This window comes from Actinosynnema sp. NPDC037264 (assembly GCF_055603705.1).
Genome location: NZ_JBVJVK010000038.1, coordinates 1 through 57,671, shown reverse-complemented (window position 1 = coordinate 57,671; position 57,671 = coordinate 1). Strand labels below are relative to the sequence as shown.

At 74.2% G+C, this 57,671-nt stretch carries 47 protein-coding genes (1 of these 47 running past the window's edge); 12 read left to right on the top strand and 35 right to left on the bottom strand.

Annotation, left to right across the window (positions count from 1 at the left end):
- Window positions 1-1,170, top strand: the 3' portion of a protein-coding gene (locus tag ACZ7GX_RS31385) for a pectate lyase family protein (RefSeq protein ID WP_498781891.1). 204 nt of this gene lie to the left of the window's left edge; the window shows 1,170 of its 1,374 coding nt (coding positions 205-1,374); its start codon lies off the left edge, out of view; the stop codon is at window positions 1,168-1,170.
- A 217-nt stretch (window positions 1,171-1,387) separates the two neighbouring features.
- On the opposite strand, the gene ACZ7GX_RS31380 is transcribed toward ACZ7GX_RS31385, so the two are convergent.
- Window positions 1,388-1,846 carry a peptidoglycan-binding domain-containing protein gene (locus ACZ7GX_RS31380; protein ID WP_498781863.1) on the bottom strand — a complete coding sequence of 153 codons (459 nt, stop codon included), beginning with the start codon at window positions 1,844-1,846 and terminating at the stop codon, window positions 1,388-1,390.
- A 196-nt stretch (window positions 1,847-2,042) separates the two neighbouring features.
- Here ACZ7GX_RS31380 and ACZ7GX_RS31375 point away from each other — a divergent pair, with 196 nt between their 5' ends.
- Window positions 2,043-2,603, top strand: coding sequence for a GNAT family N-acetyltransferase (locus ACZ7GX_RS31375; RefSeq protein ID WP_498781861.1), 561 nt, complete (start codon window positions 2,043-2,045; stop codon window positions 2,601-2,603).
- Window positions 2,600-4,792 carry an Rv1355c family protein gene (locus ACZ7GX_RS31370; RefSeq protein WP_498781859.1) on the top strand — a complete coding sequence of 731 codons (2,193 nt, stop codon included), beginning with the start codon at window positions 2,600-2,602 and terminating at the stop codon, window positions 4,790-4,792. The genes ACZ7GX_RS31375 and ACZ7GX_RS31370 overlap by 4 nt, the downstream gene beginning before the upstream one ends.
- Window positions 4,793-4,805: 13 nt before the next feature.
- Here ACZ7GX_RS31370 and ACZ7GX_RS31365 read toward each other — a convergent pair whose 3' ends face one another.
- From ACZ7GX_RS31365 to ACZ7GX_RS31220, 30 genes are all read right to left on the bottom strand, one after another.
- Window positions 4,806-6,263, bottom strand: a complete 1,458-nt coding sequence (locus ACZ7GX_RS31365) for a LuxR C-terminal-related transcriptional regulator (RefSeq protein WP_498781857.1) — start codon at window positions 6,261-6,263, stop codon at window positions 4,806-4,808.
- A gap of 257 nt (window positions 6,264-6,520) precedes the next feature.
- Window positions 6,521-7,588: a methyltransferase gene (locus ACZ7GX_RS31360; RefSeq protein WP_498781855.1), complete on the bottom strand. Its 1,068-nt coding sequence runs from the start codon at window positions 7,586-7,588 to the stop codon at window positions 6,521-6,523.
- Between the two features lie 55 nt (window positions 7,589-7,643).
- Complete coding sequence (locus ACZ7GX_RS31355; protein WP_498781853.1) at window positions 7,644-8,444, bottom strand: SDR family NAD(P)-dependent oxidoreductase; 801 nt, start codon at window positions 8,442-8,444, stop codon at window positions 7,644-7,646.
- A gap of 81 nt (window positions 8,445-8,525) precedes the next feature.
- Window positions 8,526-9,353 carry an SDR family NAD(P)-dependent oxidoreductase gene (locus tag ACZ7GX_RS31350; protein ID WP_498781851.1) on the bottom strand — a complete coding sequence of 276 codons (828 nt, stop codon included), beginning with the start codon at window positions 9,351-9,353 and terminating at the stop codon, window positions 8,526-8,528.
- A gap of 48 nt (window positions 9,354-9,401) precedes the next feature.
- Window positions 9,402-10,250: a TIGR03621 family F420-dependent LLM class oxidoreductase gene (locus ACZ7GX_RS31345; protein WP_498781849.1), complete on the bottom strand. Its 849-nt coding sequence runs from the start codon at window positions 10,248-10,250 to the stop codon at window positions 9,402-9,404.
- A gap of 11 nt (window positions 10,251-10,261) precedes the next feature.
- Complete coding sequence (locus tag ACZ7GX_RS31340; protein WP_498781847.1) at window positions 10,262-10,846, bottom strand: NADPH-dependent FMN reductase; 585 nt, start codon at window positions 10,844-10,846, stop codon at window positions 10,262-10,264.
- The gene (locus ACZ7GX_RS31335) at window positions 10,843-12,024 is read right to left on the bottom strand and encodes an MFS transporter (RefSeq protein WP_498781845.1); all 1,182 of its coding nucleotides are present in this window, start codon (window positions 12,022-12,024) and stop codon (window positions 10,843-10,845) included. Before ACZ7GX_RS31335 ends, ACZ7GX_RS31340 begins: the two co-directional genes overlap by 4 nt.
- Window positions 12,017-13,000: an LLM class flavin-dependent oxidoreductase gene (locus ACZ7GX_RS31330; protein WP_498781843.1), complete on the bottom strand. Its 984-nt coding sequence runs from the start codon at window positions 12,998-13,000 to the stop codon at window positions 12,017-12,019. Before ACZ7GX_RS31330 ends, ACZ7GX_RS31335 begins: the two co-directional genes overlap by 8 nt.
- 16 nt (window positions 13,001-13,016) lie before the next feature.
- Entirely contained in the window at window positions 13,017-13,313 is a 297-nt protein-coding gene (locus tag ACZ7GX_RS31325; protein WP_498781841.1) for an acyl-CoA carboxylase epsilon subunit, read from the bottom strand.
- The gene (locus ACZ7GX_RS31320; RefSeq protein ID WP_498781839.1) at window positions 13,310-14,881 is read right to left on the bottom strand and encodes an acyl-CoA carboxylase subunit beta; all 1,572 of its coding nucleotides are present in this window, start codon (window positions 14,879-14,881) and stop codon (window positions 13,310-13,312) included. The genes ACZ7GX_RS31325 and ACZ7GX_RS31320 overlap by 4 nt, the downstream gene beginning before the upstream one ends.
- A gap of 14 nt (window positions 14,882-14,895) precedes the next feature.
- On the bottom strand, window positions 14,896-16,815 hold the full coding sequence (locus ACZ7GX_RS31315; protein WP_498781837.1) for an SDR family oxidoreductase: 1,920 nt from the start codon (window positions 16,813-16,815) through the stop codon (window positions 14,896-14,898).
- A 4-nt stretch (window positions 16,816-16,819) separates the two neighbouring features.
- Complete coding sequence (locus ACZ7GX_RS31310; RefSeq protein WP_498781835.1) at window positions 16,820-17,764, bottom strand: aromatase/cyclase; 945 nt, start codon at window positions 17,762-17,764, stop codon at window positions 16,820-16,822.
- A 25-nt stretch (window positions 17,765-17,789) separates the two neighbouring features.
- Entirely contained in the window at window positions 17,790-18,572 is a 783-nt protein-coding gene (gene fabG / locus ACZ7GX_RS31305; RefSeq protein ID WP_498781833.1) for a 3-oxoacyl-ACP reductase FabG, read from the bottom strand.
- A 16-nt stretch (window positions 18,573-18,588) separates the two neighbouring features.
- Window positions 18,589-18,852 carry an acyl carrier protein gene (locus ACZ7GX_RS31300; RefSeq protein WP_230568304.1) on the bottom strand — a complete coding sequence of 88 codons (264 nt, stop codon included), beginning with the start codon at window positions 18,850-18,852 and terminating at the stop codon, window positions 18,589-18,591.
- A gap of 20 nt (window positions 18,853-18,872) precedes the next feature.
- Window positions 18,873-20,087, bottom strand: coding sequence for a ketosynthase chain-length factor (locus tag ACZ7GX_RS31295; protein WP_498781831.1), 1,215 nt, complete (start codon window positions 20,085-20,087; stop codon window positions 18,873-18,875).
- The gene (locus ACZ7GX_RS31290; RefSeq protein ID WP_498781829.1) at window positions 20,084-21,355 is read right to left on the bottom strand and encodes a beta-ketoacyl-[acyl-carrier-protein] synthase family protein; all 1,272 of its coding nucleotides are present in this window, start codon (window positions 21,353-21,355) and stop codon (window positions 20,084-20,086) included. Before ACZ7GX_RS31290 ends, ACZ7GX_RS31295 begins: the two co-directional genes overlap by 4 nt.
- The gene (locus tag ACZ7GX_RS31285; RefSeq protein ID WP_498781827.1) at window positions 21,352-21,678 is read right to left on the bottom strand and encodes a TcmI family type II polyketide cyclase; all 327 of its coding nucleotides are present in this window, start codon (window positions 21,676-21,678) and stop codon (window positions 21,352-21,354) included. The genes ACZ7GX_RS31290 and ACZ7GX_RS31285 overlap by 4 nt, the downstream gene beginning before the upstream one ends.
- A gap of 15 nt (window positions 21,679-21,693) precedes the next feature.
- Window positions 21,694-23,145: an FAD-dependent monooxygenase gene (locus ACZ7GX_RS31280; protein WP_498781825.1), complete on the bottom strand. Its 1,452-nt coding sequence runs from the start codon at window positions 23,143-23,145 to the stop codon at window positions 21,694-21,696.
- Between the two features lie 26 nt (window positions 23,146-23,171).
- A complete protein-coding gene (locus ACZ7GX_RS31275) occupies window positions 23,172-24,911 on the bottom strand; it encodes an acetyl/propionyl/methylcrotonyl-CoA carboxylase subunit alpha (protein WP_498781823.1) in 1,740 nt (579 codons plus the stop codon).
- A gap of 93 nt (window positions 24,912-25,004) precedes the next feature.
- Window positions 25,005-25,439 (bottom strand): winged helix DNA-binding protein, encoded by a 435-nt coding sequence (locus ACZ7GX_RS31270; RefSeq protein ID WP_498781821.1) that lies wholly within the window; start codon window positions 25,437-25,439, stop codon window positions 25,005-25,007.
- Window positions 25,440-25,465: 26 nt separating this feature from the next.
- On the bottom strand, window positions 25,466-25,960 hold the full coding sequence (locus ACZ7GX_RS31265; protein WP_498781819.1) for a nuclear transport factor 2 family protein: 495 nt from the start codon (window positions 25,958-25,960) through the stop codon (window positions 25,466-25,468).
- Between the two features lie 243 nt (window positions 25,961-26,203).
- Window positions 26,204-27,385: a helix-turn-helix transcriptional regulator gene (locus ACZ7GX_RS31260; RefSeq protein WP_498781817.1), complete on the bottom strand. Its 1,182-nt coding sequence runs from the start codon at window positions 27,383-27,385 to the stop codon at window positions 26,204-26,206.
- A gap of 328 nt (window positions 27,386-27,713) precedes the next feature.
- Window positions 27,714-28,835, bottom strand: coding sequence for a thiopeptide maturation pyridine synthase (locus ACZ7GX_RS31255; RefSeq protein WP_498781815.1), 1,122 nt, complete (start codon window positions 28,833-28,835; stop codon window positions 27,714-27,716).
- Window positions 28,832-29,812 (bottom strand): thiopeptide-type bacteriocin biosynthesis protein, encoded by a 981-nt coding sequence (locus tag ACZ7GX_RS31250; protein ID WP_498781813.1) that lies wholly within the window; start codon window positions 29,810-29,812, stop codon window positions 28,832-28,834. Before ACZ7GX_RS31250 ends, ACZ7GX_RS31255 begins: the two co-directional genes overlap by 4 nt.
- Window positions 29,805-32,300 (bottom strand): lantibiotic dehydratase, encoded by a 2,496-nt coding sequence (locus ACZ7GX_RS31245; RefSeq protein ID WP_498781812.1) that lies wholly within the window; start codon window positions 32,298-32,300, stop codon window positions 29,805-29,807. Before ACZ7GX_RS31245 ends, ACZ7GX_RS31250 begins: the two co-directional genes overlap by 8 nt.
- 96 nt (window positions 32,301-32,396) lie before the next feature.
- Complete coding sequence (locus ACZ7GX_RS31240) at window positions 32,397-32,588, bottom strand: thiomuracin/GE37468 family thiazolyl RiPP peptide (protein ID WP_498781810.1); 192 nt, start codon at window positions 32,586-32,588, stop codon at window positions 32,397-32,399.
- A gap of 221 nt (window positions 32,589-32,809) precedes the next feature.
- Complete coding sequence (locus ACZ7GX_RS31235; RefSeq protein ID WP_498781808.1) at window positions 32,810-34,258, bottom strand: SagB family peptide dehydrogenase; 1,449 nt, start codon at window positions 34,256-34,258, stop codon at window positions 32,810-32,812.
- A gap of 16 nt (window positions 34,259-34,274) precedes the next feature.
- Window positions 34,275-36,188: a TOMM precursor leader peptide-binding protein gene (locus ACZ7GX_RS31230; RefSeq protein ID WP_498781806.1), complete on the bottom strand. Its 1,914-nt coding sequence runs from the start codon at window positions 36,186-36,188 to the stop codon at window positions 34,275-34,277.
- Window positions 36,181-37,992 (bottom strand): hypothetical protein, encoded by a 1,812-nt coding sequence (locus tag ACZ7GX_RS31225; protein ID WP_498781804.1) that lies wholly within the window; start codon window positions 37,990-37,992, stop codon window positions 36,181-36,183. Before ACZ7GX_RS31225 ends, ACZ7GX_RS31230 begins: the two co-directional genes overlap by 8 nt.
- On the bottom strand, window positions 37,956-38,399 hold the full coding sequence (locus ACZ7GX_RS31220) for a hypothetical protein (protein ID WP_498781803.1): 444 nt from the start codon (window positions 38,397-38,399) through the stop codon (window positions 37,956-37,958). Before ACZ7GX_RS31220 ends, ACZ7GX_RS31225 begins: the two co-directional genes overlap by 37 nt.
- A 476-nt stretch (window positions 38,400-38,875) precedes the next feature.
- On the opposite strand from ACZ7GX_RS31220, the gene ACZ7GX_RS31215 reads away from it, so the two are divergent.
- From ACZ7GX_RS31215 to ACZ7GX_RS31185, 7 genes are all read left to right on the top strand, one after another.
- Window positions 38,876-46,111, top strand: a complete 7,236-nt coding sequence (locus ACZ7GX_RS31215; RefSeq protein WP_498781801.1) for an SDR family NAD(P)-dependent oxidoreductase — start codon at window positions 38,876-38,878, stop codon at window positions 46,109-46,111.
- Window positions 46,108-47,385, top strand: coding sequence for a cytochrome P450 (locus ACZ7GX_RS31210; RefSeq protein ID WP_498781799.1), 1,278 nt, complete (start codon window positions 46,108-46,110; stop codon window positions 47,383-47,385). Before ACZ7GX_RS31215 ends, ACZ7GX_RS31210 begins: the two co-directional genes overlap by 4 nt.
- On the top strand, window positions 47,382-48,356 hold the full coding sequence (locus ACZ7GX_RS31205) for an SDR family NAD(P)-dependent oxidoreductase (protein WP_498781797.1): 975 nt from the start codon (window positions 47,382-47,384) through the stop codon (window positions 48,354-48,356). Before ACZ7GX_RS31210 ends, ACZ7GX_RS31205 begins: the two co-directional genes overlap by 4 nt.
- Window positions 48,357-48,474: 118 nt before the next feature.
- Window positions 48,475-49,059: a DUF6230 family protein gene (locus ACZ7GX_RS31200; RefSeq protein ID WP_498781795.1), complete on the top strand. Its 585-nt coding sequence runs from the start codon at window positions 48,475-48,477 to the stop codon at window positions 49,057-49,059.
- Entirely contained in the window at window positions 49,056-49,430 is a 375-nt protein-coding gene (locus ACZ7GX_RS31195) for a DUF6114 domain-containing protein (protein WP_498781794.1), read from the top strand. Before ACZ7GX_RS31200 ends, ACZ7GX_RS31195 begins: the two co-directional genes overlap by 4 nt.
- Window positions 49,427-50,068, top strand: coding sequence for an SDR family NAD(P)-dependent oxidoreductase (locus ACZ7GX_RS31190; protein WP_498781792.1), 642 nt, complete (start codon window positions 49,427-49,429; stop codon window positions 50,066-50,068). The genes ACZ7GX_RS31195 and ACZ7GX_RS31190 overlap by 4 nt, the downstream gene beginning before the upstream one ends.
- A 591-nt stretch (window positions 50,069-50,659) precedes the next feature.
- Window positions 50,660-51,739 carry a cellulose binding domain-containing protein gene (locus ACZ7GX_RS31185; protein ID WP_498781791.1) on the top strand — a complete coding sequence of 360 codons (1,080 nt, stop codon included), beginning with the start codon at window positions 50,660-50,662 and terminating at the stop codon, window positions 51,737-51,739.
- Window positions 51,740-51,798: 59 nt separating this feature from the next.
- Here ACZ7GX_RS31185 and ACZ7GX_RS31180 read toward each other — a convergent pair whose 3' ends face one another.
- Both ACZ7GX_RS31180 and ACZ7GX_RS31175 read right to left on the bottom strand, forming a co-directional pair.
- A complete protein-coding gene (locus ACZ7GX_RS31180) occupies window positions 51,799-53,727 on the bottom strand; it encodes a WD40/YVTN/BNR-like repeat-containing protein (protein ID WP_498781790.1) in 1,929 nt (642 codons plus the stop codon).
- A 127-nt stretch (window positions 53,728-53,854) separates the two neighbouring features.
- Window positions 53,855-54,736 (bottom strand): S1 family peptidase, encoded by an 882-nt coding sequence (locus tag ACZ7GX_RS31175; RefSeq protein WP_498781789.1) that lies wholly within the window; start codon window positions 54,734-54,736, stop codon window positions 53,855-53,857.
- 114 nt (window positions 54,737-54,850) lie between these two features.
- Between ACZ7GX_RS31175 and ACZ7GX_RS31170 the strand changes: the two genes are divergently transcribed.
- Window positions 54,851-55,696 carry a DMT family transporter gene (locus ACZ7GX_RS31170; RefSeq protein ID WP_498781788.1) on the top strand — a complete coding sequence of 282 codons (846 nt, stop codon included), beginning with the start codon at window positions 54,851-54,853 and terminating at the stop codon, window positions 55,694-55,696.
- 52 nt (window positions 55,697-55,748) lie between these two features.
- Here ACZ7GX_RS31170 and ACZ7GX_RS31165 read toward each other — a convergent pair whose 3' ends face one another.
- Together ACZ7GX_RS31165 and ACZ7GX_RS31160 are read right to left on the bottom strand one after the other, a co-directional pair.
- Complete coding sequence (locus tag ACZ7GX_RS31165) at window positions 55,749-56,150, bottom strand: hypothetical protein (protein WP_498781787.1); 402 nt, start codon at window positions 56,148-56,150, stop codon at window positions 55,749-55,751.
- A gap of 296 nt (window positions 56,151-56,446) precedes the next feature.
- Window positions 56,447-56,611 carry a hypothetical protein gene (locus tag ACZ7GX_RS31160; protein ID WP_498781786.1) on the bottom strand — a complete coding sequence of 55 codons (165 nt, stop codon included), beginning with the start codon at window positions 56,609-56,611 and terminating at the stop codon, window positions 56,447-56,449.
- 49 nt (window positions 56,612-56,660) lie between these two features.
- On the opposite strand from ACZ7GX_RS31160, the gene ACZ7GX_RS31155 reads away from it, so the two are divergent.
- Entirely contained in the window at window positions 56,661-57,494 is an 834-nt protein-coding gene (locus ACZ7GX_RS31155) for an NYN domain-containing protein (RefSeq protein WP_498781785.1), read from the top strand.
- Window positions 57,495-57,671 lie beyond the last annotated feature (177 nt).

Here is a 57,671-nt window from a genome sequence, read left to right as displayed (position 1 = left end):
GCCGCGGCGGCGGGCACGGCGGCGGTGGGCGTCCGGTTCGCCAACGGGACCACCACGGCCCGGCCCGCCACCCTGCTCGTGAACGGGTCGACGGTCCAGTCGCCGTCGTTCGAGGGCACCGGCGCCTGGTCGACGTGGGCCACGAAGACGGTCAGCGTGCCGCTGAACGCGGGCAGCAACACGATCCGGCTGAACCCGACCAGCTCCAGCGGCCTGCCCAACGTCGACCACCTCGACGTCGAGACCGGCGGCGACCCGCAGCCGCAGCCACCCGGCGGGCTCGTCGGCTGGGCCGCGCAGGCCGGCGGCACCACCGGTGGCGCGGGCGGTTCCACGGTCACCGTGAGCACGTTCGCCGACTTCCGCACGCAGGCGCAGTCCTCGGGCGCCAAGACCATCCTGGTCAACGGCATGCTCAGCGGCACGGGCACCGTCGAGATCAGCGCGAACAAGACGATCCGGGGCGTCGGCTCGAGTTCGGGCATCTCCGGGACCACCCTCAACATCGAGGACCTGAGCCCGGCCAACGTGATCATCCAGAACCTGAACATCCGCGGCAAGGTCGGCGGCGACGCGATCCAGATCGAGAGCGCCACGCACATCTGGATCGACCACAACACCATGTCCAGCACCATCGAGGACGACCCCGACTACTACGACGGGATGCTGGACATCACCCACGCCGCGGACTACATCACCGTGTCGTGGAACGTCATCCGCAACCACTGGAAGACCTCGCTCGTCGGCCACTCCGACGGCAACGGCGGCGAGGACCGCGGCCACCTGCGGGTCACCTACCACCACAACTGGTTCGACCGCACCTTCGAGCGCAGCCCGCGGGTGCGGTTCGGCGAGACGGTCCACGTGTTCAACAACTACTACACCAACGTCAACAACAACTCCGCCTCGTACGCCATCGCCTCGCTCATGGACGCCGGCCTCCTCGTGGAGGGCAACGTCTTCGAGAACGTGCAGCAGGCGTGCTGGTCGGCGAGCGGTTACGCGGACTCCGACCCCGGGCGCCTGGTCGCCCGCGACAACTCCCTGACCAACTCCGGCCCGTGCGAGGTCAACGGCACGGTGGCCGCCATCCCGTACCGCTACACCGCCGACGCCGTCGGCACGGTGAAGTCCTCCGTCACGGCGGGCTCCGGCGCGGGCAAGCTCTGACCCCCACGTCCGGCTCACGGCGGCGACCGGCACCGACCGGTCGCCGCCGTTCGACGGCCGGCGCGGTCACAGGTGTCACCCTGGACCGCGTGGGGGACGTGCGGAGGTCGATCGCGGTGCGGGCTGGTCGCCTTGGTCGCGGCCGGGTGCGGCGAACGTTCGGAGGCCGACTACTACGCGAGGTACCGGGGCAGGCCCAGGGCTCAACGGCTCTCGATCAGTACTGGTAGCACGTGTCCGTGGCCGGCTTCGGGAACTTCATGCGGTCCCTGGTGTTCGGGCCGTAGATGCCGTCGTCGGCGGTGCCGATGGCCCTCTGGACGGCTTTCAGCGCGGCTTCGGTGCGCGGCCCGAAGCTGCCGTCGTTGGACAGGTCCCCCACCTTCTCGTCCGAGTAGGGCCACGCCAGGTCGAGGTCGGGGTAGCACCGACTCATCATCGACTGGAACCGGGACACCACCGACGTGTTCGCCGCGTAGTCGCGACCGATCGTGCACGTGGTGCTGCCCTTGACCGTCGGCACCATGAGCGTGCGACCCGACCGCACGACCTCGGACGTCGTGGTGCACAGCGCCGCCACCGCCGCGGACGCCGGAGCGGCCGACACGACCACGACCGCACCCAGCGCCGCGGCGACCAGCCCGGCCGCCCCGTAACGCAGACCCCTTGCTCTCATGGCACGAGCGTACGAACGCGGGAGCGGCCGCGGTGTCCGGTGAACACCCGACGCCGCGCCACCGCTCTCCCGGCACGCCCTGGAAGGTCGGTGTCAGGCGATCGGGCGAACGGCAGGTTCATGCCTCCCCGGCCGGGTACACGCCTCGCGGCACGCACTCTGGTGACGCCACCCCCGAGGAGAGGACCCGACGATCATGGCCGCCGACCGAGTGCCCGAGCACCTCGCGGACGCCGTGGAGCTCCGCACCGCGGACCCCGGCCGGGACGCGGCCGCGTGGCGGACCTACCAGCGCGGCCTGTCCGAGGTGTACTCCGGCATCGGCGCGGCCGACCTGGTCCCGGGGCCGGAGGTGCCCGCGGACGTGACGGCGGTCGTGCTGGCCGCCGCGGCCGACGAGGTCGTCGGCGGCATCCTGCTGCGCGCCCGCACGGTGATCCCGGCGGAGACCGGGTCGCCGCACCTCGCCGCCGCCATCGCCGAACGCGGGCCGGAGGGCGTGAACGAGATCGGCGGGTGCTGGATCCGGCCGGGGCACCAGGGCACGGGGGTCGGCACCGCGCTCGCCGGAGCGGCGCTGCGGGCGGCCGGGGCGGGCAGTGGTCGGTGGACGGTCACGTTGGCCAACCAGTTCAGCGTCGGCGTGGGCGTCCGGGTCGGGTTCGTGCCGGACGAGCGGTTCCGCGACCTGCCCTTCCCCGACGGCCGGTTCCGCAGCACGCTCTGCTGGTTCGACCACCGCGGTGCGGGGCGATGACGGCGATGTCGTGGCGCCCCGACGTCTTCGACCCGGCCGACGCCGAGGACCGTCGACGGCTCGACGGGCTCATCGCGTCCGGGCGGGTGTGGGAGACCAGCGACACCCTGCGGGCTCAGCTGCGCGACCTGGCGGAGGCCCGTCGGCCGGGCGACCGCGCCGCCGACGTGGCCGAGGTCCTGGCCGGCACGCCGCTGTCCGAGTACGGCCGGTGGGTCCACTACCCGTGGTCGGGGCGGCTCGTGCGGCTGCTGCCGCCCGCGGAGTTCCGCGAGCTGCGCCTGGACCGCAACCGGCCCAAGCTCGCACCGCACGAGCTGGCGCGACTCGCCGAGTTCACCGTGGGCGTCGTCGGCCTGTCCGTGGGCAACGCCATCGCGCTCACCCTCGCGCTCGAAGGCGCCGTGGGGCACCTGCGGCTCGCCGACCACGACACGCTCGACCTGTCCAACCTGAACCGGGTCCGGGCGGGCGTGCACGACATCGGGCGGGCGAAGACCGTGCTCGCCGCGCGGCAGATCGCCGAGTTCGACCCGTACCTCCGACTGTCCGTGATGGACGGCATCGGTCCGGAGAACGTCGAGGAGTTCCTGCTCGGCGGACCGGACCTGGGGCCGCCGCTCGACGCGGTGGTCGAGGAGTGCGACTCGCTGAGCGTGAAGTTCCTGGTGCGCCAACGGGCGCGCGCGCACGGCCTGCCGGTGCTGATGGAGACCAGCGACCGGGGGATGCTCGACGTGGAGCGCTTCGACCTCGAACCGGCGCGCCCGCTGTTCCACGGGCTCACCGGGGACACCGGTGACACCGCGGACCTCGCCGACGCCGGTGGCGAGGCGGCCGTCGTCCTGCGCCTGGTCGACGGTCAGCGGATCTCGGCGAACCTGGCGGCGTCCTTCGTGGAGCTGGGGTCCACGGTCTCCGCCTGGCCGCAGTTGGCCTCCGACGTGACGCTGGGCGGCGCGAGCATGACCGCGGCGATCCGCAACCTGGCCCTCGGCGAGGCGATGCCGTCCGGCCGCCGGTACCTGGACCTCGACACCGCCGTCCGCGAGCCCGTGACCGACGTGACGGCGCGGTCCGCCGAACCGGAAGCGCACCCGCGCACCGAATCGGTGCGCACGCCCGTGCCGGACCTGGTGCGGCACCTGGTGGAGCACGCGGTCCTCGCGCCGTCGGCCGGGAACGCCCAGCCGTGGCACTTCTACTGGGCCGACGACCGGCTCTGGGTGGCGCACGACCGCGACCGGGGCCGCAACCTCATGGACCCGCACTCCCGCACGGCGCTCCTGGCCCTGGGCGCGGCGGTGGAGAACGTGGTCATCGCCGCCGCGGACCGCAACCTCGACACCGTCGTCGAACCGTTCCCGTTCGGCGACGTCGTCGCCGCGATCACCACCCGGCCCGGCGCGTCGGCCCCGGACGGCCTGCTGACCGCGTTGCGGCACCGCCGCACGCACCGCGCCCCCGGAACGCGGTCACCCCTGACCGCGGCCGAAGTCGCCTCGCTCACGGCCGCCGCGACGCACCACGGCGCACGGCTGGACCTGTGCCGTCGTCCGGCCGGCCTGGAGGAGCTCGGCCGGATCATCGGCGCGTGCGACCGGATCCGGTTCCTGAACCCCCACCTCCACGCGGAGCTGTTCGGCGAACTGCGGTTCGGACCCGACGAGGCCCGCGACGGGATCGACGTCGCCACGCTGGCGTTGCCGGCCGGGGCCGAGGAGGTCCTCCGGCTCGTCGCCCGACCGGAGGTCGCCGCCCGCCTCCGGCAGCTCGGCGGTGGCGACCGCCTCGCGCAAGCCGCGCGGGACGCGGTGGCCGGCGCGTCCGCGGTGGCACTGCTGTCGGTCCCCGACGACACCCCGGAGTGCTGGCTCGCGGGTGGCCGCGCGATGCAGCGGACCTGGCTGCGTGCCGAGCAACTCGGCCTCGGACCGCACCCGATGACCACCGCGATCTACCTGTTCGACCTGCTGGGCGGCCCGGCGGCGACGATCCTCGACGCCGCCGAGACCGCCGAGCTGCACGAGTTGTGCACCCGTTTCCACCGGGTGGCCCCGAAACCGGACGGCCCGCTGACCCTGCTCTCCCGCCTCACCCGCACCACCGGCCCGGCCACGCCGTCGCGGCGCCTGCCGGTCGACTCGGTGCTCACCGCGGGACCACCACCGGGCCACCCGGCGGCCTGAGGGCCCGGTCGGCTCAGGACAGCGGCGTGAGGATGGCCTTGAGGTCACGCCGGCCGGCCAGGCCCAGCTTCCGGTAGACGCGGGACAGGTGGAACTCGACCGTGCGCACGGTCAGGTACTGCTCCTCGGCGATCTGGCGGTTGCTGCGGCCGGTCCGGGCCAGTTCGCCGATCTTGCGCTCCTGCCTGGTGAGCCCGCCGGCGCGGTCCAGGGCGGTCATCCTGGCCAGCGCCTCCTCCGCCCGCGCGGACCACATCGCGTAACCCCGGCGGCGGGCGGTGTCCCGCACCGCTTCCAGCGTCTTGCGCGCCTCGCCGTGCAGCTCGCGCGTGCCCAGCGCGAGCGCGAGGTCGTACCGGGCGTGCAGCGAGTCGCCGACCGCGTCCGTGCCGTCCAGGACCGCGACCACCTCGCGCAGGGACGCGGGTTCGCCTCCCGCGACCAGCGCCGCGGCGTGCGAGGCCAGGCCGACCGAACGCGGGGTGCGCCAGCGGCGGGCCGCCGCCATCTCCTTCGACACCAACGCCTGCGCCAGGTCGGTGCGGCCGATCGCGTTCGCGCACACCGCCGCCCGCGACCGCCACGGCGCCACCGCCGGGTTCGTCACGCCCCACGCGGTCAGGTCGCGCCCGCAGTCCAGGAAGTCCTCCAGCGCCCGGTCGTACTGCCCGAGCGCGAACCGCAGCGCGCCCCGCGCCATGAACAGCTCCGCGCGGTCCTGCACGCCCGCCAGCGGGCCGCTGAACCCGTGCTCCAGCAGCAGGTCGTGCGCGCGGTTCAGCTCGCCGAGGTCGACCAGCGCGGACACCAGCCACGCCACGGCCACGCTGCGGATCTGCCGGCACACGTCGCGCCGCAGCGACCCGGCGAGCACCTTGGCCGCGCCGCCGGGATCGCCGCCCAACCACATCAGCCGGGCCACCAGCAGCGCCACCACGCCACGCGCCTCGCCGAAGTCGATGACGTCCGGGCTGCGCATCGCGCGGACGCTGAGGTCCATCGCGGTGTCCAGCTCGTCGGCGTAGGCCAGCACCAGGATCCCGCACCAGAACGCCCCGGTCTCGCGCCCGCCGGGCAGCGCCAGCAGCTGCTCGGCGGTGGCGACCGTCCCGACCCGGTCCACGCCCCGGTTGGCCAGCTGCACGGCCCGCGCGGCGAGCCGCTGCTCCTCCGGCACGCCCGCCGCGTCCAACCCGGCGCAGTGCGCGTCGTCCGGCGCCGGTCCGCCCGGCACGTACACCAGGCCGCCCAGCTGGGGGCCGCGCACCCCGGCCGGGCCGCTGGCGAGCAGGTCGATCACCTCCCGCACCACCTGGTCGGCCTCACCCCACCGCCCGCGCTCCACCAGCTCGGCCCTGGTCCGCCGCACCCCCTCCAGGGTCAGCCCGTCCGGGCCGAGGTTCTCGGGCAGCCGCCACTCCACCGGGACGCGACGACCCGTGCCGGTGGACCGATCGACGTCGTGCTCCACACACACCCCCAAGATCCGCGTGCCCGCGCGCGACGGCGACGGGCACGGCGTTGTCGTTTCGCCTCTGCGATCCCGTCGGCGTGCGGCGGCGCCACCGAGGGGAAGCGTGCACCACGAGGGGTGTGAGCGCGCCGCGGCGCCCGCCGGTCGGTGGCCTCGCCACCCGTGACCGCCGCGGTCGACAGCGCTCCCCCGCCCCAGCCGTGGGATTCGCGGTCCGCGACGCTGCGGGCCGATGCGTGCTCAGACCTGTGCGCTCAGATCGGGCGGAACGTCAACAACGTGACGCGCCCGGCGCCCGGTTCTCCGACCGGCGCGAAACCCGCTTCTGCCCCCAGGCGGGTCCAGTCCCCCCAACCCCTTTCGCGGCCACCCAGAATAGCCATCATCTCGATATCCGAAAGCTTACCGAGGTCAGGTACACCTGAACGGGTGAGAAGGTGGTTCACAATCCACAACCGAGCGTCACGATCGTCGCCGATGGCCTCCCTGACCCGGGCCAGCACGCGCACCGCGTCCAGGTCGTCCCAATTCTGCAGCGAGCGCTTGATCAGATAGGCGTCGAACCCCCGCGGCACCTTCTCGAAGAAATCGGTCGCGATCGCCTCGGCCCGGTCCGTGACGCCGCGGCGGGCGAATTCGTCGGCCGCGCCGGCGATCGCGAGCGGGTGGTCGCACACCGCGCCCGTCACGCCGGGGTGGCGGCGCAGCAACTCGGCCAGGAAGCTGCCGCGACCGCCGCCGACGTCGGCGATCCGGAGGTGCCGGCGCGAGCGCAGGTCGTCGAACAGCTCGAAGGTCTCGGGGCCGTCGTTGCGCACCATGGCCCGGTCGAACAGGTCCGAGGCCGCGGGATCGCCCCGCAGGTGCTGGTAGAACGGCTCGCCGAACAGGTGGTCGAACGCCGGTTCGCCGGTCCGCACCGCGTGCGCCACGTCCTCGTAGGGCCGCCACATCATCGGGTCGGTGAGGAACAGCAGCACGTCCCGGAAACCGCCGGGCCCGCCGGTGCGCAGGCCGTCGGAGGCGGGGGTGAGCGAGAACCGGCCCGCGCCGTCCTCGGCCAGCACGCCCGCGGTCGCGGCGGCGGCGAGCACGCGGCGCAGGCGTGACGCGTCCACGCCCGCCAACGCGGCCAGTTCCGCCGCCGTGCCGGGGCCGTCGGCCAGCAGGTCCGGTACGCCGAGCTCGACCAGGGCGCGGATCGTGCCGATCGACCACTTCACCGCCGCGAGGTGGAACACCAGTTGGCGCGCGTCGCCGCGGGCCGCGGCGGGCAGCACGGGCGCGGTGCCGTCGTCGGCCGCGAATTGTGCGCCGTCCATCACCGGACTCCTGTCATGTCGTCGATCGACCTCAACCACACCCGTCCCCGCACCGTCACGACACCGCCGCCACGAACCCGCCGTCCACCCGCAACACCGATCCGGTCACGTAGTCCGCCTGCCGGCTCGCCAGGTAGCCGACGGCCGCGGCCACCTCCTCGGGCGTGCCGTAGCGGCCGACGTCGTTGGCCACCCACTCCGCCGCCGCGCGCCGTTCGATCTCCGGCAGCTCCGTGCCCCAGCCGCGCTCCGGGCCCACGCGCGCCAGCCAGTCGCGCATGTACTCGACCATGATCGGCCCCGGTGACACGACGTTCGACGTCACGCCGGTGCCCTTCAGCTCGCGGGCCAGCGACACCGCGAGGTTGTGCCGGGCCGCGAGCGCCGCCGAGTACTGCGGCTGCATCGCGATCGGCTGGGTGGCCAGGCCGCCGCCGACCTGGATCACGCGACCCCACCCGCGTTCCCGCATGGCGGGCACGAACGCGCGGATCATCCGCACCGCGGACACCACGTTCACCTGGTAGGCGGCGGCCCACAGGTCCGGCTCCGCGTCGAACCACGGCACGAGGTCCGTGCCGCCCGCGTTGTTGACCAGGACGTCGACCGGTCCGCCCGCGCCCGCCGCGCGGACCACTCCGGCCGCGCCCTCGTCGGTCGCCAGGTCGCCCAGCGCGAGGTCCACCCGGTGGCCGTGGCCGCGCACCTTCTCCGCGACCACCTCCAGCTTGTCCCGGTCGCGGCCGTGGACCACGACGTCCGCGCCCTCGGCGGCCAGCACGTCGGCCACCGCCGCGCCGATGCCGGAACTCGACCCCGTCACCAGCGCCCGTTTGCCGGTCAGCCCCAAATCCACGAATACTCCTCGTGACCTTTATTCACCGACGACCCCTGGACGAGTGATCCTCGATTACCCGTCCAGGGGTCGTTTCCGCAGTTATCCGTCGACGCGTGCCAACAGCTCGTCGGTCAGCGCGGCGAGTCGTGCCGCGTCCTTCGGCGAGAACAGCCCGGTGCGCACGCTCATCTGGCTGTACAGGTTGAACGCGGTGAGCGGTTCGGCCGGCGGGTCGTCCAGCAGCCGCACGATCGGCGGCACGACCGCGGTGGCCGGTTTCGCCACCGCCTTCTGCTGCTCGATGTACATCGCGGTCGGCGGGTCGAACTCGCCCACGAAACCGGTCGACGTGGTGCCGGGGTGGAACAGGACGTAGCGCACCGGCCCGTCGCCGTGCCGCTCGGCGAAGGTCACGCCGAGCAGGTCGTCCAGCCGCCCGGTCATGAACATGGCGTTGACGCCGTCGTAGCGGCGGGTGCTCTGCAGGTCGTCCCACGCCACCGGGGTGTCGTGGCCGGGGCCCGCCACGTTGACGATCACCGGCCGCTCGGTCTTCTCCAGCGCGGGTCGCAGCCCGTAGCTGAACAGCAGCCTGCTCAGGTAGAACAGGGCGAAGTTGTCCTCGAAGCCCTCCGCCGTCTCCCGCCGGTACGTGCGGAAGAAGCGCGCGCACAGCACCAGGCCGTCGATGGCGGGGTTCGCGTCCAGGATCTCGTCGACGACGCGCCGGTTGGTCGACACCAGGCTCAGGTCGGCCCGGACGAACTCCAGGGAGCCGGGGGCGCGTTCCGCCTCACCGGCCAGCGCTTCGCCCTTGCGGGGGTTCGTGCCGAGCGCGACGACGTGGTCCCCCCGGGTGAACAGCGCCCGCGCCACGGCCGCGCCGATGCCGTCGGTGGCGCCCGTGATCACGAATGTCCTCTTCAAACCGTGCTCCCTGGATCTCGTTTATCGTTGAACTGGTGTGATGCGCGCTCAACGCATCGCCTCGATGACCCGGGAGAACGACATCATCTCGGGTTCGAGGACGCTGAAGTAGGAGATGCCGAATCGCTTGCGCGCCTCGTGCAGTTGCTCCACGCATTCTTCGGGTGTGCCGACCAGGATTGACGGCAACTCGACGAGCTGGTCGGCCGTGAGGTCCAGATCATTCTGCCACACATCGGCGATCACGCGTTCGGAGCCGGGCAGCAATACGCGGTGAACGGGAATGTTGAGTTCGACGTCGTGCACGCGGTCGCCGAGGTGCGCGTGCACGAATTCCACGCGATCGGCCAACTCGCCGACGGAGCCCAGCTTGAGGCCCTCGCCGTCGCGGACGCGGGTGGTCCCGGTGAACGCGATGACGTCGGCGCGTTCGGCGGCCAGCCGCAGCACCCGGTCGCCGCGACCGGCGACCATGACGGGCGCCGAGGCCGACTCCTTGAGCCGGTCGACCGTGCGCTCCAGGTGCGCGACCCGTTCGGCGGCGGGCGTCCAGGGCAACCCCGCCGCGTCGAACTGGCCGCGCTCGTAGCCCGCGCCGAGGCCGACCTCGACCCGGCCACCCGAGTAGCGGTCGATCGTCTCGACGTCGCGGGCGAGCACGGCCGGCTCGTAGAACGTCGTGTTCAGCACGAGCGTCCCGACGCGGACGCGTTCGGTGGCCTCGGCGACGAGCAGCAGGGTCGGCAGCGGCGCGGGCATCCCGAGGTGGTCGGACACCTGCACCACGTCGTAGCCCAACTGCTCGGCGAGCCTGGCCCTGGCGACCCACTCGGACCGCTCGACGGGCGTGAAGAGGCCGACGCCGAAGCGGAACGGCCGGTCGTGCACGGTGGTCACGCGCTCCCCCTTCAGTACGGGCGCGCGGCCCGCGCCGCGCGCAGTGCCGAGCCCCACCAGGCGAGCCGGTCGAGCATCACCTTCGCCGCCGCCTCGCTGCCCGCCGCGTCGCGCGGCGCGCCGTCGACGAAGAGGTCCCACACGTTGGTGAAGCTGACGGACTCGCGGACGGTCGTGGCGTGCAGCTCGGCGAACACGTGCCGCAGGTGCTCGACCGCGCGCAGGCCCGCGCCCGCGCCGCCGTAGGACACGAACCCGACCGGCTTCGCGTTCCACTCGGCGTTGAACCAGTCGATCGCGTTCTTCAGCGCGGCGGGCGGCGCGTGGTTGTACTCGGGCGTGACGACGACGAACGCGTCGGCGGCGGCGAGCTTGGCCGACAGCGCGTCGCGCACCCTCGCGGTGCCCGAGTCCGGTTGCCTGCCCGGTTCGGGCAGGACGAGCGGCAGCGGGTAGTCGAGCAGGTCGAGCAGCTCGACCCGGAAGTCCGGGTGGGTGCGGGCGACGCCCTCGAACCACCGCGCGGCGGTCGGCGCGAACCGGCCGTCGCGGACGCTGCCCACGACGACGAGGAGGGTGAGCGGTTCTGCGGTCATGACGGGACCTTTCCTGTCGTGGTCGTGCGGAGGCCGGTGAGGGCGACGGCGGCGCCGACCACCGCCGCCGCGGTGACCAGCGCCATCGCCGCACGGGGTCCGCCGGTGGCGAGCAGCAGCGCGACCAGCGGCAGCGACACGACCGAGCCGAGCTGCACGAACGTCTGGTAGACCGGCACGGCGGCGGCACGTCGGTCGGCCGGCACGGTCGCGGTGGCCTGGAGGTTCAGCGCGACGAACGACAGCACGAACCCGGCTTCGACCAGCAGCAGCACCGGCAGCACGGCGGTCGCGTACGGCTCCGGGTCCGGCCGCGCGAGGTAGAGGGCGTTGCCCGCGGCCGAGCACAGCGCGCCCGCCGCGATCAGCCTGGCCGTGCCGAACCGGCGCACGAGCCGCGCTCCGTGCGGCGCGGCGAGGACCAGCGGCAGGCTGGCGGGCAGCAGGGCGAGCGCGAGCCGCCACGGCGGGAGGTGCGCGAGCTGCGCGGTGACCAGCAGCAACAGCCCGATGTACGTGCCGTTCAGGACGGCCGCGCCGAACCCGGCGCGCAGCAGCGAGCCGTCACGCAGGACCGTTCTGTCGAGTGGCGGCGGCGGCGCGGCGGGCGCGCGGGGAATCACCCCGAGCCCGGCGGCGAACAGCACCAGCGCGACCGGCGCGGGGAACAGGAACGTCCAGTGCCAGTCGTTCGCGCTGAGCACGCCCGACAGCAGCAGGCCCGAGGTGAACCCCGCCGCGCCGAAGAGCGAGTAGACCGAGACGGCGCGCCGCCGTGCCGGGCCGTCGAACACCGAGACGATGATCGCCAGCCCGGCGGGCGCGGTGAGCGCGGCGCAGAAGCCCTTGACCACGCGGGTCGCGACGAGCACGCCCAGCGAGTCGGTGAGGCCCGCGACCACGGACGCCACCGCGAACAGCAGCATCGCGCCCAGGTAGAGCTCCTTGCGCCCGAGGCGGGCGGCCAGGTGGGGACCGGGCACGAGCAGCAGCGCGAACCCGAGCGCGAAGCCGCTCATCACCCACTGCGCGTCCGGGGTCGTGATGGCGAACCCGGCGCTGAGGGGAGTCAGCGCCGGGAGCACCACGGCGACCTCAAGGGCGTCGAGCAGCATGTTGCCCGAGAGGACGAACAGCAGCGCCCACGCCTTGCGGTCCCACTCGCCGCCCTCACGCACGGGCGGGCGCCTTGTCCAGCAGCGGCGCCAGCTCGCGACTGGCCAGCTCCAGGTGCCGGACCACCAGGTCGTCGGGCATCGCGCCGACGCTGGCCCAGAAGATCAGGTGCTCGACCGGCAGCCCTTCGGCGCGTCGGAGGATGCGTGCGGCGGCCTCGTCGGGGGTCATGATCTCCAGCGCGCCCCACGGGCCGTCCTCGCGGCGGTCGCGGAAGTCGCTCGGCTCGATCAGCGGCGGTGGCGGCGCGTCCGTGCCCTCGACCGAGAGCTGCCGGTAGCTGTTCATCTGGTGCGCGAGGTGCGGCGCGACCCTGGCCCAGGCCGCGTCCGGGTCGTCGGCGAGCAGCACGGGCAGCAGGTCGGACATCCGGGCCGACGCCGGGTCGTGGCCGCCTTCGACCAGCCCGTCGCGGTAGTGCGGGAGGATGTCGCGCGAGATGTGCAGCAGCCCGAGGCCGAGCCGGCCCGCGATGCGCGCGCCGCGCGGGCCGTAGAAGCCGCCCCACATGGGCACGGGGTCCTGGATCGGCAGCGGCGTGACGCCGCCTTCGCGCCACAGCCGCTGGACTTCGCGGATGACGCGTTCGGTCTCGGCGAACCGGCGGCCGTGGTCGGCGCCGACCAGCTCGAACTCGGGCACGCGGTAGCCGGCGCCCATGCCGAGCTCCAGCCGCCCGCCGCTGATGAGGTCCACGACGGCCGCTTCCTCGGCCAGGTGCGCGGGTTGGCGCAGTGCGGGCAGGGTGACGGCGGTGCCGATGCGGACGTCGCGGGTGCGCGCCGCCGCGGCGGCGGCGAACGTCAGCGGCTGGGGCAGGTAGCCGTCGGGGAACAGGTGGTGCTCGGTGAACCACACGCCGTTCGCGCCGAGCCGGTCGGCCTCCTCGCACAGCTCCAGGCTGCGCGCGTAGTGGTCCGCCCAGGGCCGTTGCCACTGCGCGGGGTTGCGCAGGTCGAAGAGAAAGCCGACGTCCATACCGGTCTCCTTGAAGTCAGTTCCGCCAGGTGCGCGCGCCCGCGAAGCCCGCGACGCGCTCAGGCCTGCGCCACCGGGCCGCCCGCCGTGGCACCTCTTCCTCCACGACCGCCGCCGCTGCCGCCCGCAGCCGCAGGACCGCCGCCAACGCCGCCAGCTCCACCGGGTCGGGATCGCCCTTCTCGACGCGCAGCAGAAGTTCGGGCCGCGGGTCTTGGCCACCCACCACCGGATGCGGGTCGCGGTCGCTTGCCACCGCCGACCGCGGGCCCTGGTCGCCCACCGCCGCCAACCGCCGGTCCCGGGCCGTCATTGCGGTGGGTTGCCGTGCTTGCGGCGCGGCAGGTCGGCGTCTTTGGTCTCCAGCATCGCGAACGTGCGGATCAGCACCTCGCGCGTCCGGCGCGGGTCGATCACGTCGTCCACCAGGCCGCGCTCGGCCGCGTAGAACGGGTGCACCAGTTCGCCGCGGTACTGGTCGATCTTCTCCTGCCTGGTGCGCGCGGGATCCGCGGAGGCGGCTATCTCGCGCCGGAACACGACGTCCGCCGCCGCCTCCGCCCCCATCACCGCGATCTCGTTGGTGGGCCAGGCGTACGAGACGTCCGCGCCGATCGACCGCGAGTCCATCACGATGTACGCGCCGCCGTAAGCCTTGCGCAGCACCACGGACACCCGGGGCACGGTCGCGTTGCAGTACGCGTACAGCAGCTTCGCGCCACGCCGGATGATGCCGTCGTGCTCCTGGTCGACCCCCGGCAGGAAGCCGGGCACGTCCACCAACGTGAGCAGCGGGATGTTGAACGAGTCGCAGAACTGGACGAACCGCGCGCCCTTCTCGCTCGCGCGGATGTCCAGCACCCCGGCGAGCGCGGCCGGCTGGCTGGCCACGATCCCGACCAGCTGCCCGTCCAACCGGGCGAACGTGCACACCAGGTTCGGCGCCCACAGCGCGTGCACCTCGAAGTGGTGCCCGTCGTCGACGACCTCCTCGATCACGTCGCGCACGTCGTAGGACCGCGCGCCGTCCACGGGCACCAGGTCGAGCAGCGCGTCGCCGCGCCGGTCCACCGGGTCGTCACCGCGCACCACGGGCGGCAGCTCGCGGTTGTTGGCGGGCAGCATGGACAGCAGCAGCCGGACGTCGGCCAGGCAGCTCTCCTCGTCGTCGTAGACGAAGTGCGCCACCCCGGACGTCCCGCCGTGCACCTCCGCGCCGCCCAACCCCTCCATCGTGATCTCTTCGCCGGTCACGGTGCGGACCACGTCCGGCCCGGTGATGAACATCTGCGAGACACCGCGCACCATGAAGGCGAAGTCGGTCAACGCGGGCGAGTACGCGGCGCCTCCGGCGCACGGCCCGAGCATCACGCTGATCTGCGGGATCACGCCGGACGCGCGCACGTTGCGCTGGAAGATCCCGCCGTAGCCGGCGAGCGCGGACACGCCCTCCTGGATGCGCGCCCCCGCGCCGTCGTTCAACGACACCAGCGGCGCACCCGCCGCGATGGCCAGGTCCATCACCTTGTGGATCTTCTGCGCGTGCGCCTCGCCCAGCGCGCCGCCGAACGCGCGGAAGTCGTGCGCGTACACGAACACCCGCCGGCCGTCGACGCTCCCCCAGCCGGCCACCACGCCGTCTCCGTGCGGGCGCTTGGCCTCCAGGCCGAACCCGGTGGCGCGGTGCCTGCGCAGCGGCTCCACCTCGGTGAAGCTGCCCTTGTCCAGCAACAGCTCGATGCGCTCGTGCGCGGTCAGCTTGCCCTTCGCGTGCTGCCGCTCGGTGGCACGCGGGTCCTCGCCGGCCCTGGTCAGCTCCTTCAACGCGGCCAACTCGTCGATCCGGGCGACGTGGGTCTCCGGTTCGCGGACTGTCGTCATGCTTCCCCCCGATCTCAACCCAGCAGGGTGCCGCCGCTGGTGTCGATGAACGCGCCGGTGATCCAGCGCGCGTCCTCGGTCGCCAGGAACGCCACCACGTTCGCGACGTCGTCGGCCTTCGCGACCTGCTTGAACGCCGACAGCTGCGACATCGCCTCGACGGCCTCCGGGATGTCGAACACGGGGCTGCCGTTGTCGGTGATGCCCGGCGCGACGGAGTTCACCGTGATGCCGCGCGGCGCGAGGTGGCGCGCCATGTGCAGCGACAGCTGCTCGATCGCGCCCTTGCTCATCGAGTACGCCACCTGCTCGGGGTTGGCGACCCTGGTGACGCCGGACGAGATGTTGATGATCCGCCCGCCGTCGGCCAGCGACTCCGACGCGCGCTGCACGATGAAGAACGGCGCCTTGGCGTTGACCGCCATCAGCCGGTCGAAGTCCTCCGGCGTCACGTCCTCGGGCGCGAGGCCCGCCGCGGTCTGCGCCGCCGCGTTGTTCACCACGATGTCCAACGTGGTGGCGCCGGTGCGCTCGCGCAGCCCCCGCTCCAGGCCGAGGAACAGCTCGTGCACGTCGCCGGGCACGCCCAGCTCCGCCCGCACGGCGAACGCCCGGCCGCCGTCCTTCTCGATGAGCGCCACGGTCTCGGCCGCGGCCTCGTCGTTGCTCGCGTAGTGGACGGCGACCAGCGCGCCCTCCTCGGCCAGCCGCCGCGCGGTGGCCCGGCCGATGCCCCGGCTGGCGCCCGTGACCAGCGCGGTCTTGCCTTCGAGCTTGCCCATGGTGGTCCTCTCCTGAGGTGTGTGCTGTGGTGCGGGCGCCGTGCCGAGGCCGCTGACCATCCCGGCGAGGTGCGCCTGCACGGCGTCGAAGCGCATGAGCTCGCCGAAGACCTCGCGCAGCGGCTCCACCTCCGGCCCGCCGAGCAGCAGCAGCGCCTGCGCCTGGATGTTGGTCAGCGTCCGGGCGCCCGCGGCGTGCCGGACGGCGTCGTAGTGCTCCAGCTGGCCGTCGTCGTCGCCCGCGAGCCGCGCCGACAGCCGTTGCCCGAGTTCGGCGGCGTCCTGGAGGCCGAGGTTGAGCGCCTGGCCACCCACCGGCATCTGCCGGTGGGCCGCGTCGCCCGCGAGCAGCACCCGGCCCCGGCGGTAGGTCGCGGCCTGCCGGCTGGTGTTGCCGAACGCGTTGAGCCACGTGGGCCGCCCGCCGCCGATGTCCTCGCCGGTGACCTCCGCCCACGCCCGGACGACCTCGGCGAACGCGGGCGGACCCGACCGCGCCGCGGGCGTGGAGCCGAACACGTGCACCATGACGCGGGTGCTGCCGTCGGGCCAGCGGTGGGCGGTGGCCAGGCCGTTCGGGTGCCGCTCGAACCGCCGGTCCGGGAGGTCGACGCCCTCGACGTCGGCCCGCAGCATCTCCAGCGTGGCGTCCCGGCCGGGGAAGTCGAACCCGGCGAGGACGCGCACGGTGCTCTCCTCGCCGTCGCAGCCGACCAGGTACGCGGCGGTGATCCGGTCGGCACCGGCCACCGCGACGACGTGGTCCTCCCGCTCGACGAGGTCGGTCAGCTCCCGGCCGCGCAGCACCCGCGCGCCCAGTCGGACCGCCCGCTCACCCAGCACCCGCTCCAGCCCGGCCTGCGGGCACTTCCACTGCCCGGCGAAGCGGTGACCCGGGTCGGCCGCCGTGAGGTCGAGCCGGAGTCCGCCGAAGTGGCCGGGTCCGCCCGGCGGCAGCCCGCCGAGCGCCTCCAGCACGCCCCGCTCGGCCAGCACGTCCACGGTGCGGGCGTGCAGGGTCGAGGCTCGGGACTCGGTGGTGGGCTCGGTCAGCCGCTCCAGCACGGTGACCCGCGCGCCGCTCGCGCACAGGTCGCCCGCGAGCAGCAGGCCGACCGGGCCCGCCCCGACCACGACGACGTCGGTGTCCATCGCCTCAGCGCCGCTGTTCCGCGTAGGCCTTGGCGTGGCCGAGCGTCGCCCGGCTGTTGTTGCCCAGCGCGTCGCGGAGGAACGTCCTCGCCTCGGCCACGCCCGCGTCCGGTCCGAGGACCTTGGCGATGGTGTCCGGGTTGATGATCACGGTGTGCTGGGACGACGCGGTGGTGACGCCGTGCTCGTCCTCCTCGAACGTCCAGTAGCCGGTGTGCAGGGTCATCAGCGCGGGCAGGGTGGTCTGCTTGTAGGCGATCTTGTGGTGCGGGAAGCAGACCCGGACCGACTCGGTGGTGTGCGCGGAGCCGTCCTTGGTGAGCGTCTCCATCCGCAGCACCTGCAAGCCGGGCGTGTCCTCGGTCAACGTCACCGACGCCACGTGCGGCAGGCGCTCGGTCCACCGGCCCGCGTCGTTGACGAAGTCGTACACGTCCTTGGCCGCGCCGTCGATCGTGACCGAGTCCACGAAGGACATCGTCAGCTCCGCGGTCCTGGTGGCCAGCTCGACGTTGGCCTTCAACGACGGCAGCTCGGCCTTGCTGTTGCGGTCGACCGCCTGGTCGATCCACTCCAGCCCTTCCGGGTCGTCGTCGATCGCGCGGTAGGTGTGCAGCAGCCGCAGCCGCGTCTGCTCGCCCTGCGGCTCGATGACCCAGGTGCCGCTCATCTCCGCGACCGGCGGCGACGACACCTCCTGGGCGAAGGTGATGCGCAGGTTGTCCGGGTCGAGCTCGCGGCGCGAGGTCCAGTTCTTCGGCTCGCCGTTGGCCGTGGCCCAGATCCGGATGCGCTCGCGGTTGCCCTCGCGCTCCACGCAGTCCACGTACACCGACGGCGGGAACAGCCGCGGCCAGTTCTCCACCTCGGCGAGCATGCGGTAGACGTCCGCGGGCGGCGCCTGCACGGTGATCTCGTGCTCGACCTCGCGGACCGGGAAGCCGGTCATGGGTGTCCTCCTCGGTCGGTGCTGCTCAGAAGTTGCCCAGGCCGCCGCAGACGTTGAGCGCCTGCGCGGTGATCGAGGCGGCCGTGTCGGAGGCCAGGTAGCCGACGAGGCCCGCCACCTCCTCGGGCGTGGAGTACCGACCGAGCGGGATCTTGGCGGTGAACTTCTCCATGATCGCCTCTTCGGTGGTGCTGTACGCCGCCGCGTAGCCCTGCCGGACCCGGTGCGCCATCGGGGTTTCCACGTACCCGGGGCACACCGCGTTGACCGTGATGCCGGTCGGCGCGAGCTCGTTGCCCAGGGCTTTGGTGAACCCGACGACGCCGTGCTTGGACGCCGAGTACGGCGCGCCGAGCACCACGCCCTGCTTGCCCGCGGTGGAGGCGATGTTGATGATCCGGCCGCGGTCCTTGCCGCGCATGCCACCGGTGTTGAGCACCTCGCGGGTGACCAGGAAGACGCTGGTGAGGTTGGTGGCGATGACGTCGAGCCACAGGTCGTCCTCGATGTCGGCGGTCACGCCGCCGCCGCTGCGGCCCGCGTTGTTCACCAGCACGTCGATCGGGCCGTAGCGGTCGACGGCGGCCCGCACGACGTGGCGGATGTCGTCCTTCTCGCGCACGTCGCCGGTCGTGCCGTCCACGTCGAGGCCCTCGTCCTGGAGGTCCTTGACGGTGCGCAGCAGCGCTTCCTCGCCGCGGGCGCACAGGAAGACCCGGTGGCCCTGCTCGGCGAGCAGCCGCGCGGTCGCCAGGCCGATGCCGCTCGTCGCGCCGGTGACCAGCGCGACCTTTCCGTTGTCCGTCATGGGTTTTCCTTCGTGCTCAGACCGCTTGGGCGGCGAGGTGGGAGTTGACGAGGTCGACCAGGGCGGCGGGCGTGCGCGCGTCGGCCAGGGCGTCCTCGTCGAGGGAGATGCCGTACTCGCGCTCGATGCGACCGCCGGTCTCCAGCAGCGCCAGCGACTCGTAGCCCAGCTCCTCGAAGTCGCTCTCGGCGATGTCGCCGTCGAGGTCGACGGCCTCGTCCGTGCCGGCGCCCTCGCGGAGGATGCGCTTGAGGTCGTCGATGGTGAACTTCACGGACATGGTGGTTCCTCTCGGCAGTCTCAGGTCGGTTCGGGCGCGCGGACGACGACCGCGGAGTTGAACCCGCCGTGCCCGCGCGCGATCACCAGCGCGGCCTTCAGGTCCGCGCGGCGCGGCGCGCCGGTCACCAGGTCCAGCTCGTAGCGCTCGGACGGGCGGGTGTTGACCGTCGGCGGGATCACGCCGTCGCGCAGGGAGAGCAGCGCGGCGGCCAGGTCCAGCGGCGCGGCGCCGGAGTACAGCCGACCCGTCCCGGTCTTCGGCGCGGTCACGGGCACGCCGCGCGGGCCGAAGACCTTCGTGACGGCCTCCGCCTCGGCCCGGTCCAGCTCGGGCACGGCCGCGGCGTCGGCGAACACCACGCCGATCTCGTCGGCCACGGCGCCCGCGTCGGCCAGCGCGCGTTGGATCGCCTTCTGCAACGTCGGCGCGCGGTCGCTGCCCGGCGGCGGGTCCATGGTGGACGCGTGGCCGGCGATCTCGCCGTAGACGTGCGCGCCGCGGGCGGTGGCGTGCTGCTGGTCCTCCAGCACCAGCAGCGCGCCGCCCTCGCCCGGCACGTGCCCGGCGGCGTCCTCGTCGAACGGCAGGTAGGCGCGCCGCGGGTCGTCGTGCTCGCTGAGCCGGCCGCTGGTGAGCTGCGCGACCCAGCCCCACGGGCAGATCGACGCGTCGACCGCGCCCGCCAGCACCACCGACGTGCCGTTGCGGATCTGGCGGCGGGCCTGCGCGACCGCGTCCAGGCCGCCCGCCTGGTCGCTCACCACCACGCTGCTCGGGCCGCGCAGCCCGTTGCGGATGGAGATCTGGCCGCTGTTCACCGCGTAGAACCAGGCGAACGACTGGTAGGCGCTGACGTACTGGCCGCCCTTGCTCCACAGCGCCCGCAGCTCGTTCTGGCCGAACTCGAAGCCGCCGGAGTGGCTGGCGGTGATCACGCCGATGTCGTAGTCGGCCAGTTCGGACGGCACGAGCCGCGCGTCGGCGAACGCCCAGTCGGCCGCCACCAGCGCGAGCCTGGTCATCCGGTCGGTCTGCGGCAGCAGCCTGCCCGGCAGGTGCTCCTCGGCGACGAAGTCGCTGATCTCGCCCGCGAGCCGGGCGGGGTAGCTCGACGGGTCGAACCGGGAGATCCGGTCCAGCGCGCCGGCGCCGGCCAGGGTGTTGGCCCAGTAGGCGTCCACCCCGAGCCCGGTCGGCGCGGCCACGCCGAGGCCCGTGACGACGACGCTCACGACCGCACCCGCCCCAGGTCGGTGAGCACCACGGCGCTCTGGAAGCCGCCGAAGCCACTGCCCACGGACAGCACCGCGTCGGTCCTCCAGTCCCGGGCCACCAGCGGCACGTAGTCCAGGTCGCACTCCGGGTCCGGGTCGTGCAGGTTCGCCGTCGGCGGCACCACGTCGTGCTGCATGGCCAGCACCGAGGCGGCGACCTCGATCGAGCCGATCGCGCCCAGCGAGTGGCCGACCATGGACTTGATCGAGCTGACCGGCACCCGGTAGGCGTGCTCGCCCAGGCTCCGCTTGAACGCCGCCGTCTCGTGCCGGTCGTTCTGCCTGGTGCCCGAACCGTGGGCGTTGACGTAGTCGATGTCCTCCGGGTTGAGCCGCGCCTGCGCCAGCGCGACCCGGATCGCCTCGGCCATCTCCCGGCCGTCCGGCTTCAGGCCCGTCATGTGGAAGGCGTTGGACCGGGTCGCGTACCCGGCGACCTCGGCGTACACCTTCGCCCCGCGGGCGAGGGCGCTCTCCAGCTCCTCCAGCACGAACACCGCCGCGCCCTCGCCGAGGACGAACCCGTTGCGGCTCGCGTCGAACGGCCGCGAGGCGTGCTCGGGGTCGTCGTTGCGCGGCGTGGTGGCCTTGATGGCGTCGAAGCAGGCCACGGTGATCGGCGAGATCGGCGCGTCGGTGGCGCCCGCGACCATCACGTCCGCCGAACCCTCGCGGATCACGTCGGTGGCGTAGCCGATCGCGTCCAGGCCCGACGTGCAGCCGGTCGAGACGACCGTGCTCGGACCCTCCGCGCCGACCGCCCAGGCGACCTCCGTCGCGAACGAGCTGGGCGCGAGGTAGTTGTACAGGTGCGGCACGGCGTAGCGGTGGTCGACCAGCTCCAGCCGACCGCCGTCGCTGACCGTCCGGTACTCCTGGTCCAGCCCCATCGTCGCGCCGACCGCGCTGCCGATGGTCACGCCGACCCGGCCGGGGTCGACCGAGGAGAACTCCAGCCCGCTGTCCTCCACGGCCTGGCGGGCGGTGACGACGGCGAACTGCGCGGCCCGGTCCATGCGCCGGACCTCCTGCGGCCCGAGGCCGTGCAGCTCGGCGTCGAAGTCGACCTCGGCCGCCACCTGGGAGCGGAACGGCGACGGGTCGAAGAACGAGATGCGGCGGGTGGCGGTGCGGCCCGCGGTGAGCAGGTCCCAGAAGTTCTTCACGCCCGGTGTGCCGGGGGCGGTGACGCCGACCCCGGTGATCACCACTCGACGGTTGGTCACGGTGTGCTCCAGTGGTAGAACCGGCTCGCCATCGCGTCCGCGGGCGAGCGCCACGTCTTCGGGTCGTAGGCCTCGATGAACGGCTTCAGGTCGTCGCTGATCCGGACGAAGCGCGGGTCGCCCTTGGCTTCCTCGATGCGCTCGCCGCCGTGGTCGTCGTCGAAGTCCTGGAGGTGGAAGTACAGGCCGCGGTAGTGGAAGAGCTGGCGCCGGCGGGTGCCCATGCGGCCCGGCATGTCGCTCTCGTCGAACTCCCGGAACAGCGCGGCGACGTCGCCCGCGGATCCCGGGTCCATCCGGGCCACGATCAAGGTGCTGTGCATCGGTCCTCCTCCTGGTCAGCCGGCCGGTCCGAACCAGCGGTCCAAGGCCGTCGGCAGGTCGTGGTGACTGCCCGGCGCGGCCCAGGCCACGTGGCCGTCGGGCCGGACGAGGACCGCCGTGGTCCCGCCGGGGAGGTCGTCGGCCGCGGTCGCGGTGACGACGTCGATCCGGTCGGCCCAGGGAGCCGCCCGTCGGCGCAGGACGGCGTTGTCCGCGAGGTCGAGCAGGACGCCCCGGCCCCGGCGCAGCAGCTCCGCGCCGCTCGTCCGGTGGTGGCCGCGGGCCAGGTCGAGGTGGGGCAACCGCAGGCCCAGCAACGGGTTCTCGCCGCCGCCGACGTCGTAGCGGATGTCCAGGCCGCTCACCCGGGCCGCGAGGTGGCGTTGCACCTCCGGGTAGCGCAGCAGCTCGGCGAACACCTCCCGCAGCGGCGCGACCTCCGCGCCGCCGAGGATGAACGTGCTCTGCGCACGGGTGTTCACCAGCAGTTGGCGGCCGACCTCGTGCCGCTCGGCGTGGTAGGTGTCCAGCAGGGACGGCGGCGCCGTGCCGTTGACGACGGCGGCCAGCTTCCAGCCCAGGTTCACCGCGTCCTGGACGCCGGTGTTCATGCCCTGGCCGCCGGCCGGCAGGTGCACGTGGGCGGCGTCGCCCGCGAGCAGCACGCGGCCGCGGCGATACTCGGTGACCTGGCGGGCCGCGTCGCCGAACGCGCTCACCCAGACCGGCTCGGCCTGCGATATGTCGGTGTCGGTGAGCCGCTTCCAGACCTCCGCGACCTCGGCGAACGCCGGCGGTCCGGTGCGGCGGCGCGGCGGGGTGCCGCGCTCGCCCACGATGACCCTCGTGGTCCCGTCGGGCAGGCGCGCGGTCATCACCATGCCGCCGGGCACCTGCTCGCCGATCATCCGCGGCTCGATGTCGATGCCGCGCAGGTCGGCCATCAGCAGCTCGGTGGTGGCGTCCGTGCCGGGGAAGTCGAACCCGGCCAGCTTGCGCACCGTGCTGCGACCGCCGTCGCACCCGACGAGGTAGCGGGCGCGCACCGTCTCCGAGGTGCCGCGGACGTGCGCGGTGACGCCGTCGGCGTCCTCCTCGAACCCGACGAACTCCGTGCCGCGCCGGACGTCCGCGCCCAGTTGGCGCACCCAGCCCTCCAGCACGGCCTCGGTGCGGTGCTGCGGCACGGTCTTCGCCGACTCGCGCGCCGCGCCGAGCACGCCGAGGTCCAGCGGTATGCCGCCGAAGTGCCCGAACGTGCCCGTCTCGATCCCGCCGAACCGCGGCAGCAGGCCGCGCTGGTCGAACACCTCCATCGTGCGGATGGTGAACCCGATGCCCCGCGACTCGCCGGTGCGCTCGGGCAGCCGTTCGAGCACGACCACGTCGACGCCCGCCAACCGCAGCTCGCCGGCCAGCATGAGACCCGCGGGTCCCGCGCCCACGACAACGACCGATGCGTACACAGTCCCCTCCTCGGGGGTGGAAGGCTTCATTCGGAGAGCCGGCAGACGACCGCGCCGGCGGCGATCGCGTCGCCCGGCTTCGCGGTGAGGCCGCGCACGACGCCCGCCCGGTGGGCGAGCAGCGGTTGCTCCATCTTCATCGCCTCGACGACCAGGACCAGGTCGCCCGCGGCGACCCGCCCGCCCTCCTCGACGGCGACCTTCACGGCGGTGCCCTGCATGGGCGACACCAGTTCGTCGCCCGTCGCGGCGGCCTTGCGCGCCGCCGCCCGCGGTTTGCGCACCGCCGTGGCGACGGGTCCGCGCGCGGCGGGCGCCGGCGACGGCAACGACACCTCCAGCCGACGGCCGCCCACCTCGACCACCACCGTCTCGCGCGGTGCGGCGGCCGGTTCCTCGTGCGGCTCGCCGTCGTAGGGCGGCACGCGGTTGTCGAACTCGGTCTCGATCCACCGGGTGTGCACCGCGAACGGCTCGCCCGCGAACGCCGGGTCGTCCACCACCGCGCGGTGGAACGGCAGCGTGGTCGGCACGCCGTCGACCTGGAACTCGGCCAGCGCGCGGGCCGCCCGGCGCAGCGCCTGCCCGCGCGTCGCGCCGGTGACGACCAGCTTGGCCAGCAGCGAGTCCCACGCGGGCCGCACGACCGTGCCGCTCTCCACGCCGGAGTCCAGCCGCACGCCCGGCCCCGAGGGCGGCGCGAACCGCGTCACCGTGCCCGGCGCGGGCAGGAAGCCCCGACCGGGGTCCTCGCTGTTGAGCCGGAACTCCAGCGAGTGCCCGCGCGGCACGGGGTCCACGTCGTCCAGCCGCTCGCCGCGGGCGACCCGGAACATCTCCCGCACCAGGTCGACGCCCGTGACCTCCTCCGTCACCGGGTGCTCGACCTGGAGCCTCGTGTTGACCTCCAGGAACGAGATCGTCCCGTCGCGGGCGACCAGGAACTCGCACGTGCCCGCGCCGACGTACCCGACGTGCGCCAGGATCGCCTTGGACGCCCGGTACAGCTCGGCGTTCTGCTCCGGGGTGAGGAACGGCGCGGGCGCTTCCTCGACCAGCTTCTGGTGGCGGCGCTGCAACGAGCAGTCCCGGGTGGAGACGACCACGACGGTGCCGTGCCGGTCGGCCAGGCACTGCGTCTCCACGTGCCGCGGCCGGTCCAGGTAGCGCTCCACGAAGCACTCACCGCGCCCGAACGCGGTGGTGGCCTCGCGCACCGCCGACTCGAACAGCTCGGGGATCTCCTCCCTGGTCCGGGCCACCTTCAGGCCGCGGCCGCCACCGCCGAACGCCGCCTTGATCGCGATCGGCAGCCCGTGCTCGTCGGCGAACGCGACCGCCTCCTCGTGCCCGTCGACCGGCGCGGGCGTGCCCGCCACCAGCGGCGCGCCCACCTCGCGGGCGATGCGCCGGGCCTGCACCTTGTCGCCGAGCGCGCGGATCGCGTCGGGCGAGGGCCCGATCCAGGTCAACCCGGCGTCCAGGACGGCCTGCGCGAACCCGGCGTTCTCGGACAGGAAGCCGTAGCCGGGGTGCACGGCGTCCGCGCCGGACTCCCGTGCGGCGGCGAGCACCTTGTCGATGTCGAGGTAGCTCGTCGCCGGGGTGTCGCCGCCCAGCGCGAACGCCTCGTCGGCCAGGCGCACGTGCGGCGCGTCCCGGTCGGGCTCGGCGTACACCGCCACGCATTCCAGTCCTTCGTCGCGGCACGCGCGGGCGACGCGCACCGCGATCTCGCCGCGATTGGCGATCAGCACTTTTCGCACGGTAGGACCCCCATCCCCGTTTTCCCACACGACCGTGCTCCGGGCAGGTTCGACCGCCCCGGAAACAATTCCGGGGAAAATCGACCTGAACGGTCAGAGCGAGCCGTTGTCCCGCATGTTCTCGGCGATCCGCCGCAGCACGTCGTTGGCCGCGAGGAACTCCTCCTGCGTGATGCCGCGCAACTGCTCGTCGGCGTGCGCGTTGACCAGCACCTCGGCCCTCGCGTGCGCTGCGGCGCCCGCCTCGGTCAGGGTGATCGCGTCGCCGTCCAACTCGGCCCAGCCGCGCGCGACGAAATCCTCGACGACCGGCCGGTAGGACTGTTCGCGGTCCGCCACGAGGAACGGCGCGAACGCCTCGTCGATCGCCGGCACGGTGCCGACCCCGATGGTGATGGCGTGCAGCACCTGCCACTGCCGCCGGTCGATCCCCACGTCCCGCAACGCGGTCGTGGTCGCGGCGTCGAACGCCTGGTGCAGCAGGAGCAGCCAGTAGCCGATGCGCTTGGTGGTGTTCTGCTGGAGCATGGACCCTCCCCCTCGGGCGACTGCGGTCAGCGGCCGTGGCCGCGGTCGTGCGGGATCACCCAGTACGGCGTGAGGGTGATCCGGTCGAACAGCCAGCGGCCGTCCACCAGGGCGTACGAGTCGGTGAACTTGCCCGCTACCAGGTACGCCTCGCGGTCGAAGACGACCTTCTCCTCGAAGAAGCACACGCCGCTCGCCCGGTCGCCCCGGACCTCCACGTCGTGCCCGTGCACGAACTGCTTGACCAGCACCCCGGACGCGACCGGGTTGTCCGCGTCGATCCGGGCGGGCAGTCCCGCGAAGTACTCCGCGATGGCGGCGCGGCCGTCGGCCCGACCGACCTCGCCGTAGTCGAGGTGCGCGTCCTCGGTGAACAGCTCGCCGACGCTCCCCCACGCGCCGTCGTTGATCAACCGGGGCAGGCGGTTGCGCAGCTCGTGCAGCGCCCGCGCCTGCTCCAACTCGTCGACGCGCGCGGCGAGCGCTTTCACCTGCGCCGCCAGATCGGCTTCTTCGGCCATGGCTCGCGTTAACCCTTCGTCACATTCGCGATGAGTTGCGCCGGTCCCGATCCACGACTTATCGGAATTGTCGGTGTGGGACACGCTCATTCACACGGGATCGATGCTGGCACGGCCGCTTCGACGCCGACAAGGGTTGCGCCCGGATACTACGGTCGACCCGCAAACTCGCGACCGACAATTTGTGACCCACGTCACCGCCCCGCGTCGCCTAATGGGACGCGGGGCGGACGGGGTAGTGCCTCAGGCGTAGTGCTCCAGTGCCGCGCGCAGCTCGTCGCGGCCGGTCACGCCGAGTTTTTCGTAGGTGTTGGAAAGGTGGAACTCGACCGTGCGCAGCGCCAGGAACAGTTTCGTCGCGATCTCTTTGTTCGAGTATCCTGCGACCACCAGTTCGGCGATGCGCGCCTGCTGCCGGGTCAACGCCGGCCTGCGCGGCGGAGCGGCGACGGCGGCCAGCGCGCGCTCGGCCAGCTGCGCCCGTTGCGGGTTGCCGGTCTGCCGGGCCAGCCGGTACGCGCACTGCAACCGCTGCCGGGCGCCCACCACGTCGCCGCGCGCGGCCAGCCGGATGCCGAGCTCGTAGTGCGACCGCGCCAGCTCCGGCCAAGCCTGCGCCAGCTCCAGCAGCTGCCCGGCCTCGCTGAGGCGCTCGACCTCCTGGCCGTCGGCGTCCACGACGGCCAGGGCGCACAACGCGCGCCCGACCGTGCGGGACTCGCCCCACAGCACGGCGGCCTCGTACTCCTGCCGCGCCAGGGCGACGGCGAGCTGGTCCCGCCCGGCCGAGAACGCCGCCAGCGCCGCCTCGCTGCGCCACGGCGTCACCGCCGGGTTGGCCACGCCGCGCGCGATCAGCTCCCGCCCGCAGCCCAGGTACTGGGCCACCGCCAGACCGGGCCGCCCGTCCGCCATCGCCATCGCGCCGCGTGCGGCGAGCAGCACCGGGCGGCACGCGACGCCGGCGTCCAGCGCCTCGTCCAGCCGGTGCTCCCGGGCCAGCGCGCGGGCGCCTGCCGCGTCGCCGCACTCGGCCAGCAGCTCCACCGCCCAGCCGGCGGCGACCAGTCGGGTCTCGAGCTGCGTGTCGGCCGACATCAGCCGGCCGAGCAGCGCGTGCGCGCGCTCCACGTCGCCGAACAGCCGGGCGATGCGCGCCTGGAGCAGCGCCACCACGCCGGAGACCTCCGGCCGGTCGGCGTTGAGCAGGCTGTGCGCGTCGGCGGTGACCAGTTCACCGCCGTAGATCAACGTCGACAGCGCCCGTGCGACGCAGACCTCGCGGCTGCGACAGGCCTCGTCCTCCAACGCCTCTTCGGCGCACCGGATCGCGCCGACCCAGTCACGCCCGACCACCAGCAGGCGCAGCGCGCGATCGGCCGCGCACGGCGACCCCGTGGCCGCGTCGACGTGCTCGACGGGCACGACCTCTCCTCGCCCCAACGGCAGGAACGCCTCGAACAGCGGAGCGTCCCTGCTCTGCCGAGACCACGACCGATCTGCCGAATGCCCCATCCCGGCCCCCTCGTGAACGTCCCCACAGCGCCGCCCTCACCCTGACGGCCCACCCACCGAAACCGGTCACGCTCGGTCAGAACACCTGTAACCCACGGTAGAACCATCCGATTCCAATATCCAGCGGGACAGGCCCCGGGGCACGCCCGTGATCACACCGGTCCTGTGAACACGAGCACCCTTCGCCTGCCGAACGGAGGCACGCGGCGCGGCGGCCGGAGGACGGCGGCGGGCTCCGTCAGGCCGTCGGGTTCGGGTGGAACTCCACGTAGGTCCGGATGGTGTCCACGGCGGAGATGCCGTAGATCTCCTCCACCGCGTTCGCCGCCGCGTGGCAGGTGCGGAAGCGCTGGAACGGGGTCAGGCCGAGCCGGTTGATCTGGAGGTACGTGCAGTTGAGCAGGAACCGGTAGCGGAGGAAGTCCGGGTTGCGGAACACGGCCTCGCGGTAGGCCCGGTTGCCGAACATCAGCGCGTGCATCGGGGCCCGCGGCCGGGCGGCGGGCGGTTCGGCCGGTATCGGCGGGAAGACCAGGTCCTGCGCGATCAGCGGCTCGACGCGCCGGCCGTAGTCGTGGCACCGGGCGGCCCACCGGCGGGCGTACGGGGTGCGGTTCGCACCGCCCTCCAGGGTGGCGAGCACGGCCCGCGTGCGGGCGACCAGGGTCTCGCGGTGCGCCTCGTAGTGCGCGTCGAACGCCGCGCGGACGGCGTCCGGGTCGGCGCACGAGTGCAGGAACCCCTCGGCGTGGGAGCGGTAGGACGCGAACCCCGCCGTGACGGGCGGGCACGCGGTCACCGTGGTGGCCAGCATCAGCTCCAGCGCGATCAGCTCCTTGGCGTCGGCGCCGGCGCGGACCTGGTCGAGCATCCGGAACAGCAGGTTCGTGTTCTCGGAGGCGAAGGAGGCCATCAGCTCGCCGGTCTCCGCGCTGCGGATCACGTGCGGCCTGGTGTCGTAGGGCTGCTCGTGGATGGAGTTGTCGGGGAACCACGGCACCAGCGGCCCGTGCTCCTTCTCGCGCCGGGCCAGGAGCCGGTGCTGGGCCAGGTCGTGCGCCAGGTCGGGCTCGGTCGTGGACGGGTGCGCGGCCAGGTACTCGCCGACCACGGCCTCGATGCGCGGCCGGACCACGCGCGCCCACGTGTCCGGGTCGGTCTTGGCGAACAGGCGCAGGTGCGGGCCCTGGCGCCAGTGCCGGGCGAGGTAGAGGCCGGCCACGCGGGAGCGCAGGTGCTGGAAGACAGGGCGGACCGCGTCGAGGATGAGCCGGTCCTTGTCCGGGTCGTAGTAGTAGACGTGCAGGCTGTGCCACGTGGTGCGGGTGTCCGGGCGGGAGGGTTCGGCGTCGACGGTCACAGCGGTGCCACCTCGTCGTGGTGATCGGGGAGTTCGGACAGCGTTCGGGCGGTGAGGGAGGCCAGTCGCGCCTCCGTGGCCGCCGAGAGGCCGAGGCGGTTGCACAGCAGGTGCGCGCAGCGCAGGACCACGTACGGGACCACCGGGTCGTCGGGTCGCAGCGCCCGCGCCAGGCCGGCGAACGGCGACAGCGCGTCCACTGGCGCGAAGTCGCCCCGCGCCCGCAGCCCGGTCAGGGTCGCGTGCAGGACCCGGATCGACCGCCACCACGCCCCGAGGACGTCGGTGCGCGCGAGGTCGGCGGGGTCGGAGGACGCGTGCTCCCACAGCCGCCGGGTCTGGTCGCGCAGGTCGTCACGGCGGTCCGCGTGGTGGCGCGGTGACGGCAGCCGGGTCCGCACCGCGGCGAAGCGGGAGGCGGCCCTTTCCAGGTCGGGTTCGCACACCGCGAGGGCGAGCGTGAGCATGGCCAGCGCCGCGCCCGCCCGCCGCTCGGGAGGTGCGGCCAGGAGGTGGACGGCGATGCGGCTGGAGTCGGCGAAGTGCCGTTCGACGGCGCGCAGCGCCCGGCCCTCGCCGTACGCGTGGTGCTCGGGCTCGTAGGCGATGAACTCCACGGTGTCGACCGCCCGCAGCCGCCGGTCCCACTTGGCCAGGCGCTCGCCCTCGGCGCGGCGGCGGGCGACGGCCTCGTAGTCGCCCTGGGACCAGCCGTCCGGGGGCGACGGGTGGTCGGCCAGGTGCCGTGCGCACGACCGCACCACCGCCGACCGGATGCCGGCCGCCGGGGCCCTGGCGAGCAGGCGCAGGCGCACGTGCGGTCCGCCCTCCCAGTAGCGGAGGAAGAACCAGCCGGCGACCTGCCCGGCCCGGGTCAGCTCCTCGCACACCGGGGCCATCGCCCCGGTGACGAGGAGGTCCTGGTCGCCGCGGTGGAAGACGTGCGCGGCGACCCAGTGGCGGACCGGTTCAGCCATGCCGGTCCGTCGCGGAGAGCTCGAAGACGTACTCGGTGACGCGGCGCCCGTGCCCGCCGTGCCGCGGTGCGTCCGCCGGGTCGGGCAGCGCTTCCTCGAAGATCACGTCGGTGTCGGCGCCGCGCGGCAGGGAGGGCAGCAGGAACCAGCTCGCGAAGTCGACGTAGACCGGTTTGCGCGACGCGTCGCGACGGCCGGTCGTGCGGACGAAGCACCGGCGCGGCAGGCCGTGCGCGCCGCGCCAGCGGGCCAGCTCCAGCAGGAAGTCCGCGTCCGACCGGCCCTTCGCCCGGACGGGCACGTGCGCGGCGGGCACCCGCCACCCGGCGCGGACCGCCACGACCCGCCCGACCGCCAGCCGCGGCCTGCGCCGGACGCCGTCGACCGGGGCGCGCCAGCCGACGTCGTCCCAGGCCGGGTTGGGCGCGAACGCCGTCTGCGGCTCGCCGAACACCGCCACCAGGAACCGCAACGCCGGCGGCAGCGCGCGTTCCACGAGCATGCCCAGGGCGAGCGGGCGCACCTCGCGGCCACCGTCGTCGCACAGCAGCAGCCGGCCGCTCGTCGGGTCCTGCCGGACCCACAGGTCGGTCAGCGGACGTCCGCCCGGCTCGCCGCCGGGGTAGTCGATGACGTGCGGCACCGCCGCCGCGCGTTGGTTGAGCTGCGAGCCGAAGGCGGCCCGGCACTCGGCCAGGGCCACGTCCGGGCCGGGCACGGGCGCGCGGGCGGGCGTGACGACGCCGGCGGCGGTGAGCAGGTGCTCGACCCGGGTGATGCCCCAGCCGTAGCCGGTGCGCACGGTGTTGAGCACGAACCCCGGTCCGTCCGGGCCCGGCAGCTCCTGGCCGTAGCAGCACACCGAGCGCGGCGCGCGGACGTGCGCGGGCCAGGACGCGGCGAGCTTCGCGAGCACCTGCGGGTCGACCGACACGGTCTCCCGGACGCCGTCGTCGTCGCCGTACAGGCCCGCGGCGACGGCCCGCCACGACACGGGGGTGGTCCGCGGGCCGGGATCGGCTCGGTACGTCCGGTACAGCCGCAGGAACGGCACCCTGGCCCGCGCGCCGAACGTGGCGCGGAAGAACTCGGCGAGCGCGAGCTTGACGGGCAGCGAGCGGTCCATCACGCCGAGGAAGCCGCGGATGGCCTCCAGGTCCTCGAGCACCGGCCGCCACCGCTCGCGCGAGCAGACGACCACCGGTCGGGGCAGCACCGCGTTCTCCAGCAGCACGGGCCGGTCCGGCGACCACGGCGGCCGGCCGAGGGCGGTCAGCAGCGCGTCGAGCAGGTCGCCGACGAGGCGCGAGCGCTCGACGCGGCGCGCCGCCGCGGTCGACGTGCCGTAGCCGGCCACCGCCGCGCGCAGGTCCCGCAGTCGCCCCGGCCACGGTGATCCGGCGGCGTGGGCCTCGACCCAGCGCGCGAGGTGGTCCAACGGGTCGGCGGACTGGTCCGGGAACGGCCGCCGCGCCTCCAGCAGGCCCAAGGACACCAGTCGGTCCACGTAGTCGCGCACCCGGTCGTCACGCACCCGGTCGTCGGGCGCCGGGGCCAGGTGGCGGCCGAGCGACCCGATGGTGGGTGCCGGTGTGGTGCGGACGAAGTCGAGGACGTCGCGCACGGCGTCCGCCACGGAGACGACCGGCTCGTCGGGGCCGGCGCCGAGGAACCACCACCGGTCGCCTTCCCGTTCGACCGAGGGGTTGACCCGCAGGCCCACGTGGTCGCGCAGCTCCGGGCGCCCGGCCAGGGCGGACCACAGCGCCAGCACCGCCGCCCGGTCCAGCTCCACGACGCCGCGCCACCCGAGGTCGCCCGAGGTCGCCACCGCCGGGCCGGCACTCCCCCACCCGCCCAGCCCGCTCACCGTGAACGACGCGTACGGGCTCGGCTTGGCCGCCGCGCGGGCCAGGTACTTCGCCAGGCTCGCCACCGCGCGGGGACGCGGCCCCACCCCGTCGTCGAGCCACCGGGACGCCTCCCGCGTGAGGTCCGGGCTGCCCAGCACGAGGGCGAACCGGAACGCGTCCCGCCCGGCCGCCACCCGCACCGCCTCCCGTGCCGCGGCCTGGTCGGCGGCGAGCGCCGCCGGCACCCCCGCGGTCAGGTCACCGGCCCGCACCAGCGCGTCGGCCCAGTGCTCCACCCGTGCCCGGATGCCCTCGGGCAACGACCGCCGCACCGACCACACCCGTCCGGCCGGCCGCTTGCCCTGGAACACCGCCCGCCGCAACGCGACCAAGAGCGGCCGGTCCTCGTCCGCGCAACGCCCGATCACCGGGTGCAGCAGGTCGGACAACGCCGCGCCCTCGTCCCTCAGCCACCGTTGGAGCGCAACGACTTCCTCCGCCGCCGCCCACGCCCGCCCGCACCGCAGCGCTTCGAGGTCGGCCACGGGCGCGCCACCGACCCGCACGCCGAACACACCGCCCACCTCGAACCCGGCCGGGCCCGGCCCGGGATCGGTGACTGCTTCGTGCGGCAAGGGTTCCTCCAGACCTCGCACCGACGCGGGGGTGCGGCAACCTCAGGGCTCCCGCACCCCGCACCGCCGACCAGCGCACGTGGATCGGTCTTCCGGTCAGGCGATGGCCGAACAACTGCCGCAGTCCTCGCAGTCGTCGCAGTCCTCGCAGTCCGAGAACCGGCTGGACGCGCCGAGTTCGGTGAGGCCATGGCCCTCGGTCAGCTCTTCGGGAGCAGCCGCCGGCACGACACCGATCGTCTCGACCAGCAGGTCGTCGAAGTTCAGCACAGGCTTGGAGACAGTCATGGGATCACTTCCAGAATAGGGATCTTCGTTGTGCCCGAACGGTTCCCGGGCACCTCGTCCAGTGCAGCACGACCGATCCGGCATCCCGCCCCAAACCACTCGTGCGGGTTGCGCGGGCCTAGCTCGCGGCCCGCACGCCTCGTGGTCGTCGCCGTCACGCCACGGCGGTCCTCCGTCACCCGGCCGTGACCCGCTCGAACCGCTTGGTGCGCCACGGGTAGTCAGCCGAGCGGTCCGGTCACCGTGACGCCGGGTCGGGGCGTCCCCAAAAGCAGGAAGGACAACGCGTGCAGCGGACCGGTCAGGCCGAGGACGGCGTCGGTGGACGCGTTGGTGCCGTCGGAGTGGATGCGGGCGGTGAGACCGCACGCCGTCGCGGCGAGGGTGGCGCGGTGCACGACCAGTCCCGCCTCGGCCTGCTGCAACCGGTACCAGCGGTCGCCGAACGTGGCGCTGCCCGTCGTCTGGTCGCCCACCGGCACCACGACCGCCGCCGCTTCCGACAACGCCAGGCGGGTGTTCGGTTGCAGGCGGCCGGACAGGACGTCCCCCGTGCCGCCCGCGGCGACCAGGGCGCCGGTCGACCGGTCGTACCGGTAGCCGCCGGGAGGGATGCCCGCGACCCGTTGGACGATCACGTAGGGCGCCACCGTGACCGGCTCTTCGTGGCTGCCGGGCAGGTCGCCCGGATAACCGGCGGCGGCGTGCGCCAGGACGGTCGCCAACGCCTCCGCGGTGATGTGCCGCGGCAGGAACCCGGCTTCCGGTGACGCCCGCAGCGGCAGCGCGTCGGCGACGCGCACCGCACGTGCCGCGGGCAGGCGCACGACCGCACCGGGCGACGCCTGCCGCGGCACGGGCAGCACACCGGGGTGCGGCGCGGCCGACGCCGCGTGCAGCGCGGTCAGGCAGGGCAGCCGGTCGACCACGCTGGGCGGTGGGTGTTCCTCGACGGCGGCGGGCAGTCGTGGCGGGTCGCCCGGCGGCACCGCGTTGCCGGACGTGCACGTGAGCGCGGCCAGCACGCCCTCCCGCGTCGGGTCGAGGCCGAGCAGCCACTGGCAGGCCGCGTCGTCGAACCGCAGGTGCACCGCCGTGTCGAGGTCGAGCCGCTCGCCGAGCGCCAGTGCCTGCGCGCTGAGCACGCCGACTTCCTGGCACTGCAGGCGATACGCGAACTCCTTGTACTTGAAGCCGTTGCGCCAGAACACCGCGGCGAGCACCACGACCACGTCTGGCACACCGGCCGAGTGACGGGTCAGCGACGCGTGCAGCAGCGGCCGGTGGTCCCCCGGCCGGATCAGGTCGAGGGCGTGGTGCGCGGCGTCGTAGTGGTAGAGCCCGGCGGGTTCGCCGAGCGCGACGTAGGCCTCGATCGGGTACAGCGCGCCACCCGACGGCGCGGGCCGCTTGAGCCGCACGCGGCGGTGGGACCACTCGGCGCGGGTCACGCCGAGCAGGCCGCGCAGCAGGTCGCCGTGCGGTGAGGGCTCCCGCGCGGGCAGCACGACGCGGCCCGCGTACCGGTAGCGCTTGTACGTCGGCGGCGCGGCCGTCCAGTCGACCGGCTCACGCCCGCGCTCGGCGAGGGCGCGCAGGTAGCGGCGGGTCGCCTCGCCCGGCACGACGGCGGGCTGCGAACCCGGTGCGATCACTCGGGAACCGGACACGGCTCCTCCCGGCACGTCAGGGGAACGGGTGGGGGTGCGGGTTGACCTCCTCGGCCGCCAGGTCCGTCGAGCGGTGGCCGAGCAGTCGGGGCACGGTGGACAGGCGCGGCAGGCCGTGCGTGCGGCGGTACCGGTGGCCGAAGGTCATCGGCAGCGTCCCCGGCACGACGACCTTGGCGCACGCGAAGCCGCCCGCCCGCTGTTCCGACGTGGTCGTGTCGACCGCGACGACGTCCAGCCCGGTGTCCAGGTAGCGCCGGACCAGCTCGGCCAGGTCGTCGCCCAGGTCGTGGTGGCGCGGCCACGCGGTCCGCGCGGCCAGGTCGGCCGGCGGCACGGCCGAGCGGTCGTCGAGGAAGCCCCACCGGCCGGCGGTGTCGCGGTGCCCGTAGAGCAGGGCGTGGTCGCGCATCTCGCGGACCTCGTCGGGGTCGGCGACCATCTTCGCCGCGCCGTCGGCGTCGAAGCGCCCCAGGCGGGTGCCGATGCCCGCGGCTGCGTCGGTGAGGGCCGCGTGCAACGCGCGTTCCGGATCCGGGTGCGCCGCCGCGCTGCACCCGTGCAACGGCACCTCGGGCCGGTCCCGCGCGTCGACGGCCAGCACCAGCACCGCGGGCACCCGCTGCTCCAGCGTGATCGAGTAGGCCGACACGTCGTAGCCCCGGCGGCGGCGCACGAACTCGGCGAGCACCGGGATGCGCCGGTCGCGCGCCGCGTCGAGGTCGAGCCGGGGCGCGGGAAGCCTGGCGTACCAGGTCATCAGGAACGCGTCGCGCTCGGCGATCTCCAGCAGGCCGTGGAAGACGGCCTCCTCAAGGCACCCGCCGAGCGCGCAGCCGTTGGAGCACTCGTAGACCAGGCGGGTGTCCTGCTCGGCGGTCCGGCTGCCGTAGTAGGCGTAGCTCTCCGGCACGAGCACCGGTTCGGCGCGCCGGAAGGAGTAGCCCCAGACCCAGGCCAGCGGTCGGGCCGGGTCGAAGCGGGCGAACGGGAAACCGGGCCGGTCGTACCAGTCGTCGGGGTACAGGCCCAGCTCGCGCGGGTCGATCGCCCGGTCCGCGACCTCGGCGTAGGGCGCGTGGACCGACGTGCGGCGACCGAGCGGGCGCAGGCTGCCGTATCGCTCCAACGCCTCGGTGACGGCGGTGAGGCGCGCGGTGCGGAAGTCGCCGCTGCGGCCGTAGCCGTGCCGCTCCCCGCCGCCCGGGCGGGGCGGGCCGAGCCGGGCCGTCGCGGTCGGGATGCCGTACGGCGAACCGGCGGCGAGCGAGCCGATCAGCCCCGTCTCGCTGTCCACATAGGACTTGACGAGCTCGTCCCACCGACCCGTCAGCGCTCGCGTGCGGAACGTCCCGGTGTCCGCTTCGGGCAGTGGCCGGCGGTGGATCCAGGCGGCCGACCGGGTGTCGTCGGGCAGGTCGGCGCAGTCGGGGCACAGCGGGTCCGGCAGGACCGCGTGCCGGGTGAACAGGCAGGTGAGCAGGGAGAACCTCAGCAGCGCGCCCCGCGTGCGCGCTTGCCCGTCGGCACGGTCGAGGTGGCGCAGCTCGTCGGCCACCACCTCGGCGACGGCGTGCGCGGACACCGCCGTGACCAGTGGGGACCGCGCGTCCACCGGGTCGTCGCCGAACTCGGCGCGCAACGCGGCCCGGCCGAGCCGGTCGGCGCGGTTGCCGTCACGCCGGCGCTCGGCGCAGGTGGGGCAGCCGGGCGCGGGCGGCACGGCCGCGGGCCCGATCAGCACGACCGGACCGTCCACCCGGACCGGGAGCCGGCGGCCGGCGACGGGCGCGCCCTCGATCACGCGGTCGCCCAGCGCTTCGGCCAACGCCGCGCGCAGTCGGCCCGGGGCGGACGACACGGACACCACGACCTGGTCGCGCTCCGGCCGCGACGCGACGACCGGGTCGTCCAGCAGCAGGTCAGTCACCGTCGACCACCACCCGGACCAGGCACGGCGCCAGGCCGCGCACGTCGTCGTCCACCCGCAGCGGCACCGCGACCGGTGGGCGTCCGGCGCGGCGCAACGCGGCGGCCAGGGTGCGGCAGCGCGGGTCGTCGGCGGGCGTGGACCGGTCGCCCTCGGCCGTCCACCTCGTGGTCGCCGCGTCCTCGGGCAGGCCGCACTGCCAGTGCAGCACCGCGCGTTCCAGCCCGTCGCGCAGCGCCTCGGCGACCGTGGTCGCGCACGTGGTGACCGAGGCGCCGGCCACCGCCACGGTGAAGGCGGGCACGCCGAGCGCACAGCCGAGGTCGGTCGCCTCCACGTCCACGGCCGCGGCGCGCAGGAACCGCAGCAGCTCGGCCGCCCGCTCGTCGCCCGTCTCCCGGACCACGGCGGCGAGGTCGCACCGCTCCCCCTCGCGTTCGGCGAGCAGCAGCTCGCAGTGCGCCCGGAGCCCGGCCGCGACCGCGTCACCCCACGTCCGACCCGCGGCGACGCCGACCGGCGCCCGGTACGGGACGTGGGGCTCGATCGGCGCGACCAGGCACGGTGCGCCGGTGAGCAGGTCGAGCCGCTCGCCGCCGCGCGCGTCGACCAGGCTGCCGTAGGTCGCCAAGCCCGCCAGCGCGGCACGCCACCGGGCCTCGTCCCGGTCGGCGCCCCACCCCGTCACCTCGGACGCCCCGACCCAGCCGGGCAACACCGACTCGGGGTCGGAGGCCGACGCGCGGCAGACCGCCAGCGGCACCTGCGGCAGGTCGTCCTCGTCCAGCCGGCCGAGCACGCCGACCCGTTCGTCGACCAACCTCCGGAGCCGCTCGGTGAACCCGTCCGGCTCGATCTCGGCGTCGAGCCGGACCTGCCCGGTCACCGCGTACGGGAGTGGCCGGCACGTGCGGGCGCTCAGGTCCCGCAGGTCGATCCGGGTCAACTCCGGTTCGACCGCGGCGGCCGAGCCCGTCAGGTGCCGGAAGGAGGCGAACGCCAGGTGCGCCGCGACCGCGCCCGGAGCCGGTCCCGTCAGCAGGCCCTCGTCGGTTCCCTCGCCGCGCCACGCGCCCAACCGCCGCCAGCACGACTCCGCCGCGACCACGTCCGGCGCGCCGACCGCGGTCACCCACGCCTCGTCGCCGCCCACCAGCACCTGCCCGATCGCCACGCCCGACCGGGCACTGGCGCGTGCGGCGGCGAGCAGGTCGTCGCGGCGGGCGGACACGCACAGCAGGAGGTCGGTGTCGTCCGGCAGCCCCCGTCCCCCTTCGACGGTCACGTCCTGCTTGCCGTCGCGGACCGCACCGCGTGCCAGCGCGCGCAGGCTCTCCGCGTCGTCGCCGGTCCGCACCGCCACCCGCCGCCACCCCGAGCGCAGCCCCGCTCCCAGCAGCGCCGCCAGCACCGGTCCGCCGCCGAGGAGGGTGACGCGCGCGGAGCGCAACCGCTCGAACCGGTGCTCGGCGGAGTCGGTCGCGTAGCGGATGAAGGCGATCTCCGACTCGTAGACCCGCTGCTCCTCGTCGGTGAGCGCGTGCGGCGCGTCGTCCGCCGCGTCGACCAGCAACCGCTGCTCGTGCAGCGACCGGACGAGGTGCTCCACCACGTGCCGCTGCTCGCTCGCCAGCGGCGCCACCAGGTCTTCGAGGACGTGCTCGCCGGTGAGGAACGGCGCGAGCCGGTCGAGCCACTCGTAGCCGGCGCTGCCGGTCAACGTGCACGCCCCGGCGAAGCCGCTCACGTACACCCCGTCCGGGCTCTTCACGTACCGCACGTCGGGACGTAGTCGTGGGCGCATCTTCCGGACCTCCGCGCGGTGGCTGCTCGGCTTCCGACGCTAATCGAGGGCACCCCGCCCGGACGGGTGTCGAAGCGTGACGGGCCGCCACGGTTGAGTGGTGACGAGGAGTCACCACGTGACGACCGCTCTACGTCCACTTCGGACAAACGCACGCCGGCGGCGACGTTCACCCGTCGACCGTCGCGCAGCACCAAGGCGAGGCGGTCGTCGACCACGACCGAGTCGACCGCTGACCACGGCACAAGGGACCTGGCGAACCAGTTGACGACGACGAGTCCGCCGGCCCGCAGCTCGACCCCGGGGTGGACGGTCGCGAGCACGCCGGGCCACATAATGCCGACGTCGATGACCACGTCGGCACGTCGCCGGATGACCGCGGTCGTGGCACCGAAGTCGTGCTTCATACCGCCTTCCCGCCGGTCCCGGTCAGCGGGTCACCTCTCGTCACATGCTCGTGGCGCACGGTGCGCCCGGCTCGAGGAGCGTTGCCGGAAGACCTCCGCACCGCGCTCATCGTAGGAGGTCCGCAGGTCCGCGGACCGGCCGACGAGGCGACCGCTCGGCGGAACGGGGTGTCCGGCCGCTCACCGGTTCGCCGAGATCTCCGCCGGCCGGCGCGGTCGGACCTGATCCACACCATCGGAGGCCCCCGGTCGGGTGTGCCGGGATCGGCCGCATCGGATGCCTGGCCCCACGAGTCCGGCGTGGACGGTCCGGTGGCCGCACCGTCGGGGGGCGGCCACCGGTCCGGGTGAACCTGGCGGTCTGCGTTGGCGGGGCCGTGTCGCGGCCGGCAAGGCTGGTGGCGGACCGGGCCGGCGGCGGCGAGGGGTGAGGCGTGCACACTGCGAACGATCACGAGGACCATTCCGTCGCCATCGTGGGTGCGGCCTGTCGGCTGCCCGGCGGGATCGACGACCTCGCCGGGCTGTGGCAGGCGCTGGTCGACGGCCGGGACCTGGTGGGCGAGGCGCCGGCGGACCGGTTCGACCTCGGCCGGTTCACCGACCGCGACCTGCCGCGCCCCGGCAAGGGCTACACCACGGCGGGCGGGTACCTCGACGACCTCGCGGGGTTCGACGCGGCGCACTTCGGCATCTCGCCGAAGGAGGCCGGGCAGATGGACCCGCAGCACCGGTTGCTGCTGGAACTGGCGGCCGAGGCGCTGGACGACGCCGCGATCGCGCGCGAGGCCCTGGCGGGCAGCGACACGGCGGTGTTCGTCGGCATCTCCGACAACGCCTACGGCGGCCTGCAGATGATGGACGCGCGCGGGATCAACGCCTACACCATGTCCGGCGCCGCGTCCTCGATCGCCGCCAACCGCATCTCCCACTGCCTGGACCTGCGCGGACCGAGCATGGCCGTGGACACCGCCTGCTCCTCGTCGCTGGTGGCGTTCGACCAGGCGTGCCGGGCGGTCCTGGACGGCACGAGCCGCACGGCCCTGTGCGGCGGGGTGAACGCGTTGGTCAGCCCCTACCACTACATCGGGTTCTCGCAGGCGTCGATGCTGTCGAGGAAGGGCCGCTGCTCGGCGTTCTCCGCCGACGCCGACGGGTTCGTGCGCGCCGAGGGCGGCGGGCTGGTCGTGCTCAAGCGGCTCGCGGACGCCCGGGCCGACGGCGACCGGATCCACGCCGTGGTGCTGGCCAACGGCAGCAACAGCGACGGCCGCACCATGGGCCTGTCCCTGCCCAACGCCGAGACCCAGGAGGAGTTGCTCCGCGCGGTGTACGCCAGGGCCCGCGTGCACCCGGACGAGATCGCCTACTTCGAGGCGCACGGCACCGGCACGCCCGTGGGTGACCCGATCGAGTGCACCGCGATCGGCCGGGCGCTGGGACGTCGCCGCACCACCGGCCCGCTGCCGATCGGTTCGGTCAAGAGCAACGTGGGCCACCTCGAACCCGCCTCCGGCATCGTCGGCCTGCTCAAGGCCGTGCTGGTGCTGCGGCACCGGCTGATCCCGCCGTCGCTGCACGCCGACCCGCCCAACCCGGACATCGACTTCACCGGCCTCGGCCTGGCGGTGGCCACCGCGCCGCGCCCCATCCCCGGCGACGACCGGATCGTGGCCGGCGTCAACTCCTTCGGCTTCGGCGGCGCCAACGCCCACGTCGTGCTGGCCTCGCCGCCCGCGCCGGAACCGGTCGAGCCGCAGGGCGACCAGCCACGTCCGGTGCTGGTGTCGGCGAGCTCACCCGAGGCGCTGGAGCAGGCCACCGCGGACCTCGTCGACCACCTCGGCCGCACCGAGGACTTCTACGACCTCGCCCACACGACGTGCGTGCGCCGCGGCCACCACCGGTACCGCCGGGCGGTGCTCGCCACCGGTCCCGCGGAGGCCGCCCGCCTGCTGCCCGACGCGACGCCGGTCGAGGCCGTCGGCGAGGGCCGACTCGGGTTCGCCTACTCCGGCAACGCCTCGCAGTGGGCCGGCATGGGCGCGGACCTGTTGTCCGACAAGGACTTCCGGGTCGCCGTGGAGCAGGTGGACACCGCGCTCACCGCGTACCTCGGCTGGTCCGTGCTGGACCGCCTCACGACGGTCACCGCGGCCGAGCTGGCCGCCACCGAGATCGCCCAGCCGCTGCTGTTCGCCGTCCAGGTCGGCGTCACGGAGGTCCTGCGCGCCAACGGCATCGTGCCCACGGCCGTGCTCGGCCACAGCGTCGGCGAGGTGGCCGCCGCCTGGGCCGCCGGCGCGCTGCCGCTGGACCAGGCCGCCTGGGTGATCGCCGAGCGCAGCCGGGCCCAGGCCCCGACCGCCGGTGGTCGGATGGCCGCGGTGCCGCTGTCCCCCGACGAGCTGCGCCGGCTGCACCCGGCGGCGGAGATCGCCGGGATCAACACGCCCAACGACGTCACCGTCGCGGGCCCCGCCGACGCCGTCGCGGCCCTGGTCGCCGACCTCGCCGCCCACGACGTCGCCTGCGCCGACCTCGGCCTGGACTACGCCTTCCACACCGCCGCGATGGACCGGGTCCGCGAGCCCCTGTGCGCCGCGCTCTCCGGCCTGGCCCCGGCCGCCACGACGATCCCCCTGTTCTCCACCGTCACCGGCGCCGTGATCGACGGCGCCGAGCTGGACGCGGACTACTGGTGGCGCAACGTCCGCGAGCCGGTCCGCTTCGCCGACGCCGTCACCCACGCGCTGGCCGACGGCGTGGACGTGCTGGTCGAGATCGGCCCGCACCCCGTGCTGCGCGGCTACCTGCGCAAGCTCGCCGCCGCACGCCCGCAGACCCCGACCGCGGTCGTGCCCACGCTGCACCGCGACGCCGACGGCCCGGCCGCCACCCGCACCGCCGTGGCCACCGTGCTCGCCGCGGGCGGCCTGGTCGACCGCGACCGCTACTTCCCGACCCCCGGCCGCGTCACCGACCTGCCCGCCTACCCCTGGCAACGCCAGCGGCACTGGGAAGGCACGCCGGAGCAGTGGCTGCGCACCAGCGGCGACGGCCTCGTGCACCACCCGATGCTCGGCGAACGCCTGCCGTCGCCGCAGCCGTTGTGGCACGGCCCGGTGGAGCCGGTGCTGGTGCCGTGGCTGGTCGACCACCGGCTCGCCGGCTCCGTGGTGATGCCCGCGGCCGGTTTCGTGGAGATGGCGCTCGCGGCGGGCAACCAGGCCCTCGGTCACCCGGTCGAGGTGCGGCACCTGGAGATCAGCCGACCCCTGGTGGTGCCCTGGCCCGACGCGGCGAGCGTGCACACGCAGGTCTCGCTCGACCCGCGCGCCGGCACCGTGACCATCACCAGCACCGACGGCGCCGATCCCGATCCCCGCGCGCACGTGCGCGGCCGGGTCCGCCGGCTGATCGGCCGAGCGCCCGCGCCGCGGGACCTCGCCGCCCTGCGCGCCGGTCTGACCCGCCGCGTCGACGGCCGCGACCAGTACGCCGAGCTGGACGGGCTCGGCCTCAGCTACGGCCCCGCGTTCCAGGTGCTCACCGAGGTGCTCGTCGGCGACGGCAGGGTGCTGGCCTCCTACCGGCACGACCGCCCGTCGGACGACTTCGCGCTCCACCCCGTGCTGCTCGACGGCGCCCTCCAGGCGGGTGCGCCGCTGATCACCCGGAAGCTCCCGGAGGACGCCTTCCTGCCCGCCGCGTTCGACACCCTGCGGGTGTGGCGCACCCCGGCGGACGAGGGCTTCGTGGACGTCCGCGAACGGATGCTCACCTCCAGCGAGGCCTGCTGGGACATCACCGTGCTGGACGCCGACGGCGCCGTGACCGTCGAGGTCGAGGGCGCCCGGATGCGCCGGATCGGCGGGACGGGGCGGATCGGGATCCGGCGCGGCCACACCGTGCTGCGCGCCGCGCCGCACCACGACGAGCCGGTGCCGCCGAGCCCGTTGCCAGGCGCGGACGAGGTGCTGGCCGCCGCCCGGCCCAGGCTCGAAGAACTGCGGGCGACCTTCGAAGCCGGGCTGGCCCGCGCCGGCGAGCTGCACGAGAGGGCCGCGGTGCACCGGACCGTCGAACTGGTGCGGGAAGTGCTGCCGGGCGCGGTGGAGTTCTCGCTCGGCGACCTGGTGGCCGCGGGCCTGCTGACCAAGCACCTCCGGCTCGTGGAGCTGCAGCTGCCGCAGGCCGAAGCCGCGGGTCTCGTGCGGCCGGTGGCGCCGGGGCGGTGGCGGTTGTCCGGTGCCGTCGCGGACTCCGACGGGCTCGTGCGCCAGGTCTTGGCCGACGTGCCGTCGGCCGCGGTCGAGACGATCGTCGCCTTCGGCGCCAACCGCGCCGTGGTCGACGTGCTGCGGGGCGAGCTGGACCCGTTGGAGCAGTTGGCCACCGACGAGAACCAGCGGCTGCTGGCCCAGTTCTACGACCTCGGACCGGTCTGCCGCTTCCACAACCTGGTGGTCCAGGAGTTGGTGCGGCAGGTGGTGCGGCGGTGGCCGGCGGATCGGCCGCTGCGGGTGCTGGAGGTCGGCGCGGGCACCGGGGGCCTGACCGCCGCGGTGCTGCCCGTGCTGCCCGCCGACCGCGCCCACTACACGTTCACCGACGTGTCGTCGTACTTCACCTCCCGCGCCGAACAGCGGTTCGCCGAGCACGAGTGGGTCCGGTGCGGCACGTTCGACCTGGACCGGCCGCCGGCCGAGCAGGGGTTCACCGAGGGCGCGTTCGACGTCGTGCTGGCCGCCAACGCGCTGCACACGGCGAAGGACCTGACCCGGGCGCTGACGCACGTCGCGGCCCTGCTGGCGCCCGGCGGCAGGTTGCTCGCCTGCGAGTCGCACAACCCGGTCGTGCTCGCACCGGTCTTCGGCCTGTTCGACAGCTTCTGGCACGCCGAAGACCGGGACCTGCGGCCGGGCACCGTGCTGCTCGACCGCGACCGGTGGCCGGACCTGCTGCGCCGGACCGGTTTCACCGACGTCGTGCAGACCGGCGCGGAGACCGCGCGGCTGCGCGGGGACTTCTCGGTGCTGATGGCGACGGCGCCGGACACCGACCGCGACCGGCCGCCGTTGCCGGCGGGTGATCCGGACGTGCGCCGGACGCTGCTCGTGGAGACCGCCGCCGAAACGCCGCTGGCCGAGCGGACCGCACGGCTGCTGCACCTGGCCGGCTGCCCCGAGCCGCGGGTCGTGCCGGCCGCCGAGTGGACGCCGGACGGCACCGACCCCGTGCTGATCCTCGGTGAACCGGGAACGCCGCTCCTGGACCGGACCACGCGGTGCGCGGCGCTGCTGCGGTCGATCGCCGAACGACCCGGCGCTGGCGCCGTGTGGCTGGTGACCCGACCCTGTGGCGCGATCCCGACCGAGGTCGAAGCGCCCGGTGACGCGGCGGTCTGGGGCGTGGCGCGCGTGGTCGCCAACGAGTGCCCCGACGTGGTGGTGCGCCGCGTCTCCCTCGCCCGCACGGGCGATCCCGCCGAGCGGCTGGCCAGGGAGCTGCTGGCGCCGAGCGCGGAGGACGAGATCGCGCTGACTCCCCACGGCCGGTTCACGCCCCGCGAGGTCGACCTGCCCGACACGGTGCCCGATCCCGCCGCGTACCAGCTGGAGGTGCGGTCGCCCGGCTTGTCCTACGAGCTCGGCTGGCGTGCGGTCGACCGCCCCGAACCAGGGCCGGACCAGGTGCGGGTCGCGGTGCGGGCCGCCGCGCTGAACTACCGGGACGTCATGCAGGCCACCGGGTTCCTGCCGGCGGAGAGCTACGAGTTCACCGGCCTGCACGCGCCCGGCCTGGAGTGCGCGGGCGTGGTCACGGCGGTCGGCGAGGGGGTGACCCGGTTCGCCGTCGGCGACCGGGTGGCCGGGCTGGCGCCGGGCTCGCTCGCCTCCGAGGTCGTCGCGCCGGCCCGCTCGTTGATGCCGGTGCCCGGGTCGATGACCGACACCGAGGCGGCGACGATGCCGGTGGTGTTCGGCACCGTCGTCTACGGCCTGGGCCGGCTGGCCCGGCTGGAGGCCGGCGAGACGGTGCTGGTGCACGGCGGCGCGGGCGGTGTCGGGCTGGCCGCCCTCCAGTACGCCCGGGCCCGCGGCGCCACCGTGATCGCCACGGCCGGCAGCCCCGCGAAGCGGACCCTGCTGCGCACCCTCGGTGTCGCGCACGTGCTGGACTCGCGCACCCTCGACTTCGCCGACGAGGTCCGCCGGCTCACCGGCGGGCGCGGGGTGGACGTCGTGCTCAACTCGTTGGCCGGTCCGGCGATCGTCCGCGGCCTGGAGCTGCTGCGCCCCGGCGGCCGGTTCGTCGAGCTGGGCAAGCGCGACATGTACGAGGACAACGACCTCCCGCTGCGCCCCTTCGCCAACAACCTGGCCTTCTTCGGCGTCGACCTGTCCGCGCTGTCGACCGACCCGGTGGTCGCCGAACGGCTGCTCGCCGAGGCCATGGACGACGGCGCCTTCCGCCCGCTGCCGCACGCGGTCTTCCCCGCCGGGCGGATCGGCGAGGCGTTCCGGCAGCTGCAGCACTCCTGGCACGTCGGCAAGGTCGTGGTCTCCTTCGACCCCGGCGCCGAACCGGTGGTCGTGGCGGGCACACCGGCGGTCCCCGCCCTCGATCCCGCCGGGACCTACCTGGTGACCGGCGGACTGGGCGGGTTCGGCGCGGCCACCGCGCGGTGGCTGGCCGACCGCGGCGCGCGGCACCTCGCCCTCGTCGGTCGACGTGGCGCGGACTCGCCCGAAGCGCCGGCGCTGCTCGCCGAGCTGACGGCACGCGGAGTGCACGCCGCGGCGCACGCGGCCGACGCCGCCGACCCGGAGGCCATGCGCCGGATCATCACCGACCTGGACCCGCCGCTGCGCGGTGTCGTGCACGCCGCGATGCACCTCGACGACGCGCCGCTCACCGAACTGGACGACGAGCGCTTCCGCGCCGTGCTCAGCCCCAAGCTCGGCGGCGCGGTCGTGCTCGACGAGCTGACCAGGGACCTCGACCTGGACCTGTTCGTGCTCTACTCGTCGGGCGCGGCGCTCGTCGGCAACCCCCAGCAGGCCCCCTACGTGGCGGGGAACCTGTTCCTGGAAGCCCTGGCGCGCCGACGTCGCGCCCTCGGGCTGCCGGGCACGGCGATCGCGTGGGGCGCGATCGGCGAGACCGGTTACGTCGCCCGCAACGACTTCGGAGCCGCGATGTCCGCGATCGGGCTGGACCCGATCGCACCGGCGGACGCGCTCGACGCGTTGGGTGCGCTGCTGGCCGCGGACCACGCCGTGGCCAGTGTCGGTCGGTTCGACTGGTCGATGCTCAGCACCGTGATGCCCGCCCTGCGCGGGCCGCGGTTCGGCGCGCTGGTCCGGCCACCCGACGCCGCCGCCGGCGAGCGCAAGGAGGAGCTGATCCGCAAGCTCGGCCGGATGGCGCCGGAGGAGGCGGTGGCCGCCATCTCCGAGCAGGTCACCTCGCTGCTCGGCGACGTGCTGCGGATGGACCCGGCCGCCATCGACCACCACCGCCGCATCGACCACTACGGCATGGACTCGCTGATGGCCGCCGAACTGCTGGTCTCCGCCCGCCGCCGCTTCGACGTCGAGATACCGCCGCTGGAGCTCGCCCGGTCCGGTGGCACGGTCGCCGACATCACCGAGCTGATCCGGCTGCGCCTGGGTCTGCGCCGGCCGGAGAAGGTGTCCTCGTGACGACGCGCCGACCGGCACGGGCCTCCCTCGTCGACACGATCGCGCTCGGCGCCCTGGTGCTCGTGCCCACCCTCGCCCAAGGCGCGATCCTGCGGCGGCGGCGCATGGTGGGGCTGGCCGCCCGGTGGGACACCAACGACTGGGCGTGCCGGCTGCTGCGCCGGCTGCGCGACAAGCACGGCACGGGACCGTTGCTGGTCAAGGTGTTGCACCGCCGGGTGTTGCTGCTGCTGTCGCCGGAGGACGCCCGGCAGGCGTTGGCCCGGACCACGCTCTCGCTCACCGCCGCGAGCCGGGACAAGGTCGCCACCCTCGGCCACTTCGAGCCCGGCGCGGTGCTGCTCTCCCGCGGCCTCATCCGGGAGGAACGCCGCCGCTTCAACGAGTCCGTGCTCGACTACCCCAAGGCCGACCACCACCTGTGCCCCGCCTTCGACGCCGTCATCCGCGCCGAGGCGGCCGACCTGATCGGCCGCACGACCGGCCGCGGGGCGGACCTGACCTGGGACGAGTTCGTGCGCACCTACCGGCGGATCGTGCGGCGGGTGGTCCTGGGCGACGTCGCCAAGGACGACGAGCAGCTCACCGCGCTGCTCGACACCCTGCGCGGCGACGCCAACTGGTTCCGGCTGCGGCCGCGGCGCGAGGCGTTGCGCGAGCGGTTGTGGGACCGGGTGCTCGGCTACCTCGACGAGGGGTCCGGCGGGCTGGCCTCGTGCGTCGCCGAAGCGCCCCGGACCGCGCGGACCCTGCCGCAGGCGCAGGCCCAGCACTGGCTGTTCGCCTTCGACGCCGCCCCGATCGCCACCTTCCTGGCGCTGGGCCTGCTGGTGGGCCACCCGGACCGGACGCGAACCGACCACGACTACCTGCGCGCGTGCGTGCGGGAGTCGTTGCGGCTGTGGCCGACGACCCTGGCCATCCTGCGCGACACCACCCGGCGCACGACCTGGTCGGACGGCAGCACCGTGCCGGAGGGGACCGCGGTCGTCTACTACAGCTCCTACTTCCACCGCGACGGCGGCCGCCTGCCCTACGCCGACCGGTTCGAGCCGGAGGTGTGGCTGGACGGCCGGGCGGCGGAGGACTGGTCGCTCGCGCCGTTCAGCCGGGGTCCGGCCGAGTGCCCGGGGCAGCACCTGGTGCTCTTCACCAGCGCCACCCTGCTCTCGGCGCTGCTCGACCAGGGCTTGCGGCAGGTCGGCGGCGTCCGGTTGACGCCGGACCGCCCGCTGCCCCGCACGGCCGACCACCACGCGCTGCGGTTCGCATGAGCCGGGTGGTCGGGCGGCTGCTCTTCTCCCGGTCGCGGGTGCGCCCGGCCCGGTTGCGCCGGGCGGTGCGGGACCGGGTCGTGGCCGTCACCGGCGCCTCGCACGGCGTCGGCAGGCAGACCGCGCGGCTGCTGGCCGACGCGGGCGCGACCGTGCTCGTGCTGGCCCGGTCGGCGCACCTGCTGGACGAGCTGGTGGAGCAGGTCCGGGCGAACGGCGGGCGGGCCCACGCCTACCCCGTCGACCTCGCCGACTTCACCGCCGTGCGCGAGGTCGCCGAGCGGATCCTCGCCGAGCACGGGCCGGTCGACGTGCTGGTCAACAACGCGGGCAAGTCGATCCGGCGCTCGGTCGAGCTGTCGGGGCGGCGCTTCCACGACTTCCGACGGCTCACGGACGTCAACTACCTCGGCCCGCTGCGGCTGACGCTCGACCTGCTGCCGGCCATGCGCGCGGCCGGGCGCGGCCGGATCGTGTCGGTGTCCACGTTCGCCGCGCGGATGCCGCCGTTCCCCCGGTGGGGCGGCTACCAGGCGTCCAAGGCCGCGTTCGACGTGTGGCTGCGCGCGCTGGCGCCCGAGGTGGCCGGTGACGGCATCCGGGTCGTGCCGGTCTACCTCGGCCTGGTGGACACCAGGATGAGCGCGCCGCTGCTGGCCGCGCGCCGGGTGCCGGCGTTGGACGTGCGGGACGCGGCGCTCACCGTGTGCGCGGCGGTGTGCACGCGGCGGCACAGCCTCGGTCCGTGGTGGTGCCTGCCGGCCGAACTGGGCGCGGGGTTGGTCTCCCGGCCGCTGCGGGCGGTCCTGGCGTGGTGGTACCGCCGCGGTCGGGACACGCCGGCCGCGGTGCGCGCCGCCCGTGCGCCGGCGGACTGGCCGAGGCCGGAGTCGCTCCCCGCCCAGGCCGAGCGCGGGTCGCCGCCCGGACGGGTGCCCGCGGCCCGTCCCGAGCGGTCCGAGCAGCCGTGACCACGCGGCGTGAGCACCGGTCACGCGTCCGGGGAATGGCCGGTCACCCGGGCCGGCGCGGATCATGGCCGCGGACCGCGGTGTCCCGGCCCCGACAGGCGCGAGCCGAGGAGTGTCGATGGAGCTGCGTGATCGTCCGACAGGTCGCACGAGCCTGCCGCGGCTGGCCGCCGTGCTCGTGCCGACGGCGGTGGCGGGCGCGGTGGTCCTCGGTGGTATCGCCGAGGGCGTGATCGGGGTGTCGTTCACCAGCGGCAGCCCCTTCACCGTGACGGTGGACCGGGTGGAGTCCGACGGGTTGCGCATCGTGCCGGGCGCGTCGTCCGGCGATCCCGGGGTGCCCACCCTGCTGGCGCGGCTGCCCACCGCCGAGTTGTCCGGGCTGTGCCAGTCGGTGACGGTCGACCTGCCGGTGGTGGGTCGGGTGACGACCGTGCTGCGGGCCCCACACGTGCGCACGACCGACCTGGTGCTGGAGGTGCGCGGCATCACCGGCGGCCTGGACGTGGGCCGACTCCGGCTCGGGCCGGTGGCGGACGCGGGCGGCACGCCGGGCTACCAGGCGGGCCGGACCACGCTCACCGACCTCAGGATCACCGCGGGCACGGTCACCGCCGGCACGTTCACGGTCGCGGACCTCGACCTGAGCCACCACAGGGGCGACGAGGGCTGTCCATCCACACAGGACGGACAGGGCCGGTGAGCGGCGGCTTCACCCGCTTCCGGCGGTCCTGCCCGTTCCTCGCCGGCGTGCTGACCACCGCGGCCGGGCTGGAACTGGTCCTCGTGGTCGGCGCCGTGCCCGGTGCGCTGCGCTTCGCGGGTGCGGGCGCGCCGGCGAGCTGGCTGCTCGGCGGCGTGCTCGTCGTCGCGGGCGCGACCCTCCTGCTCGACCCGGCCCGCAGGCACTTCGCGGGCGCGGCGGCCCTCATCGCCGGACTGCTCAGCCTGGTCGGCGCCAACCTCGGCGGGTTCCTGCTCGGCTTCCTGCTCGCGGTCGCCGGTGGCGCGCTGGCGCTGGCCTGGGTGCCCGACCGCGGCCCGGTCGGATCACCCGCGGAAGGCTCCTCATGAACGACGCCCGACTCCGGCACGCCGTGCGCGACAAGACGGTCCTGCTCACCGGAACGTCCAGCGGCGTCACCGACGCCGCGACCCGTCACCTGACCCGGGCGGGCGCGCGGGTCCTGGTCGCCACGCACCCCGCGCACCGGCCGATCGGCGAGGTGCCGGTCTACCGGGCCGATCCGGCCACGCCGGCCGCCATGCGCGTGCTGGCCGAACGGCTGCTCGACGAGCACGACCGCCTCGACATCGTGATCCACACCGCGGGCACGCCGCCGCGGCGGCCGTCCTGCCGGGACTTCCAGGACACGATCAACACCCACTACGTCGGTCCGACGACGCTCATCCGCGGCCTGCTGCCCGCGCTGCGGACCGGCGGCTCGGCCCACCTGATCAACGTGTGCCCCGCGCACCTCCGCCTGCCCCTGCCGGCTCGCTGGGGCGGCCACCGCGCGTCGAAGGCCGCGTTCGACACCTGGTTCCGCGGCCTGGCCCTGAAAGGCCGCGACCGCGGCGTCACCACCACGACCGTCTACACCGGACTCGTCGGCGCCGACGCGGTCACGCTGATCTGCGACGCCATCACCTCGCGGCCGCGGCAGATCGCGCCCTGGTGGCTCAAGTGGCCCCACGCCATCGGCCATTGAGCTGAAAGTTTCGAAACGAGACGTCGAGTTCGCCGCCCGGCCGAGAGCCCGCGGTTAGCCCGAACAGCTCAGCTCACGTGGTCGCGCTGCCGTGCCGCCGCCGGTCCGCCGCAACGGTTCCGCGCTGGGGACGGCCGGGTGATCGCGCAGTTCACCAGGCCGATCCCGGTGTTCGACCACGTGCCGACGCGGGCGGGCGGCGGGCGTGGGCGGGCCGGCAATCGGCCGCACGCGACGCGCGGCCACCGGCCGTGACCGCGTCTCGATTGCCTTGCCAAGCGGAAACATTTCCAAGGACACTCCTGAACGTTTCAGAGCCGGACACCGACGTCGGGCGCCGGGCAGCCCTCACGCGCTCCGCCCCTGCCCGTGGTTGTGGAGGAACTGCCCGATGAGAACCGCGAACGCGTTGCCGTGCGCCGGTTCAGCGGTCGGCCACGCCATCCCCGTCGACACCGGCCAGGTCATCCGCTTCCTCCGGCGCCGGCGAACCGCCGTCGTCCGCCCTCGACGGGCAGGACCGAGTCGTCGCCCGACGAACGCCGCCGACGCCACCACCCACCGAGTTCACCTTCCCCGGAGGTCCGGTCCATGAAACGAAGGCACCTGCTCGCGAGCGCGGCCGCCGCCCTGACCCTGGTGGCCGCCGCGGTGCTCGCCGTCGGCACCGCGCAGGCCGACAGCGGCGTGAAGGTCATGCCGCTCGGCGACTCCATCACCGACGGCTTCAACGTCCCCGGCGGCTACCGCGTCGACCTGTGGCAGAAGCTCGTCGCCGGCGGCCGCACGGTCGACTTCGTCGGGTCGATGACCAACGGCCCGACCAGCCTCGGCGACCGCAACCACGAAGGCCACTCGGGCTGGACCATCGCCCAGATCGACAGCAACATCACCAACTGGCTGCGCACGTACACGCCGCGCACCATCCTGCTGCACATCGGCACGAACGACATGTACGGCAGCAACCTGGGTGGCGCGCCCCAACGCCTCTCCACCCTGGTCGACCGGATCACGACCCTGGCGCCGAACGCGGACCTGTTCGTCGCGACCATCGTGCCGCTGTCGTCCGGCGACGCGAACGTCCGCGCGTTCAACGCCACGATCCCCTCGATGGTGCAGAGCAAGGTCAACGCGGGCAAGAAGGTGCACCTGGTCGACATGTACCGCGCGCTGACCACCGCCGACCTCGCCGACGGCGTGCACCCCAACGCCGGCGGCTACTCGAAGATGGCCACCGCCTGGTACAACGCGCTGTTGTCCGTCCCCGGCAGCATCGACGACCCCACCACGACCACGACGACCACCAGCCAGACGAGCACGACGACCACCACCACAACCACGACGACCACCACGAGCCAGCCCGGTGGCGGGGCGTGCGCCGCGACCCACCGCGTGGTCAACTCGTGGGGCGGCGGCTACCAGGCCGAGGTGAAGGTGGCCAACACCTCCACCGCGTCGCTCAACGGCTGGACGGTCCGCCTGACCCTCCCGTCCGGCCACACCGTCAACAACCTCTGGGGCGGTGTGAACACCGGGACCAGCGGAGCCGTGTCGGTGCGCAACGCGCCGTACAACGGCTCGCTGGGCAGCGGGGCGTCGACCACGTTCGGCTACGTGGCCAACGGCCCGAACGCCAACCCGCCGCTCGACCTGACCTGCGTCAGCCCGTGATCCGCCGGTCGGACACCGCCGCGTCACGTCGACCCGGCGGTGTCCGGCCTCGCGGGTGATCAGGGCACGGTGGTCTCGTAGAGCCCACGGCCGAAGGTGGCCGCCACGAGCCGGTGGTTGCGGCCGTCGTACTCGATGTCGTCGACCGCGACCCTCGGCAGGCCGTGGCCCAGCCTGAGCCAGTGGCCTGGCGCGAGCGCGTTGCCGACGAACACGCCCTGGTCCGTGGCCACGTACAGCTGTCCGGCGCGGCCGAGCACGACGTCGTTCACCGGCGCCGACGGCAGGTTGCCCGAGACGTCGGTCCACCGGGCGCCCGCCGACCGGGTCGCCAGCACGTGCGGCTGCGCGGAGCCCGACCGGTAGCCGGACAGCGTCACGTACGCCGTGGCGGGGTCGCGCTCGGACACCGCGATCCGGGTGACCCACGGTTGGCCGTCGAGCACCTTCGCCCAGGTGGCGCCCAGGTCGCGGGTGAGCCACACCCGACCGTCGTCGGTGCCGACCCAGATCGTGCGCGGGTCGGACGGCGCGGCGGCGACGGTGGTGATGGTGCCGTAGGGGTAGGTGTCCTGGCCCGGCCCGCCGGTCAGGTCCGGGCTGATCGGCGTCCAGGTCACCCCGTTGTCGGCCGACCGGTTGAGCCGGTTGCCGCCGTAGTACAGGACTTCCGGGTCCGACGGGTCGAACTGCACCGGGGTGAACCAGTTGCGGCGGTCCGCGGTCGTGGCCGGGGTGAAGAACGCCATCGTCGTGCCGCCGTCGGTGGACCGGAAGCAGTTGCCGTACTGGTAGCAGGCGAAGACGTTCTCCTTGTCGCGCGGGTTGATGATGTTCTCCTCGCCGTCGCCGCCGAGGTACTCGTTGAACGCCGGCCCGCCCCACGACCGCAGCGAGCCGTTGTCCTGGGTGCCGCCGGACACGCGCGTGACGTCCTGCGGGCTGATCGCCACGCTGTAGAACTGGGTCCACGGCTCGTGCTCGGCCTTGACCCAGCCGCCGTCGCCGTCGGCGTCCGACCGGTACACGCCGCCGTCGTTGCCGAGGTAGACCCGGGCCGGGTGGCGGGGGTCCCAGACCATGGCGTGGTGGTCGACGTGGATCGACGCGTCGTCGGCGGTCCAGGTCGCGCCGCCGTCCTTGGAGGTCAGCAGCGGGACGCCCGCGACGTGCACGTGCCGCGAGTCGTCCGGGTCGACCCAGACCTTGCCGAACCACCAGCCGAAGGTCGACTGCGAGGTCTTGAGCACGTCCGGCTCGGGCTGCCGCGTCCAGCTGTCACCGGCGTCGGAGGAGGTGTAGAAGCCGGCGAAGGGTCCCGCGGTGCTGTTGACGATGGCGTACAGCCTGCCCGGTTCGGACGGCGAGACGCCGATGCCGATGCGGCCGACGTCGGGACCGGCCGCCGGCAGCCCGCCCGCGAGCCGCTGCCAGGTCAGGCCGCCGTCGGTGGAGCGGTAGACGCCGGTGCCCTCGTAGGTCACGCTGCCGCCGCCCGGGTTGGGCTCGCCGGTGCCGACGTACAGCGTGCCGTCACCGGCCGCCGCGACCGCGCCCATGGCCTGGGTGGCGTTGTCCGGCCACGCGGGGGCGAACGTGCGCCCGGCGTCGGTGGACCGCCACAGCCCACCGCTCGCGGCGGCGGCGTAGACGGTGTCGGCCCGGCGCGGGTCCAGCGCGAGGCTCACGATCCGGCCGCCGATGTTCGTCGGACCGATCGACCGCCACGGCGCGCCGGCGGCCGGGATCCGGTCGGCCTGGGCGGCGGCGAGGTCGTGCGCGTGCCGCGGGATGGTGTCGCCGCGGACGGCTTTCTGGAGGAACCGGTGCTCGGCGGGCGCCGACGGGCCGCGGACCGGGCGGTACTCGCCCGGCTGCCCGGTGCCCGGTGGGTCGGCGGCGAGGGCCGGTGGGTCGGCGGCGAGGGCCGGCGCGGGTGCGAGCAGCACCAGCGCGCCGGCGAGGACCAGCAGACGGCGGACTCTCATCGGGAACCCCCAGACGTGGACGTCGGCATGGCGTCGCGCACGCTAGGGGACGCGGTGGCCGGCCGGACACCGACGATCGTGGGTCGTTCTTGACAGTTGGTCGACGCGTGCCGGTCGTGGCGGGTGCTCAGCCGGTCACGAGGGCGAGCCCGTACGCCGACAGCGGCTCGGCGATCGGCTGGATCCACGTCGTCCCACCGGTCGAGCAGTTGCCGGACCCGCCCGAGACCAGGCCGACCGCGCGGACCGCCGTGCCCGAACCGGGGTTGGTGACGACGGGTGCGCCGGACGCGCCGGGCTCGGGGCACGCGTTCGCGCGGATGAGCTGGCCGACGCAGCCCTGCGGGTAGCAGACCGTGTGGTTGATCCCGGTGACGCTGCCGCACCGCCACCCCGAGACCGGGCTGGAGTAGCAGACCGACGAGCCGACCGGCGGGGTCGCGAAGCCGCTGACCGTGACGTCCGGGCCGCTGCTGTGCCGGTCGACCAGCGGCGTGGACACCGCGGCGGTCGACGCCACGCGGATCAGCCCGTAGTCGTTGGTCGGGAACGAGGAGCCGGCGCTCGGGCCGATGTAGCCGCCGACGCCGTGCCACTCGCTGCCCGTGCCGACGCAGTGGCCGGCGGAGAGGACGTAGCGGGCGGTGCCCGAGCGGGCGTTGAAGCCCAACGTGCACCGGGTGCTGCTGCTGTAGATCGCTTGTCCGCCAATGAGATCCCACACCGGGCGGGGCGCTTCGGCGACGTGCTCGACGGTGACCGCGCCGGCGCCGAGCCCGCGTGCCCACTCGGCGACGCCGGTCGCGTCGCCGTGCACCGAGACCACCACGGCCTCGGTCGCGGTGTCGACGTGCCACCCGGTGACGGTGTCCGGACGCGTCGCCGCGCCCCGGTCCAGCCGTTCCGCGGCGAGGGCAGGCCCGGCGGTGTCGCCGGAGACCGGCCCGGCCGTGGTGAACGCGAGTCCGGCCGCCAGCACGGCCGCACCCGCTCGACGCGCGAAGGTCATGGTGCGCTCCCCTCCAGGATCGCGACGGTAACGGCCGCGGGAGCGCGCCGGATAGCGACCGTTCGTGGACATCGCGTCACCCCGCGTGACCGGGGCGGCACCTACTCTGGTGAGGTGGGGATCGCGATCCTGTGCGCGCTGGCGGGTGCGGTGCTGAGCGCGGTCGGCGCCGCGCTCCAGCACGCGGGCGTCCGGGACGTCGGCGACCTCACCGTGCGCCGGTTCACCCGGCTGGCGGGCAACCGGCGGTGGCTGCTCGGGTTCGCGGTGCTGTTCGTCGCCGCGGTGCTGCAGATCCTGGCCCTGGCGATGGCGCCGGTGACGGTCGTCGCGCCGCTCGCCGTCATGTCGTTGCCGATCATCGCGGCGATCGGCGTCCGGCACGTGACGCGGGGGTTCGCGGTGGCCGTGATGGCGGCGACGGGCGGGGTGGCCACGTTCGTCGCGATCGCCGCGCGGTCCGCCGTGACGACGGACGTGCCGCCGGCGACGGCGCTGCGGGCGGGTCAGGTGGTCGCCGCCTTGGTGTGCGTGTTCGTCGTCATCGGCGCGTTCCGGAGCGGGACGGCACGTGCCCTCGCGCTGGCCGCCGGGGCGGGTGCGGCGTACGGGCTGGTCGCCGTGCTGGTGCGGGACGTGACGACCGCGCTGCCGCGGTTGCACTGGGTGTCGTTCGCCGGGTTGGCGGTGGCTTTCCTGGTCGGCGCGGCGCTGATCCAGCTGGGGTACGCGAGCGGCCCGGCGGACCTCGTGGTGGCCGGTCAGACCGTGGTGAACCCGATCGTCGCGGCGTGGATCGGGATGGTGCTGCTGGACGAGACCCAGGGAGCCGGCCGCGGCACGGTGATCGCCCTGGTGACGAGCGCCGCCGTGTCGCTGACGGGCATCGCCGCCATCGCCCGCTTCCACCGCCGCCGCCTGGCGTCCCTGCCGACCGACCACGCGCCCACGCCGCCGTGACCGCGCCATCCCGGTGGACGGCGGGATGGCGCGGTGGTGCGGTACGACGTGGTCAGTCGGTGAGGACCACGTCGTAGTGGTAGTCACCGCAGACGGTGTGCAGGCGCGGTGGGTAGCGCCACAGGGTGGTCGAGCAGGTGCGCCACTGGAGGGGGTGCTCGGTGGCGCCCAGCGGGGCGAGGGAGACGGTCTTCGGTTCGTCGCAGGGCGCGGTGATCTTGCCGTAGGTGGAGCCCCACTTGTAGTCGATGTGCCGCAACGGCGCGCAGTCGCCGACGGTGATGACGAACGAGTTCGGTCCGTGCTCGGGGGACGTGTCGCCGGGGTTGTACCGGATCGTGGACACCTCGGCGGCGGTGGGGACGGCGGGGGTGGCGGCGGGGGTGGCGGCGGCGAGGCTGGTCGGGGTGAGGAGCAGGACGATCAGCAGGGCCAGTAATCGGCTGGGGGACACCAAGGCCTCCTCGGGAGTCGGGTACCGCCCGTCCGAGTGCCCACTCCACCGGTCCGTCACACCTGTGAGGTTCGGGGCGGGCGGCGGCAGGGCCGACAGCGGGGTGACCGGGAAGGGGCGATGGCGGGCCGGGGACGCGTGGTGGCCGGATGCGTTCGCACGCCGGACGCGCGGCGGGCAGGTGTGGTGGACCGGTGTCGACCCACGGCACCGGCGTTCGTGTTGCCGACGTCAGAACGCTCGCGCAGCGGCGAGGCGGCGTGCTCGACGCCGCGGCGGGCTGTGGCGGTCGGCGGTTAGTCCGGGTCCATCCCACCGGCGCCGGCGGTGCCCTCGGGCGTCGACTCGTCCGGTGTGGTGTTGGCGGAGCCCGACTGCTCGTCGGCGTAGGTCGGGCGCGAGTGCTCGTCGGCGAAGTCCGGCTCCCCCGCGGTGGCGGGGTCGGGTTCCGGTGTGGTCACGGCCATGGTGTATCCCTTCGGGGGACGGCCCAAACCAGCAGGGGAGATCGTGCGCATCGGGGTGTTCTACGACGGGACGTGGTTCGCTTACCTGAGCGATTTCTACGCCACCGCCCATCCGCGTCGGGCGCGGATCTCGCTGGCCGGGTTGCACGACGCGGTGCGCTGGCACCTCCACACCCGCACGGGCACCGCACTCGACGACTGCGTGATCCACGAGGCGCACTACGTGCGCGGTCGCATCGAGACGCCCGCGGCGGCGTTCGACGCGGCCTTGGCCGCCGCCGGGGTCACGCGGCACGACCTGCCCCTGCACGGCGGCAAGGAGAAGGGCGTCGACGTCCACTTCGCACTCGAGGCGTGGGAGCTCGCGACCACCGCGCCGTTGGACTGGGTCGTGCTGATCACCGGTGACGCCGACTTCACGCCGCTGGCCACCCGGCTGACCGGTCGCGGCATCGGGGTGATGGTGCCGGTCGTGGACGACCGGTCGGCCCCGGAGCTGCAACCGGCCTGGACGCCGCGCACGGCGGCGCCGCTGAGGGCCGCGGCGACCTCGACGCCCGCGTTCGACGACCTGTTCGCGCCCGCCGACCGCCTCGGCTACCCGTTGAACGGCCCGTTCGTGCGGTCCACCGAGGTCGTGGCCTCGCCCGCCGGCGCGCCGCGCGGCCGCCGTCGCGGCACCGTGACCGGCTGGAAGCCGGGGCAACCGCACGGGTTCATCACCGACAGCCGCGGCAGCTCGTGGTACGCCTCCCGCGACGACCTGCCCACCGGCCTCGCCATGCTGCCCACCGGCACACCGGTGTCGTTCACGGGATCGCCGGTGCCGTTGCCCGGCCGGAAGTACCCCCGCGCGGAGTCGATCCGGTTCGAGTGAACCGGCGGGGGGGGGGGGGGGGGGGGGGGCGGGGGGGTGGGGGGGGGGGGGGGGGGGGGGGGGGGGGGGGGGTGGGGGTGGGGGGGGGGGGGGGGGGGGGGGGGGGGAGGTGGCGGAGGTTCTCCTGTCCTACGCGGTGGTTCCCGAACGGCCTATCCGGTCCCCACCTTCCTGTCT

What these genes read in the sequence shown, in the direction of transcription:
- ACZ7GX_RS31380 (WP_498781863.1), bottom strand. Translation starts at nt 1,846, where the DNA reads ATGAGAGCAAGGGGTCTGCGTTACGGGGCGGCCGGGCTGGTCGCCGCG.
- ACZ7GX_RS31375 (WP_498781861.1), top strand. Translation starts at nt 2,043, where the DNA reads ATGGCCGCCGACCGAGTGCCCGAGCACCTCGCGGACGCCGTGGAGCTC.
- ACZ7GX_RS31370 (WP_498781859.1), top strand. Translation starts at nt 2,600, where the DNA reads ATGACGGCGATGTCGTGGCGCCCCGACGTCTTCGACCCGGCCGACGCC.
- ACZ7GX_RS31360 (WP_498781855.1), bottom strand. Translation starts at nt 7,588, where the DNA reads ATGGACGGCGCACAATTCGCGGCCGACGACGGCACCGCGCCCGTGCTG.
- ACZ7GX_RS31340 (WP_498781847.1), bottom strand. Translation starts at nt 10,846, where the DNA reads ATGACCGCAGAACCGCTCACCCTCCTCGTCGTCGTGGGCAGCGTCCGC.
- ACZ7GX_RS31330 (WP_498781843.1), bottom strand. Translation starts at nt 13,000, where the DNA reads ATGGACGTCGGCTTTCTCTTCGACCTGCGCAACCCCGCGCAGTGGCAA.
- ACZ7GX_RS31325 (WP_498781841.1), bottom strand. Translation starts at nt 13,313, where the DNA reads ATGACGGCCCGGGACCGGCGGTTGGCGGCGGTGGGCGACCAGGGCCCG.
- ACZ7GX_RS31320 (WP_498781839.1), bottom strand. Translation starts at nt 14,881, where the DNA reads ATGACGACAGTCCGCGAACCGGAGACCCACGTCGCCCGGATCGACGAG.
- ACZ7GX_RS31315 (WP_498781837.1), bottom strand. Translation starts at nt 16,815, where the DNA reads ATGGACACCGACGTCGTCGTGGTCGGGGCGGGCCCGGTCGGCCTGCTG.
- ACZ7GX_RS31310 (WP_498781835.1), bottom strand. Translation starts at nt 17,764, where the DNA reads ATGACCGGCTTCCCGGTCCGCGAGGTCGAGCACGAGATCACCGTGCAG.
- fabG (WP_498781833.1), bottom strand. Translation starts at nt 18,572, where the DNA reads ATGACGGACAACGGAAAGGTCGCGCTGGTCACCGGCGCGACGAGCGGC.
- ACZ7GX_RS31300 (WP_230568304.1), bottom strand. Translation starts at nt 18,852, where the DNA reads ATGTCCGTGAAGTTCACCATCGACGACCTCAAGCGCATCCTCCGCGAG.
- ACZ7GX_RS31285 (WP_498781827.1), bottom strand. Translation starts at nt 21,678, where the DNA reads ATGCACAGCACCTTGATCGTGGCCCGGATGGACCCGGGATCCGCGGGC.
- ACZ7GX_RS31270 (WP_498781821.1), bottom strand. Translation starts at nt 25,439, where the DNA reads ATGCTCCAGCAGAACACCACCAAGCGCATCGGCTACTGGCTGCTCCTG.
- ACZ7GX_RS31265 (WP_498781819.1), bottom strand. Translation starts at nt 25,960, where the DNA reads ATGGCCGAAGAAGCCGATCTGGCGGCGCAGGTGAAAGCGCTCGCCGCG.
- ACZ7GX_RS31250 (WP_498781813.1), bottom strand. Translation starts at nt 29,812, where the DNA reads ATGGCTGAACCGGTCCGCCACTGGGTCGCCGCGCACGTCTTCCACCGC.
- ACZ7GX_RS31240 (WP_498781810.1), bottom strand. Translation starts at nt 32,588, where the DNA reads ATGACTGTCTCCAAGCCTGTGCTGAACTTCGACGACCTGCTGGTCGAG.
- ACZ7GX_RS31225 (WP_498781804.1), bottom strand. Translation starts at nt 37,992, where the DNA reads ATGCGCCCACGACTACGTCCCGACGTGCGGTACGTGAAGAGCCCGGAC.
- ACZ7GX_RS31220 (WP_498781803.1), bottom strand. Translation starts at nt 38,399, where the DNA reads ATGAAGCACGACTTCGGTGCCACGACCGCGGTCATCCGGCGACGTGCC.
- ACZ7GX_RS31205 (WP_498781797.1), top strand. Translation starts at nt 47,382, where the DNA reads ATGAGCCGGGTGGTCGGGCGGCTGCTCTTCTCCCGGTCGCGGGTGCGC.
- ACZ7GX_RS31200 (WP_498781795.1), top strand. Translation starts at nt 48,475, where the DNA reads ATGGAGCTGCGTGATCGTCCGACAGGTCGCACGAGCCTGCCGCGGCTG.
- ACZ7GX_RS31190 (WP_498781792.1), top strand. Translation starts at nt 49,427, where the DNA reads ATGAACGACGCCCGACTCCGGCACGCCGTGCGCGACAAGACGGTCCTG.
- ACZ7GX_RS31185 (WP_498781791.1), top strand. Translation starts at nt 50,660, where the DNA reads ATGAAACGAAGGCACCTGCTCGCGAGCGCGGCCGCCGCCCTGACCCTG.
- ACZ7GX_RS31180 (WP_498781790.1), bottom strand. Translation starts at nt 53,727, where the DNA reads ATGAGAGTCCGCCGTCTGCTGGTCCTCGCCGGCGCGCTGGTGCTGCTC.
- ACZ7GX_RS31175 (WP_498781789.1), bottom strand. Translation starts at nt 54,736, where the DNA reads ATGACCTTCGCGCGTCGAGCGGGTGCGGCCGTGCTGGCGGCCGGACTC.